The sequence below is a fragment of the Pseudomonas sp. Marseille-Q1929 genome, from assembly GCF_017316265.1.
GTDB lineage: Bacteria > Pseudomonadota > Gammaproteobacteria > Pseudomonadales > Pseudomonadaceae > Aquipseudomonas.
The window spans coordinates 1-53,716 of sequence record NZ_JAFLWU010000025.1; the positions used below are offsets into that span (position 1 = coordinate 1).

General features: G+C 57.2%; 61 protein-coding genes and 4 tRNA genes. 55 read left to right on the plus strand and 10 right to left on the minus strand.

Annotation, left to right across the window (positions count from 1 at the left end):
* The first annotated feature begins 236 nt into the window (after window positions 1–236).
* From birA to bfr, 49 genes are all read left to right on the plus strand, one after another.
* Window positions 237–1,196 carry a bifunctional biotin--[acetyl-CoA-carboxylase] ligase/biotin operon repressor BirA gene (gene birA / locus J1G37_RS22450; RefSeq protein WP_207045448.1) on the plus strand — a complete coding sequence of 320 codons (960 nt, stop codon included), beginning with the start codon at window positions 237–239 and terminating at the stop codon, window positions 1,194–1,196.
* Window positions 1,186–1,935: a pantothenate kinase gene (locus tag J1G37_RS22455; RefSeq protein WP_207045450.1), complete on the plus strand. Its 750-nt coding sequence runs from the start codon at window positions 1,186–1,188 to the stop codon at window positions 1,933–1,935. The genes birA and J1G37_RS22455 overlap by 11 nt, the downstream gene beginning before the upstream one ends.
* Before the next feature lie 7 nt (window positions 1,936–1,942).
* The gene (locus tag J1G37_RS22460) at window positions 1,943–2,389 is read left to right on the plus strand and encodes a hypothetical protein (RefSeq protein ID WP_207045452.1); all 447 of its coding nucleotides are present in this window, start codon (window positions 1,943–1,945) and stop codon (window positions 2,387–2,389) included.
* 143 nt (window positions 2,390–2,532) lie between these two features.
* Window positions 2,533–2,617: transfer RNA gene (locus J1G37_RS22465), tRNA-Tyr, on the plus strand.
* A 24-nt stretch (window positions 2,618–2,641) separates the two neighbouring features.
* Window positions 2,642–2,715, plus strand: a tRNA-Gly gene (locus J1G37_RS22470).
* A 26-nt stretch (window positions 2,716–2,741) separates the two neighbouring features.
* Window positions 2,742–2,817, plus strand: a tRNA-Thr gene (locus tag J1G37_RS22475).
* 161 nt (window positions 2,818–2,978) lie between these two features.
* Window positions 2,979–3,054 (plus strand) — tRNA-Trp (locus J1G37_RS22480).
* Between the two features lie 45 nt (window positions 3,055–3,099).
* Window positions 3,100–3,468 (plus strand): preprotein translocase subunit SecE, encoded by a 369-nt coding sequence (secE, locus tag J1G37_RS22485; RefSeq protein ID WP_003194658.1) that lies wholly within the window; start codon window positions 3,100–3,102, stop codon window positions 3,466–3,468.
* Between the two features lie 9 nt (window positions 3,469–3,477).
* The gene (gene nusG, locus J1G37_RS22490) at window positions 3,478–4,011 is read left to right on the plus strand and encodes a transcription termination/antitermination protein NusG (protein ID WP_003176436.1); all 534 of its coding nucleotides are present in this window, start codon (window positions 3,478–3,480) and stop codon (window positions 4,009–4,011) included.
* Between the two features lie 117 nt (window positions 4,012–4,128).
* Window positions 4,129–4,560 carry a 50S ribosomal protein L11 gene (gene rplK / locus J1G37_RS22495; protein WP_003210097.1) on the plus strand — a complete coding sequence of 144 codons (432 nt, stop codon included), beginning with the start codon at window positions 4,129–4,131 and terminating at the stop codon, window positions 4,558–4,560.
* A complete protein-coding gene (gene rplA / locus J1G37_RS22500) occupies window positions 4,560–5,255 on the plus strand; it encodes a 50S ribosomal protein L1 (protein WP_003176434.1) in 696 nt (231 codons plus the stop codon). Before rplK ends, rplA begins: the two co-directional genes overlap by 1 nt.
* A gap of 200 nt (window positions 5,256–5,455) precedes the next feature.
* Window positions 5,456–5,956: a 50S ribosomal protein L10 gene (gene rplJ / locus J1G37_RS22505; protein ID WP_003232405.1), complete on the plus strand. Its 501-nt coding sequence runs from the start codon at window positions 5,456–5,458 to the stop codon at window positions 5,954–5,956.
* A 78-nt stretch (window positions 5,957–6,034) separates the two neighbouring features.
* Window positions 6,035–6,400, plus strand: a complete 366-nt coding sequence (rplL, locus tag J1G37_RS22510) for a 50S ribosomal protein L7/L12 (RefSeq protein WP_053138313.1) — start codon at window positions 6,035–6,037, stop codon at window positions 6,398–6,400.
* 219 nt (window positions 6,401–6,619) lie between these two features.
* Window positions 6,620–10,693: a DNA-directed RNA polymerase subunit beta gene (gene rpoB, locus J1G37_RS22515; RefSeq protein ID WP_026136778.1), complete on the plus strand. Its 4,074-nt coding sequence runs from the start codon at window positions 6,620–6,622 to the stop codon at window positions 10,691–10,693.
* A 64-nt stretch (window positions 10,694–10,757) separates the two neighbouring features.
* Complete coding sequence (rpoC, locus tag J1G37_RS22520) at window positions 10,758–14,957, plus strand: DNA-directed RNA polymerase subunit beta' (RefSeq protein ID WP_017736671.1); 4,200 nt, start codon at window positions 10,758–10,760, stop codon at window positions 14,955–14,957.
* Between the two features lie 217 nt (window positions 14,958–15,174).
* Window positions 15,175–15,546 (plus strand): 30S ribosomal protein S12, encoded by a 372-nt coding sequence (gene rpsL / locus J1G37_RS22525; protein WP_002555494.1) that lies wholly within the window; start codon window positions 15,175–15,177, stop codon window positions 15,544–15,546.
* A gap of 118 nt (window positions 15,547–15,664) precedes the next feature.
* Window positions 15,665–16,135 carry a 30S ribosomal protein S7 gene (gene rpsG, locus J1G37_RS22530; protein WP_002555493.1) on the plus strand — a complete coding sequence of 157 codons (471 nt, stop codon included), beginning with the start codon at window positions 15,665–15,667 and terminating at the stop codon, window positions 16,133–16,135.
* Between the two features lie 30 nt (window positions 16,136–16,165).
* Complete coding sequence (gene fusA, locus J1G37_RS22535) at window positions 16,166–18,271, plus strand: elongation factor G (protein WP_207045454.1); 2,106 nt, start codon at window positions 16,166–16,168, stop codon at window positions 18,269–18,271.
* Window positions 18,272–18,302: 31 nt separating this feature from the next.
* Window positions 18,303–19,496, plus strand: coding sequence for an elongation factor Tu (gene tuf, locus J1G37_RS22540; RefSeq protein ID WP_017736669.1), 1,194 nt, complete (start codon window positions 18,303–18,305; stop codon window positions 19,494–19,496).
* Window positions 19,497–19,653: 157 nt separating this feature from the next.
* Window positions 19,654–19,965, plus strand: a complete 312-nt coding sequence (gene rpsJ, locus J1G37_RS22545; protein WP_003186070.1) for a 30S ribosomal protein S10 — start codon at window positions 19,654–19,656, stop codon at window positions 19,963–19,965.
* 81 nt (window positions 19,966–20,046) lie between these two features.
* Window positions 20,047–20,682 carry a 50S ribosomal protein L3 gene (gene rplC, locus J1G37_RS22550; protein ID WP_207045456.1) on the plus strand — a complete coding sequence of 212 codons (636 nt, stop codon included), beginning with the start codon at window positions 20,047–20,049 and terminating at the stop codon, window positions 20,680–20,682.
* Window positions 20,683–20,694: 12 nt separating this feature from the next.
* Window positions 20,695–21,297 (plus strand): 50S ribosomal protein L4, encoded by a 603-nt coding sequence (gene rplD, locus J1G37_RS22555; protein WP_003176424.1) that lies wholly within the window; start codon window positions 20,695–20,697, stop codon window positions 21,295–21,297.
* Window positions 21,294–21,593: a 50S ribosomal protein L23 gene (gene rplW / locus J1G37_RS22560; protein WP_002555488.1), complete on the plus strand. Its 300-nt coding sequence runs from the start codon at window positions 21,294–21,296 to the stop codon at window positions 21,591–21,593. The genes rplD and rplW overlap by 4 nt, the downstream gene beginning before the upstream one ends.
* A 14-nt stretch (window positions 21,594–21,607) precedes the next feature.
* A complete protein-coding gene (rplB, locus tag J1G37_RS22565) occupies window positions 21,608–22,432 on the plus strand; it encodes a 50S ribosomal protein L2 (RefSeq protein ID WP_003176423.1) in 825 nt (274 codons plus the stop codon).
* 16 nt (window positions 22,433–22,448) lie between these two features.
* On the plus strand, window positions 22,449–22,724 hold the full coding sequence (rpsS, locus tag J1G37_RS22570; protein WP_002555486.1) for a 30S ribosomal protein S19: 276 nt from the start codon (window positions 22,449–22,451) through the stop codon (window positions 22,722–22,724).
* A gap of 11 nt (window positions 22,725–22,735) precedes the next feature.
* The gene (rplV, locus tag J1G37_RS22575) at window positions 22,736–23,068 is read left to right on the plus strand and encodes a 50S ribosomal protein L22 (RefSeq protein ID WP_003103908.1); all 333 of its coding nucleotides are present in this window, start codon (window positions 22,736–22,738) and stop codon (window positions 23,066–23,068) included.
* A 13-nt stretch (window positions 23,069–23,081) separates the two neighbouring features.
* Window positions 23,082–23,768, plus strand: a complete 687-nt coding sequence (rpsC, locus tag J1G37_RS22580) for a 30S ribosomal protein S3 (RefSeq protein WP_003176422.1) — start codon at window positions 23,082–23,084, stop codon at window positions 23,766–23,768.
* A gap of 12 nt (window positions 23,769–23,780) precedes the next feature.
* Window positions 23,781–24,194, plus strand: coding sequence for a 50S ribosomal protein L16 (gene rplP / locus J1G37_RS22585; protein ID WP_017736665.1), 414 nt, complete (start codon window positions 23,781–23,783; stop codon window positions 24,192–24,194).
* Window positions 24,194–24,385 (plus strand): 50S ribosomal protein L29, encoded by a 192-nt coding sequence (gene rpmC, locus J1G37_RS22590; RefSeq protein WP_002555481.1) that lies wholly within the window; start codon window positions 24,194–24,196, stop codon window positions 24,383–24,385. Before rplP ends, rpmC begins: the two co-directional genes overlap by 1 nt.
* Before the next feature lie 2 nt (window positions 24,386–24,387).
* Entirely contained in the window at window positions 24,388–24,654 is a 267-nt protein-coding gene (rpsQ, locus tag J1G37_RS22595; protein ID WP_003176419.1) for a 30S ribosomal protein S17, read from the plus strand.
* A 23-nt stretch (window positions 24,655–24,677) separates the two neighbouring features.
* Window positions 24,678–25,046: a 50S ribosomal protein L14 gene (gene rplN, locus J1G37_RS22600; protein WP_002555479.1), complete on the plus strand. Its 369-nt coding sequence runs from the start codon at window positions 24,678–24,680 to the stop codon at window positions 25,044–25,046.
* An 11-nt stretch (window positions 25,047–25,057) separates the two neighbouring features.
* Window positions 25,058–25,372 (plus strand): 50S ribosomal protein L24, encoded by a 315-nt coding sequence (gene rplX / locus J1G37_RS22605; protein ID WP_003176416.1) that lies wholly within the window; start codon window positions 25,058–25,060, stop codon window positions 25,370–25,372.
* A gap of 22 nt (window positions 25,373–25,394) precedes the next feature.
* Complete coding sequence (gene rplE, locus J1G37_RS22610) at window positions 25,395–25,934, plus strand: 50S ribosomal protein L5 (protein WP_003194642.1); 540 nt, start codon at window positions 25,395–25,397, stop codon at window positions 25,932–25,934.
* A gap of 13 nt (window positions 25,935–25,947) precedes the next feature.
* Window positions 25,948–26,253 carry a 30S ribosomal protein S14 gene (rpsN, locus tag J1G37_RS22615; protein WP_003176414.1) on the plus strand — a complete coding sequence of 102 codons (306 nt, stop codon included), beginning with the start codon at window positions 25,948–25,950 and terminating at the stop codon, window positions 26,251–26,253.
* Window positions 26,254–26,459: 206 nt separating this feature from the next.
* Window positions 26,460–26,852 (plus strand): 30S ribosomal protein S8, encoded by a 393-nt coding sequence (gene rpsH, locus J1G37_RS22620; protein ID WP_003176413.1) that lies wholly within the window; start codon window positions 26,460–26,462, stop codon window positions 26,850–26,852.
* 12 nt (window positions 26,853–26,864) lie between these two features.
* Window positions 26,865–27,398 (plus strand): 50S ribosomal protein L6, encoded by a 534-nt coding sequence (gene rplF / locus J1G37_RS22625; RefSeq protein WP_003176412.1) that lies wholly within the window; start codon window positions 26,865–26,867, stop codon window positions 27,396–27,398.
* Between the two features lie 10 nt (window positions 27,399–27,408).
* A complete protein-coding gene (gene rplR / locus J1G37_RS22630; protein WP_017736664.1) occupies window positions 27,409–27,759 on the plus strand; it encodes a 50S ribosomal protein L18 in 351 nt (116 codons plus the stop codon).
* 3 nt (window positions 27,760–27,762) lie between these two features.
* A complete protein-coding gene (gene rpsE / locus J1G37_RS22635) occupies window positions 27,763–28,263 on the plus strand; it encodes a 30S ribosomal protein S5 (RefSeq protein WP_003176409.1) in 501 nt (166 codons plus the stop codon).
* A 2-nt stretch (window positions 28,264–28,265) separates the two neighbouring features.
* Window positions 28,266–28,442, plus strand: a complete 177-nt coding sequence (rpmD, locus tag J1G37_RS22640) for a 50S ribosomal protein L30 (protein WP_003186033.1) — start codon at window positions 28,266–28,268, stop codon at window positions 28,440–28,442.
* A 3-nt stretch (window positions 28,443–28,445) separates the two neighbouring features.
* Window positions 28,446–28,883, plus strand: a complete 438-nt coding sequence (rplO, locus tag J1G37_RS22645) for a 50S ribosomal protein L15 (protein ID WP_003176407.1) — start codon at window positions 28,446–28,448, stop codon at window positions 28,881–28,883.
* On the plus strand, window positions 28,884–30,212 hold the full coding sequence (gene secY, locus J1G37_RS22650) for a preprotein translocase subunit SecY (protein WP_017736663.1): 1,329 nt from the start codon (window positions 28,884–28,886) through the stop codon (window positions 30,210–30,212). It begins immediately after the preceding gene.
* A 28-nt stretch (window positions 30,213–30,240) separates the two neighbouring features.
* Entirely contained in the window at window positions 30,241–30,357 is a 117-nt protein-coding gene (gene rpmJ, locus J1G37_RS22655) for a 50S ribosomal protein L36 (protein WP_002555468.1), read from the plus strand.
* Window positions 30,358–30,486: 129 nt separating this feature from the next.
* On the plus strand, window positions 30,487–30,843 hold the full coding sequence (rpsM, locus tag J1G37_RS22660) for a 30S ribosomal protein S13 (protein WP_003194635.1): 357 nt from the start codon (window positions 30,487–30,489) through the stop codon (window positions 30,841–30,843).
* Between the two features lie 30 nt (window positions 30,844–30,873).
* The gene (gene rpsK / locus J1G37_RS22665; RefSeq protein ID WP_002555466.1) at window positions 30,874–31,263 is read left to right on the plus strand and encodes a 30S ribosomal protein S11; all 390 of its coding nucleotides are present in this window, start codon (window positions 30,874–30,876) and stop codon (window positions 31,261–31,263) included.
* A gap of 18 nt (window positions 31,264–31,281) precedes the next feature.
* Window positions 31,282–31,902 carry a 30S ribosomal protein S4 gene (rpsD, locus tag J1G37_RS22670; protein WP_003210056.1) on the plus strand — a complete coding sequence of 207 codons (621 nt, stop codon included), beginning with the start codon at window positions 31,282–31,284 and terminating at the stop codon, window positions 31,900–31,902.
* Between the two features lie 22 nt (window positions 31,903–31,924).
* On the plus strand, window positions 31,925–32,926 hold the full coding sequence (gene rpoA / locus J1G37_RS22675; protein ID WP_003176403.1) for a DNA-directed RNA polymerase subunit alpha: 1,002 nt from the start codon (window positions 31,925–31,927) through the stop codon (window positions 32,924–32,926).
* A 41-nt stretch (window positions 32,927–32,967) separates the two neighbouring features.
* Window positions 32,968–33,354, plus strand: coding sequence for a 50S ribosomal protein L17 (gene rplQ / locus J1G37_RS22680; RefSeq protein ID WP_003176402.1), 387 nt, complete (start codon window positions 32,968–32,970; stop codon window positions 33,352–33,354).
* Window positions 33,355–33,592: 238 nt separating this feature from the next.
* Window positions 33,593–35,041, plus strand: coding sequence for a catalase (locus J1G37_RS22685; RefSeq protein WP_207045458.1), 1,449 nt, complete (start codon window positions 33,593–33,595; stop codon window positions 35,039–35,041).
* Between the two features lie 155 nt (window positions 35,042–35,196).
* Window positions 35,197–35,661: a bacterioferritin gene (gene bfr, locus J1G37_RS22690; protein ID WP_017736661.1), complete on the plus strand. Its 465-nt coding sequence runs from the start codon at window positions 35,197–35,199 to the stop codon at window positions 35,659–35,661.
* 67 nt (window positions 35,662–35,728) lie between these two features.
* Here the strand turns inward: bfr and uvrA are convergent, their stop codons facing one another.
* The gene (gene uvrA, locus J1G37_RS22695; RefSeq protein WP_124525080.1) at window positions 35,729–38,563 is read right to left on the minus strand and encodes an excinuclease ABC subunit UvrA; all 2,835 of its coding nucleotides are present in this window, start codon (window positions 38,561–38,563) and stop codon (window positions 35,729–35,731) included.
* 178 nt (window positions 38,564–38,741) lie between these two features.
* Here uvrA and J1G37_RS22700 point away from each other — a divergent pair, with 178 nt between their 5' ends.
* From J1G37_RS22700 to tam, 3 genes are all read left to right on the plus strand, one after another.
* Entirely contained in the window at window positions 38,742–40,136 is a 1,395-nt protein-coding gene (locus J1G37_RS22700) for an MFS transporter (RefSeq protein WP_207045460.1), read from the plus strand.
* A gap of 9 nt (window positions 40,137–40,145) precedes the next feature.
* Entirely contained in the window at window positions 40,146–40,661 is a 516-nt protein-coding gene (locus tag J1G37_RS22705) for a single-stranded DNA-binding protein (RefSeq protein WP_003232445.1), read from the plus strand.
* 138 nt (window positions 40,662–40,799) lie between these two features.
* Entirely contained in the window at window positions 40,800–41,561 is a 762-nt protein-coding gene (gene tam / locus J1G37_RS22710; RefSeq protein WP_207045462.1) for a trans-aconitate 2-methyltransferase, read from the plus strand.
* A 21-nt stretch (window positions 41,562–41,582) separates the two neighbouring features.
* Here the strand turns inward: tam and J1G37_RS22715 are convergent, their stop codons facing one another.
* Window positions 41,583–42,146, minus strand: coding sequence for a cysteine hydrolase family protein (locus J1G37_RS22715; protein ID WP_207045464.1), 564 nt, complete (start codon window positions 42,144–42,146; stop codon window positions 41,583–41,585).
* A gap of 96 nt (window positions 42,147–42,242) precedes the next feature.
* Between J1G37_RS22715 and J1G37_RS22720 the strand changes: the two genes are divergently transcribed.
* The gene (locus J1G37_RS22720) at window positions 42,243–43,202 is read left to right on the plus strand and encodes a GlxA family transcriptional regulator (protein WP_207045466.1); all 960 of its coding nucleotides are present in this window, start codon (window positions 42,243–42,245) and stop codon (window positions 43,200–43,202) included.
* 33 nt (window positions 43,203–43,235) lie between these two features.
* On the opposite strand, the gene J1G37_RS22725 is transcribed toward J1G37_RS22720, so the two are convergent.
* From J1G37_RS22725 to J1G37_RS22735, 3 genes are read right to left on the minus strand one after another with little or no spacing between them, the layout of a single operon-like run.
* Entirely contained in the window at window positions 43,236–44,183 is a 948-nt protein-coding gene (locus tag J1G37_RS22725) for a lysylphosphatidylglycerol synthase domain-containing protein (RefSeq protein ID WP_207045468.1), read from the minus strand.
* Window positions 44,173–45,432 carry a cardiolipin synthase ClsB gene (gene clsB, locus J1G37_RS22730; protein WP_207045470.1) on the minus strand — a complete coding sequence of 420 codons (1,260 nt, stop codon included), beginning with the start codon at window positions 45,430–45,432 and terminating at the stop codon, window positions 44,173–44,175. The genes J1G37_RS22725 and clsB overlap by 11 nt, the downstream gene beginning before the upstream one ends.
* On the minus strand, window positions 45,429–46,208 hold the full coding sequence (locus J1G37_RS22735; protein ID WP_207045472.1) for an endonuclease/exonuclease/phosphatase family protein: 780 nt from the start codon (window positions 46,206–46,208) through the stop codon (window positions 45,429–45,431). The genes clsB and J1G37_RS22735 overlap by 4 nt, the downstream gene beginning before the upstream one ends.
* A gap of 170 nt (window positions 46,209–46,378) precedes the next feature.
* On the opposite strand from J1G37_RS22735, the gene J1G37_RS22740 reads away from it, so the two are divergent.
* Together J1G37_RS22740 and J1G37_RS22745 are read left to right on the plus strand one after the other, a co-directional pair.
* Entirely contained in the window at window positions 46,379–48,457 is a 2,079-nt protein-coding gene (locus J1G37_RS22740; RefSeq protein ID WP_207045474.1) for a mechanosensitive ion channel domain-containing protein, read from the plus strand.
* Window positions 48,458–48,544: 87 nt separating this feature from the next.
* Window positions 48,545–49,429: a sugar nucleotide-binding protein gene (locus J1G37_RS22745; protein WP_026136777.1), complete on the plus strand. Its 885-nt coding sequence runs from the start codon at window positions 48,545–48,547 to the stop codon at window positions 49,427–49,429.
* A gap of 155 nt (window positions 49,430–49,584) precedes the next feature.
* Here the strand turns inward: J1G37_RS22745 and J1G37_RS22750 are convergent, their stop codons facing one another.
* The 5 genes from J1G37_RS22750 to J1G37_RS22770 form a co-directional block, all read right to left on the minus strand.
* Window positions 49,585–50,283 carry an OmpW family outer membrane protein gene (locus tag J1G37_RS22750; RefSeq protein ID WP_017736650.1) on the minus strand — a complete coding sequence of 233 codons (699 nt, stop codon included), beginning with the start codon at window positions 50,281–50,283 and terminating at the stop codon, window positions 49,585–49,587.
* 94 nt (window positions 50,284–50,377) lie between these two features.
* Window positions 50,378–50,899 (minus strand): DUF3299 domain-containing protein, encoded by a 522-nt coding sequence (locus tag J1G37_RS22755; protein WP_207045476.1) that lies wholly within the window; start codon window positions 50,897–50,899, stop codon window positions 50,378–50,380.
* 11 nt (window positions 50,900–50,910) lie between these two features.
* Window positions 50,911–52,176 (minus strand): ABC transporter permease, encoded by a 1,266-nt coding sequence (locus J1G37_RS22760; RefSeq protein WP_207045478.1) that lies wholly within the window; start codon window positions 52,174–52,176, stop codon window positions 50,911–50,913.
* A gap of 1 nt (window position 52,177) precedes the next feature.
* Window positions 52,178–52,888, minus strand: coding sequence for an ABC transporter ATP-binding protein (locus J1G37_RS22765; RefSeq protein WP_017736647.1), 711 nt, complete (start codon window positions 52,886–52,888; stop codon window positions 52,178–52,180).
* A gap of 169 nt (window positions 52,889–53,057) precedes the next feature.
* Window positions 53,058–53,651 carry a DUF2796 domain-containing protein gene (locus tag J1G37_RS22770; protein WP_207045480.1) on the minus strand — a complete coding sequence of 198 codons (594 nt, stop codon included), beginning with the start codon at window positions 53,649–53,651 and terminating at the stop codon, window positions 53,058–53,060.
* Window positions 53,652–53,716: the final 65 nt, after the last annotated feature.

Below are 53,716 nucleotides of genomic sequence, written 5' to 3' on the forward strand. Positions count from 1 at the left end.
AGTGAAACGATGCATCGCCGATGGTAGTGTGGGGTTTCCCCATGTGAGAGTAGGTCATCGTCAAGATTAAATTCCGAAACCCCATTTGCGAAAGCAGATGGGGTTTTGTTTTGGGCGCGAAAAAAGCAGGCCAGGCGGTACTAGGCAGTGCTCGCTTGGCTGCTAAATCTTACGCTTTCTATGCAATGACCCAGCGCATGGCTATCATGCCTGCCTCATTGTGAGGCGATACTTGCATGCTGACGTTGTTAAAACTTCTGAAAGATGGCCGATTCCACTCTGGAGAGGCGCTAGGTGCTGCCCTGGGAGTTAGCCGCAGTGCTGTCTGGAAGCAGCTCCAGCACCTTGAGGCGGAATTGAATTTGCCTATCCACAAAGTGCGTGGAAAGGGGTACCAACTTGCATCCCCTCTGGTGTTCTTGAGTGCTGAAGAAATTGCGCTGAGGGCGCCTTCCTTGGGTTGGTCCATCCATATCTCCGACTCTATTGACTCTACCAACGCGGAAGCCTTGCGACGGGTTGCTGCTGAATGTCCGGCCCCGTTTCTAGTGCTCGCGGAACAGCAAACAGCAGGAAGAGGCCGGCGCGGTCGAACATGGGTCAGTCCGTATGCGCAGAATGTGTATTACAGCCTCGTCTTACGCATTGAGGATGGTCTGCGACAGTTGGAAGGATTAAGCCTGGTTGTCGGCCTGGCAGTCATGCAGGCCCTTCGTGAGTCGGGTGTGCAGGGGGCTGCGTTGAAGTGGCCGAACGATGTCTTGGTTGGTCAGCAGAAAATTGCAGGCATCTTGTTGGAATTAGTGGGGGATCCTGCGGATATATGCCACGTTGTCCTTGGTATAGGCATTAATGTGAATATGCAGAAATCCGATGCCATCGACCAGCAGTGGACATCAGTACAGCTTGAGACAGGTGCTCCAATCGATCGCAATTCGTTGGTTGCGAGGCTGGGGCAACAGTTGCTGAGCCATCTGGAGCGACACAAGGCTGGTGGATTTGCTGCGCTTCAGGGGGAGTGGGAGCGTAATCATGCGTGGCAAGGGCGGACGGTTTCCCTCATTGCCGGCGTCAACCAAGTTGATGGCGTGGTGCTGGGTGTCGATCGCCAGGGCGCCTTGCGTTTGAGTGTTGATGGTGTTGAAAAAATCTACAGCGGTGGTGAGTTAAGCCTGAGGTTGCGTGATGATTCTTGAGCTCGACTGTGGCAATAGCTTTATCAAGTGGCGGGTGCTTGATTCGAACTGGTCGGCGGCCTCCGCAGAGGGTGTCGTTGGCTCGGATATAGCGTTGATTGAAAGCCTGGTGGCCGTTCCTGGCTTGCTGCTCACGCGCTGCCGGTTGGTGAGTGTCCGGGCGCTGGAGGAGACCAGCAAGCTGGTACAGGCTCTGGAGGGGGCTTTTGGTATTGTTGTCTCTTGTGCCTCTCCAGCACGAGAGATGGCTGGCGTGCGCAACGGCTATGAAGATTTCGAACGTCTTGGCCTTGATCGTTGGCTGGCGATGCTGGGTGGATTCAAGTTGGCGTCAGGTGCTTGCCTGGTGCTTGATTTTGGTACGGCGGCGACAGCAGATTTTATTGGCGCGGACGGCGAGCATTTGGGCGGGTTCATTTGCCCTGGTATGCCTCTCATGCGTAATCAATTGCGCACGCACACCCGCAAGATTCGTTACGACGATGCTGCTGCTGAGCGAGCGCTGGAGCGCCTCTCACCAGGTCGCACAACAGTAGAGGCGGTCGAGCGTGGCTGTACGCTGATGCTCAGAGGATTTGTGCTGACCCAGCTCGAGCTGGCCCGAAGCTACTGGGGTGACAGCTTTACGGTGTTCCTTACCGGGGGGGATGCTGAGTTGGTTTTGGATGCTGTGCCGCAGGCGCGCCTCGTCCCTGATCTGGTTTTCGTCGGTTTGGCGATGGCGTGCCCTTTGTCTTGAGGTGTTTATGCGTTGGCTGTTTCTACTTTTGCTCGTCCTCAACGCCTTCTACTACGTGTGGCATCAGCAGGAGGCGCCGCTGCGCGCCAAGGATGTAACGCCCTTGAGTCTGTATCGGGGGTCTCAGCAAGATATTCGCTTGCTGAGTGAGTCTTCGGATGCGATTGCCAGGAGGGAGCGGGCAAAAGCCTCTGAACCGCAAAATACGTGTTTGTACATAGGTGGTTTTGTCGACCAGCGCCAGGCGCAGTCCGTCGAGCAGCGACTGATCAGCCTGGATATAAAGGCCAAGGTTCAATTGCTGAACACGCCTGAGGCCTCCGGTTACTGGCTTCGCGTGGCCCCTGAAAGTCGACGTCTGGCTGATGATCTGCCCTTTGAAAACCTTGCTAAGGAATTCAATGAGTTAAAACATAAAATAATGTTGTGCGAAGGCGTTGCAACTCTCGAATAGTTTGCATAGAATGGCGCCCGCTTCGCAGTGAAGACCTTTAAGGTCTACAAGGTGAAGCGAGCGTCAACGCAGCTAACCTCATATTTTTAAATGAGAAAATGCTTGACAGAAGGCCGGCGTGATGTAAAATGCCGGCTCGCTTAGGAGGGGTTCCCGAGCGGCCAAAGGGATCAGACTGTAAATCTGACGTCTACGACTTCGAAGGTTCGAATCCTTCCCCCTCCACCATTTTTAGCGTGAGCTGCAAGCTCCGCGGGTATAGTTTAGTGGTAGAACCTCAGCCTTCCAAGCTGATGATGCGGGTTCGATTCCCGCTACCCGCTCCAAGTTTGCAGGTTGTGCAATGTGTTTCGCTCTTGTAGCTCAGTTGGTAGAGCACACCCTTGGTAAGGGTGAGGTCAGCGGTTCAAATCCGCTCAAGAGCTCCATATAACAAGGCAGATATGAAAATATCTGCCTTTGTTTTAACAGCTGCCTCGGCTTGATTCTGGTTTTTCTGGCGCTTGTGTCAGGTGGTTTCAAGTCTGTTGGGGTTGGTTGTTGTAAAGTCTTTTTCAGGCCTGCATAATGGTCGGCCTGATTTTGTTTTAGGTCAGTAGCTCAATTGGCAGAGCGACGGTCTCCAAAACCGTAGGTTGGGGGTTCGATTCCCTCCTGACCTGCCAGATTCACGTGGTGTGTCTGGCTTTCTTTTCACAGGATCTTCATAGATGACTCCTAAGGCTGAAGCTCAAAGCTCTCGTTTCGATCTGGTCAAGTGGCTCGCTGTAGTTGCCTTGGTGGTCGTAGGCGTTGTTGGCAATCAGTACTATTCTGCTTCGCCGATCCTGTACCGCGTACTCGCTTTGCTGGCCCTTGCTGCTGTAGCTGCCTTTGTAGGCCTGCAGACTGCCAAAGGCAAGTCTTTCGCGGTCCTGGTAAAGGAAGCTCGCACCGAAATTCGTAAAGTCGTTTGGCCGACTCGCCAAGAAACCACGCAGACCACATTGATTGTCGTGGCTGTTGTTCTGGTTATGGCGTTGCTGTTGTGGGGGCTAGATTCCCTGCTCGGCTGGCTTGTTTCCTTGATTGTTGGCTAAGGGTGTCCCGTGGCTAAGCGTTGGTACGTTGTGCATGCTTACTCGGGTTACGAGAAGCATGTTATGCGCTCTTTGCTAGAGCGCGTAAAGCTGGCAGGCATGGAAGATGGCTTCGGCGAAATTCTGGTTCCCACTGAAGAAGTGGTTGAAATGCGGAATGGGCAGAAGCGTAAAAGCGAACGTAAGTTCTTCCCTGGCTACGTGCTGGTTCAGATGGACATGAATGAAGGTACTTGGCACTTAGTCAAGGATACCCCTCGTGTCATGGGTTTCATTGGCGGAACCGCTGATAAGCCTGCTCCGATCACCGACAAAGAGGCGGAAGCAATTCTGCGTCGTGTTGCTGATGGTAGCGACAAGCCTAAGCCGAAGACGTTGTTCGAGCCGGGTGAGGTTGTTCGTGTCACAGATGGTCCGTTTGCTGATTTCAACGGTACCGTCGAAGAAGTTAACTACGAAAAGAGCCGGATCCAAGTGGCGGTGCTCATTTTCGGTCGCTCTACTCCGGTAGAGCTGGAATTCAGCCAGGTCGAAAAGGTCTAGCTGAACAAGCATCCCAACCCCGCAGCCTTAGGCTGTGGGGTTTTGTCGTCACTGGGATAAACGCGCAAGTAACCGGGGAGCCTTTCGAGGCGCTTGAACCCGTAATTGGAGTGCCTCATGGCCAAGAAGATTACCGCTTACATCAAGCTGCAAGTGAAGGCCGCTCAGGCCAACCCAAGCCCACCCGTCGGTCCAGCTCTGGGTCAGCACGGCGTGAACATCATGGAATTCTGCAAGGCCTTCAACGCCCGTACTCAGGGTATTGAGCCAGGTCTGCCGACTCCAGTGATCATCACTGTATACAGCGACCGTAGCTTCACCTTCGAAACCAAGTCGACCCCGGCTTCGGTTCTGTTGAAGAAAGCTGCTGGTCTGACTAGCGGTTCCGCTCGTCCTAACACCGTTAAAGTCGGCACTGTAACTCGTGCTCAGCTGGAAGAAATCGCGAAAACCAAAAACGCGGATCTGACTGCAGCTGATATGGATGCAGCCGTGCGTACCATCGCCGGTTCTGCTCGTAGCATGGGCCTTAACGTGGAGGGTGTGTAATGGCTAAGCTGACCAAGCGCCAAAAGGCTATCGCCGGCAAAATCGAAGCAGGCAAGTCCTACAACTTTGTAGACGCTGCTGCCCTGCTGACCGAGCTGTCGACTGTCAAGTTCAGCGAGTCTGTTGACGTTGCTGTAAACCTGGGTGTTGACCCACGTAAATCCGACCAGGTCGTTCGTAGCGCTACTGTGCTGCCACACGGTACTGGCAAGACTGTACGTGTAGCTGTCTTCACCCAAGGCCCGGCAGCTGAAGCTGCTCTGGCCGCCGGCGCTGACCGCGTTGGCATGGACGACCTGGCTGCCGAAATGAAAGGCGGCGACCTGAACTATGACGTCGTTATTGCTTCCCCGGATGCAATGCGCGTTGTAGGTCAGTTGGGTCAGATCCTCGGTCCACGCGGCCTGATGCCTAACCCTAAAGTCGGCACCGTAACTCCAGACGTAGCTACCGCGGTTAAAAACGCCAAGGCTGGTCAGGTTCGTTATCGCACCGACAAAAACGGCATCATCCACACCTCCGTTGGCAAAGTCGGCTTCGACGCCGTCAAGCTGAAGGAAAACGTTGAAGCCCTGATCGCTGATCTGAAGCGTATCAAGCCAGCTTCCTCGAAAGGTATCTACGTCAAGCGCGTTACCCTGAGCACCACTATGGGCCCAGGTCTGGTCATCGACCAAGGCTCGCTGGACGTATAAGACACAAATTGGCGCGAGCGATCGCGCCAATTGAAAAAATTGGGGTCCCTGCCTGGCGGGGGCTATCCAAGACCGTAGGCGACGCAAGTCTTAAACCATCAAGCCTACGCAGATGGTGCTCCCGGTTCCTTACCGAATCAGACACCAAAACGACATCCGGCTCCGGCCAGATGAAACGGTAACAAGCAGGAGTTAAACCCGTGGCAATTAATCTCGAAGACAAGAAGGCCATCGTCGCTGAAGTCAACGAGGCTGCCAAAGCTGCTCTGTCCGCTGTCGTGGCTGATGCCCGTGGTGTGACAGTAGGCGCTATGACCGGACTCCGTAAAGAGGCTCGTGAAGCTGGCGTTTACGTACGTGTTGTACGTAACACTCTGCTCAAGCGCGCTGTTGCTGACACTGAATACAGTGTTCTCAACGACGTGTTCACTGGCCCGACTCTGATCGCGTTCTCCAAAGATCATCCAGGCGCTGCTGCCCGTTTGTTCAAGGAATTCGCCAAGAGTCAGGATAAGTTCGAGATCAAGGCAGCTGCGTTCGAGGGCAAGTTCCTCGCAGCTAACCAAATCGACGTACTGGCAACACTGCCGACCCGCGACGAAGCCATTTCGCAGCTGATGAGCGTGATTCAAGGCGCTACCAGCAAGCTGGCTCGTACTCTGGCCGCAGTTCGCGAGCAAAAAGAAGCCGCCGCAGCCTAAGGCTGAACGACTTCTCTCGCGTATTTTTGTTTATTTCGATGGCCGTGTAGGCCGTCCCCCAATTCAGGAAATACAGCAATGTCTATCTCCCAAGACGATATCCTCAACGCCGTAGCTGAAATGTCGGTTCTGCAGGTTGTTGAGCTGATCAAAGCTTTCGAAGAAAAATTCGGCGTTTCCGCTGCCGCTGCTTCCGCTGGCCCAGCTGCTGCTGCTGCCGTTGTTGAAGAGCAAACCGAATTCAACGTCATGCTGCTGGAAGCTGGCGAGAAGAAAGTAAACGTGATCAAGGCAGTACGTGAACTGACCGGTCTGGGCCTGAAAGAAGCCAAGGCAGTAGTTGACGGCGCTCCAGCTATGGTTCTGGAAGCAGTGACCAAAGATGCTGGCGACAAAGCCAAAGCAACTCTGGAAGAAGCAGGCGCTAAAGTCGAGCTGAAGTAAGCATCGACCTTGCGTTTCCAGCCCAAGCGTTAAGCTGAAGGCTGATGGCTGGTGGCTCTTGCCACCGGCCTTTTTCCGTTCTTGGCTGCCGACTAGGTCGCCGCCATTAACGCGCTGTAGCCACCCGAAGCGGTGGTGCAAACCATGGGGTTTGCGAGATTTTCTGGCTGCTCCCGTCGGAGGGGCCAAACAAGCAGGTGACCAAGCTGGGGAACGCTGATGGCTTACTCATATACTGAGAAAAAACGTATCCGCAAGGACTTTAGCAAGTTGCCGGACGTCATGGATGTCCCGTACCTTCTGGCTATCCAGCTGGATTCGTATCGTGAATTCTTGCAGGCGGGAGCGACCAAAGATCAGTTCCGCGACGTGGGCCTGCATGCGGCCTTCAAATCCGTTTTCCCGATCATCAGCTACTCCGGCAATGCTGCGCTGGAGTACGTGGGTTATCGCCTGGGCGAACCGGCATTTGATGTCAAAGAATGCGTGTTGCGCGGTGTTACGTACGCCGTACCTTTGCGGGTAAAAGTCCGTCTGATCATTTTCGACAAAGAATCGTCGAACAAAGCGATCAAGGACATCAAAGAGCAAGAAGTCTACATGGGCGAAATCCCACTGATGACTGAAAACGGTACCTTCGTAATCAACGGTACCGAGCGTGTAATCGTTTCCCAGCTGCACCGTTCCCCGGGCGTGTTCTTCGACCACGACCGCGGCAAGACGCACAGCTCCGGTAAACTCCTGTACTCCGCGCGGATCATTCCGTACCGCGGTTCGTGGTTGGACTTCGAGTTCGACCCGAAAGACTGCGTGTTCGTGCGTATCGACCGTCGTCGCAAGCTGCCGGCCTCGGTACTGCTGCGCGCGCTCGGTTATACCACTGAGCAAGTGCTGGACGCTTTCTACACCACCAACGTATTCAGCCTGAAGGATGAAACCCTCAAGCTGGAGCTGATCGCTTCGCGTCTGCGTGGTGAAATTGCCGTCCTGGACATCCAGGATGAAAACGGCAAGGTGATTGTTGAGGCTGGCCGTCGTATTACTGCGCGCCACATCAACCAGATCGAAAAAGCCGGTATCAAAGAGCTGGAAGTGCCTCTGGACTACGTCCTGGGTCGCACCACCGCCAAGGTTATCGTTCACCCGGCCACAGGCGAAATCCTGGCTGAGTGCAACACCGAGCTGAACACCGAGATCCTGGCGAAAATCGCCAAGGCCCAGGTTGTTCGCATCGAGACCCTGTACACCAACGATATCGACTGCGGTCCGTTCGTCTCCGACACGCTGAAGATCGACTCCACCAGCAACCAATTGGAAGCGCTGGTCGAGATCTATCGCATGATGCGTCCTGGCGAGCCGCCAACCAAAGACGCTGCCGAGACCCTGTTCAACAACCTGTTCTTCAGCCCTGAGCGCTATGACCTGTCTGCGGTCGGCCGGATGAAGTTCAACCGTCGTATCGGTCGTACCGAGATCGAAGGTTCGGGCGTGCTGTGCAAGGAAGACATCGTCGCGGTATTGAAGACCCTGGTCGACATCCGTAACGGTAAAGGCATCGTCGATGACATCGACCACCTGGGTAACCGTCGTGTTCGCTGCGTTGGCGAGATGGCCGAGAACCAGTTCCGCGTTGGCCTGGTACGTGTTGAGCGTGCGGTCAAAGAGCGTCTGTCGATGGCTGAAAGCGAAGGCCTGATGCCGCAAGACCTGATCAACGCCAAGCCAGTGGCTGCGGCGGTGAAAGAGTTCTTCGGTTCCAGCCAGCTCTCGCAGTTCATGGACCAGAACAACCCGCTCTCCGAGATCACCCACAAGCGCCGTGTTTCTGCACTGGGCCCGGGCGGTCTGACCCGTGAGCGTGCTGGCTTTGAAGTTCGTGACGTACACCCGACGCACTACGGTCGTGTTTGCCCGATCGAAACGCCGGAAGGTCCGAACATCGGCCTGATCAACTCCCTGGCTGCCTATGCGCGCACCAACCAGTACGGCTTCCTCGAGAGCCCGTACCGTGTGGTGAAAGACGCCCTGGTTACCGACGAGATCGTGTTCCTGTCCGCCATCGAAGAAGCTGATCACGTGATCGCTCAGGCTTCGGCCACGATGAACGACAAGAAAGTGCTGGTCGACGAGCTGGTAGCTGTTCGTCACTTGAACGAGTTCACCGTCAAGGCGCCGGAAGACGTCACCTTGATGGACGTATCGCCGAAGCAGGTAGTTTCGGTTGCTGCGTCGCTGATCCCGTTCCTGGAACACGATGACGCCAACCGTGCGTTGATGGGTTCCAACATGCAGCGTCAAGCTGTACCGACCCTGCGCGCTGACAAGCCGCTGGTAGGTACCGGCATGGAGCGTAACGTAGCCCGTGACTCCGGCGTTTGCGTCGTGGCTCGTCGTGGCGGCGTGATCGACTCCGTTGATGCCAGCCGTATCGTGGTTCGTGTTGCCGATGACGAAGTTGAAACTGGCGAAGCCGGTGTCGACATCTACAACCTGACCAAATACACCCGCTCGAACCAGAACACCTGCATCAACCAGCGTCCGCTGGTGAGCAAGGGTGATCGCGTTCAGCGTAGCGACATTATGGCCGATGGCCCGTCCACCGATATGGGTGAGCTGGCTCTGGGTCAGAACATGCGCATCGCGTTCATGGCATGGAACGGCTTCAACTTCGAAGACTCCATCTGCCTGTCCGAGCGTGTGGTCCAAGAAGACCGCTTCACCACGATCCACATCCAGGAACTGACCTGTGTGGCACGTGACACCAAGCTTGGGCCTGAGGAAATCACTGCAGACATCCCGAACGTGGGTGAAGCTGCACTGAACAAGCTGGACGAAGCCGGTATCGTTTACGTAGGTGCTGAAGTAGGCGCAGGCGACATCCTGGTTGGTAAGGTCACTCCGAAAGGCGAGACCCAACTGACTCCGGAAGAGAAGCTGTTGCGTGCCATCTTCGGTGAAAAAGCCAGCGACGTTAAAGACACCTCCCTGCGCGTGCCGACTGGCACCAAAGGTACTGTCATCGACGTACAGGTCTTCACCCGTGACGGCGTTGAGCGTGATGCTCGTGCACTGTCCATCGAGAAGACCCAGCTCGACGAGATCCGCAAGGACCTGAACGAAGAGTTCCGTATCGTTGAAGGCGCGACCTTCGAACGTCTGCGTTCCGCTCTGGTAGGCCACAAGGCTGAAGGCGGTGCAGGCCTGAAGAAAGGTCAGGACATCACCGACGAAATCCTCGACGGTCTTGAGCACGGCCAGTGGTTCAAACTGCGCATGGCTGAAGATGCTCTGAACGAGCAGCTCGAGAAGGCCCAGGCCTACATCGTTGATCGCCGCCGTCTGCTGGACGACAAGTTCGAAGACAAGAAGCGCAAACTGCAGCAGGGCGATGACCTGGCTCCAGGCGTGCTGAAAATCGTCAAGGTTTACCTGGCAATCCGTCGCCGCATCCAGCCGGGCGACAAGATGGCCGGTCGTCACGGTAACAAAGGTGTGGTCTCCGTGATCATGCCGGTTGAAGACATGCCGCACGATGCCAATGGCACCCCGGTCGACGTCGTCCTCAACCCGCTGGGCGTACCTTCGCGTATGAACGTTGGTCAGATCCTTGAAACCCACCTGGGCCTCGCGGCCAAAGGTCTGGGTGAGAAGATCAACCGTATGATCGAAGAGCAACGCAAGGTCGCTGACCTGCGTAAGTTCCTGCACGAGATCTACAACGAGATCGGCGGTCGCAACGAAGAGCTGGACACCTTCTCCGACCAGGAAATCCTGGATCTGGCGAAGAACCTGCGCGGCGGCGTTCCAATGGCTACCCCGGTATTCGACGGTGCCAAGGAAAGCGAAATCAAGGCCATGCTGAAACTGGCAGACTTGCCAGAAAGCGGCCAGATGCAGCTGTTCGACGGCCGTACCGGCAACAAGTTCGAGCGCCCGGTTACTGTTGGCTACATGTACATGCTGAAGCTGAACCACTTGGTAGACGACAAGATGCACGCTCGTTCTACCGGTTCGTACAGCCTGGTTACCCAGCAGCCGCTGGGTGGTAAGGCTCAGTTCGGTGGTCAGCGTTTCGGGGAGATGGAGGTCTGGGCACTGGAAGCATACGGTGCTGCTTACACTCTGCAAGAAATGCTCACAGTGAAGTCGGACGATGTGAACGGTCGGACCAAGATGTACAAAAACATCGTGGACGGCGATCACCGTATGGAGCCGGGCATGCCCGAGTCCTTCAACGTGTTGATCAAAGAAATTCGTTCCCTCGGCATCGATATCGATCTGGAAACCGAATAACACGTGACGCGAATCGAGAGCGGGGCTGTTTAGCCCGCTCTCTGCTCCGCCAGGAGGAAAGGCCTTGAAAGACCTACTGAATTTGCTGAAAAACCAGGGTCAAGTCGAAGAGTTCGACGCCATCCGTATTGGATTGGCATCGCCTGAGATGATCCGTTCGTGGTCGTTCGGTGAAGTTAAAAAGCCGGAAACCATCAACTACCGTACGTTCAAACCTGAGCGTGACGGCCTGTTCTGCGCCAAGATCTTTGGCCCGGTAAAGGATTACGAGTGCCTGTGCGGTAAGTACAAGCGCTTGAAGCACCGTGGTGTGATCTGCGAGAAGTGCGGCGTTGAAGTTGCGCTGGCTAAAGTTCGTCGTGAGCGCATGGCGCACATCGAACTGGCTTCGCCGGTTGCCCACATCTGGTTCCTGAAATCGCTGCCGTCCCGTATCGGCTTGCTGATGGACATGACCCTGCGTGATATCGAACGCGTTCTCTACTTCGAGAGCTATGTCGTTATCGATCCAGGCATGACCACCCTTGAGAAAGGTCAGCTGCTGAACGACGAGCAGTACTTCGAAGCGCTGGAAGAGTTTGGCGATGATTTCGATGCCCGCATGGGTGCCGAAGCTGTCCGTGAACTGCTGCACGCTATCGACCTGGAGCACGAGATTGGCCGTCTGCGCGAAGAAATTCCGCAAACCAACTCCGAAACCAAGATCAAGAAACTGTCCAAGCGTCTGAAGTTGATGGAAGCCTTCCAGGGTTCCGGCAACTTGCCAGAGTGGATGGTGCTGACCGTTCTGCCGGTTCTGCCGCCAGACCTGCGTCCGCTGGTACCGTTGGACGGTGGTCGTTTCGCGACGTCCGACCTCAACGACCTGTACCGCCGCGTGATCAACCGTAACAACCGCTTGAAGCGCCTGCTTGATCTGTCCGCTCCGGACATCATCGTGCGCAACGAAAAGCGTATGTTGCAAGAAGCTGTCGACGCCTTGCTCGACAACGGTCGTCGTGGCCGCGCTATCACAGGTTCCAACAAGCGTCCTCTGAAATCCCTGGCTGACATGATCAAGGGTAAGCAAGGTCGTTTCCGTCAGAACTTGCTCGGTAAGCGTGTTGACTACTCCGGTCGTTCGGTAATTACCGTAGGCCCGACCCTGCGTCTGCACCAGTGCGGTCTGCCTAAGAAGATGGCACTTGAGCTGTTCAAGCCATTCATCTTCGGCAAGCTGGAAATGCGCGGTCTCGCGACCACCATCAAAGCGGCCAAGAAAATGGTCGAGCGCGAACTGCCAGAGGTTTGGGACGTTCTCGCTGAAGTGATCCGCGAACACCCGGTTCTCCTCAACCGTGCACCGACCCTTCACCGTCTGGGTATCCAGGCGTTTGAACCGGTACTGATCGAAGGTAAGGCTATCCAGCTGCACCCTCTGGTCTGTGCTGCGTACAACGCCGACTTCGACGGCGACCAAATGGCCGTGCACGTACCGCTGACACTGGAAGCCCAGTTGGAAGCGCGTGCGTTGATGATGTCGACCAACAACATTCTGTCGCCAGCCAACGGTGAGCCAATCATCGTTCCGTCGCAGGACGTTGTATTGGGTCTGTACTACATGACCCGTGAAGCGATCAACGCCAAGGGCGAGGGTCGTGTGTTCGCTGACCTGCAAGAAGTTGACCGTGTGTTCCGTGCCGGCGAAGCCGCACTGCACGCCAAGGTCAAAGTGCGGATCAACGAAACCGTCAACGACCGTGATGGCGGCAGCGTGAGCGGCACCCGTATCGTCGACACTACCGTCGGCCGTGCGCTGCTGTATCAAGTTGTACCAAAAGGTCTGTCGTACGACGTCGTCAACCTGCCGATGAAGAAAAAGGCGATCTCCAAGCTGATCAACCAGTGCTACCGCGTGGTTGGTTTGAAAGAGACCGTGATCTTCGCTGACCAGTTGATGTACACCGGTTTTGCTTACTCGACCATTTCCGGCGTTTCCATCGGCGTTAACGACTTCGTTATCCCGGATGAAAAAGCCCAGATCATCGGTGCTGCTACCGATGAAGTGAAAGAGATCGAAAGCCAGTACGCCTCCGGCCTGGTAACCCAGGGCGAGAAGTACAACAAAGTGATCGACCTTTGGTCGAAGGCGAACGACGAAGTTTCCAAGGCGATGATGGCCAACCTCTCGAAAGAGAAGGTTATCGACCGTCACGGCGTGGAAGTCGATCAAGAGTCCTTCAACTCGATGTACATGATGGCCGACTCGGGCGCACGGGGTTCTGCTGCGCAGATCCGTCAGCTCGCCGGTATGCGTGGTCTGATGGCCAAGCCGGACGGTTCCATCATCGAAACGCCGATTACTGCGAACTTCCGTGAAGGTTTGAGCGTACTTCAGTACTTCATCTCCACTCACGGTGCTCGTAAGGGTCTTGCGGATACCGCGTTGAAAACCGCTAACTCCGGTTACCTGACTCGTCGTCTGGTAGACGTTGCACAAGATCTGGTTGTAACCGAGATCGACTGCGGCACCGAGCACGGCCTGCTGATGACCCCGCACATTGAAGGCGGTGACGTTGTAGAGCCGTTGGGTGAGCGCGTACTGGGTCGAGTGATCGCCCGTGACGTATTCAAGCCAGGCACCGAAGAAATCATCGTTCCTGCCGGTACTCTGGTAGACGAGAAGTGGGTCGAGTTCATCGAACTCAACAGCATCGACGAAGTGATCGTTCGCTCGCCGATCAGCTGCGAAACCCGCTACGGCATTTGCGCCAAGTGCTACGGCCGTGACTTGGCTCGTGGTCACCAGGTGAACATCGGTGAAGCGGTCGGCGTTATCGCTGCCCAGTCCATCGGTGAGCCGGGTACCCAGCTGACCATGCGTACGTTCCACATCGGTGGTGCGGCAAGCCGGACCTCCGCAGCTGACAGCGTTCAGGTGAAGAATGGCGGTACCGTCCGTCTGCACAACCTGAAGCACGTTGAGCGAGTGGATGGCCACCTGGTTGCTGTGTCCCGTTCCGGTGAGCTGGCCATCGCTGACGACTACGGTCGTGAGCGTGAGCGTTACAAGCTGCCGTACGGTGCTGTGATTTCGGTTAAAGAAGGTGACAAGGTCGACGCTGGCGCAATCGTGGCCAAGTGGGATCCGCACACTCACCCAATCGTTACCGAAATGAAAGGTACCGTGACCTACGTGGGCATGGAAGAAGGCATCACGATCAAGCGTCAGACTGACGAATTGACCGGTATGACCAACATTGAAGTACTCGACGCGAAAGATCGTCCAGCTGCCGGTAAGGACATCCGTCCTGCCGTGAAGATGGTCGACGACAACGGCAAGGACTTGTTGCTGCCAGGCACTGACGTAATCGCTCAGTACTTCCTGCCAGCCAACGCTCTGGTCGGTGTAGCGGATGGTGCGAAGATCGCGATCGGTGATGTTATCGCGCGTATCCCGCAAGAAACTTCGAAAACTCGAGACATCACCGGTGGTCTGCCGCGTGTTGCCGACTTGTTCGAAGCTCGTCGTCCGAAAGAAGCGTCGATTCTGGCTGAAGTCAGCGGCACCATCGCGTTCGGTAAAGAGACCAAGGGCAAGCGCCGTCTGGTCATTACCCCGAACGACGGTAGCGATCCGTATGAAGAGCTGATTCCGAAGTGGCGTCACCTGAACGTGTTCGAAGGCGAACAGGTAAACCGCGGCGAAGTTATCTCCGACGGCCCGAGCGATCCACACGACATCCTGCGTCTGCTGGGTGTGAGTGCGCTGGCCAAGTACATCGTTAACGAGATCCAGGACGTTTACCGTCTGCAAGGCGTGAAGATCAACGATAAGCACATCGAGACCATCCTGCGTCAGATGTTGCGTAAAGTTGAAATCGCTGAATCCGGCGATTCCAGTTTCATCAAGGGCGACCAGATGGAACTGACTCACGTACTGGTAGAAAACGAGCGCCTGGCGAACGACGAGAAATTCGTTTCCAAGTTCACTCGCGTGCTGCTGGGTATCACCAAGGCGTCGTTGTCCACTGAGTCGTTCATCTCGGCGGCCTCCTTCCAGGAGACCACTCGCGTACTGACCGAAGCAGCGGTAACCGGCAAGCGCGACTACCTGCGCGGCCTGAAAGAAAACGTGGTTGTGGGTCGTTTGATCCCGGCCGGTACCGGTTTGGCTTACCACAGCGAGCGCAAGCGCCGCCGTGATGCTGACAAGCCGCTGCGCGTAAGCGCCAGTGAAGTGGAAGCTGCACTGACCGAAGCGCTGAACTCAAGCGGTAACTGAGTTCTGCGATAAATAAGTCTGGGCCCTGACAGCCCCCATTCGTCGGATCGAGGCAGTAATGCCCCGGTTCGATGAGAGGGGAGGTCGGGGCCTTGCCTTGACTGGGGGCAAGATCCTCTTTAGACTCTTGTACCCCTAAATTTGGCGGGAATTCGTTCCTGCCATTTTGCTTTTCTTGCAAGACAATAGCGTCGCAAGACAACAGTGGAGCTAGTAGATGGCAACTATCAACCAGCTGGTACGTCAGCCGCGTAAGCGTATCGTCGAGAAATCCGACGTACCTGCGCTGCAGAACTGCCCGCAACGTCGTGGCGTATGCACCCGTGTGTATACCACCACGCCGAAAAAACCTAACTCGGCACTGCGTAAAGTATGCCGTGTGCGCCTGACCAACGGTTTCGAGGTTTCCTCGTACATCGGCGGTGAAGGCCACAACCTGCAAGAGCACAGCGTGGTACTGATCCGCGGCGGTCGTGTAAAAGACTTGCCAGGTGTTCGTTACCACACCGTACGCGGCTCCTTGGATACTTCCGGCGTTAAAGGTCGTAACCAGGGTCGTTCGAAGTACGGTACCAAGAAGCCTAAGTAGTAGCGGCTTTTTGTAAAACTGAATCATCTTATTTTCTGAGTCGATAAGAGTAAGGTCGGAGGCGTCCCGAAAGGGCACCGATTCCGAGCGAACCTGAAGACCGTTTGAGGGCTTATCCATGCCAAGAAGACGCGTAGCAGCCAAGCGCGAAGTGCTTGACGATCCAAAATACGGAAGCCAAATCCTGGCCAAGTTCATGAACCACGTGATGGAAAGCGGCAAGAAAGCCGTTGCCGAGCGTATCGTTTATGGCGCGCTGGAAAAGGTTAAAGAACGCAAGAACAGCGACCCCCTGGAAATCTTCGAGAAAGCTCTCGACGCCATCGCTCCGCTGGTCGAAGTGAAGTCGCGCCGTGTAGGCGGTGCTACTTACCAGGTTCCGGTTGAAGTTCGTCCGTCCCGTCGTAACGCTCTGGCAATGCGCTGGTTGGTAGACTTCGCCCGTAAGCGTGGCGAGAAGTCTATGGCTCTGCGTTTGGCCGGCGAACTGTTGGACGCTGCCGAAGGTAAAGGTGCTGCTGTTAAGAAGCGTGAAGACGTGCACCGTATGGCTGAAGCTAACAAAGCTTTCTCGCACTACCGCTTCTAATCTTAGCTTCACTAATTTTGCGAGGGCTTTATGGCTCGTACTACTCCGATTAGCCGCTACCGTAACATCGGTATCGTTGCTCACGTGGATGCTGGTAAAACCACCACCACCGAGCGCGTACTGTTTTACACCGGCAAAAGTCACAAAATGGGCGAGGTGCATGACGGCGCCGCGACCACAGACTGGATGGTTCAGGAGCAGGAGCGTGGTATTACCATTACTTCTGCTGCTATTACCGCCTTCTGGAAAGGTTCCGAGAAGCAGTACAAAGACGAGCACCGCTTCAACGTAATCGATACCCCGGGCCACGTAGACTTCACCATTGAAGTTGAGCGTTCCCTGCGCGTACTCGACGGCGCTGTCGTTGTGTTCTGCGGCACCTCGGGTGTTGAGCCTCAGTCGGAAACCGTATGGCGTCAAGCCAACAAGTACGGCGTTCCACGTCTTGTTTACGTAAACAAGATGGACCGTGCTGGTGCCAACTTCCTGCGCGTGATCGGTCAGATCAAGCAGCGTCTGGGTCACACCCCGGTGCCAATCCAATTGGCTATCGGCTCCGAAGACAACTTCCAGGGGCAGATCGATCTGCTCGCCATGGAAGCTGTTTATTGGAATGATTCCGACAAAGGTATGGTTCCTGTTCGCAAGCCTATCCCTGAAGAGCTTCAGGAACTGGCTGACGAGTGGCGCAGTAACATGGTTGAGGCTGCTGCCGAAGCCAGCGAAGAGCTGATGAACAAGTACCTCGAGGGTGAAGAACTCACCAACGTGGAAATCAAGGCTGCTCTGCGTCAGCGTACTATCGCTGGCGAAATCGTCTTGGCTGTTTGCGGTTCTTCCTTCAAGAACAAGGGTGTTCCCCTGGTTCTCGACGCCGTTATCGACTACCTGCCGGCTCCAACCGACATTCCTGCTATCAAGGGTTCCAACCCTGATAACGAGGAAGAAGAGATGGAGCGTCATGCAGACGACAACGAGCCGTTCTCGGCTCTGGCGTTCAAGATCGCTACCGACCCATTCGTGGGTACTTTGACCTTCGTCCGCGTTTACTCGGGCGTGTTGGCATCCGGCGACGGCGTGATCAACTCGGTTAAAGGCAAGAAAGAGCGCGTGGGTCGTATGGTGCAAATGCATGCAAACGCCCGTGAAGAGATCAAGGAAGTACGCGCTGGTGACATCGCGGCCCTGATCGGCATGAAGGACGTCACCACTGGTGAAACCTTGTGCGACGCTGCCAAGCCAATCATCCTGGTTCGCATGGACTTCCCGGAGCCGGTTATTTCGGTTGCCGTAGAGCCTAAGACCAAGGATGACCAGGAAAAAATGGGTATCGCTCTGGGCAAACTTGCTCAGGAAGATCCATCTTTCCGCGTTAAGACTGATGAAGAGACTGGTCAAACGATCATCTCCGGCATGGGCGAGCTTCACCTGGACATCCTGGTTGACCGGATGCGCCGTGAGTTCAACGTCGAAGCCAACATCGGTAAGCCTCAGGTTTCCTATCGTGAGCGCATCACGAAGAATTGCGAAATCGAAGGCAAGTTCGTTCGTCAGTCCGGCGGTCGTGGTCAGTTCGGTCACTGCTGGATCCGTTTTGCTCCTGCTGACGAAGGTCAGGAAGGTCTGCAATTCGTGAACGAAGTAGTTGGTGGTGTGGTTCCTAAGGAATACATCCCGGCTATCCAGAAGGGCATCGAAGAGCAGATGAAGAACGGCGTTGTTGCCGGCTATCCGCTGATCGGCCTGAAAGCAACCGTTTTTGACGGTTCTTACCACGACGTCGACTCCAACGAGATGGCGTTCAAGGTAGCTGCCTCCATGGCAACCAAGCAACTGGCCCAGAAGGGCGGTGGTGAGTTGCTTGAGCCGATCATGGCGGTAGAAGTTGTTACACCTGAAGACTATATGGGTGATGTCATGGGCGACCTTAACCGTCGTCGCGGCATGATCTTGGGTATGGAAGACACGGTTTCCGGCAAAGTGATTCGCGCCGAGGTTCCGTTGGGTGAGATGTTCGGTTATGCGACCGACGTTCGCTCCATGTCCCAGGGTCGCGCAAGCTACTCTATGGAATTCAAGAAATACAATACGGCTCCGTCGCACATCGTCGAAACCGTTACCAAAAAACAAGGCTGATTCAGCCCGTTTAGGCTAGGAGTTAATTGTCGTGGCTAAAGAAAAATTTGATCGTTCCCTACCGCACGTAAACGTTGGCACCATCGGCCACGTTGACCACGGTAAAACCACTCTGACCGCAGCTCTGACTCGCGTTTGCTCCGAAGTGTTCGGTTCTGCAATCGTTGATTTCGATAAAATCGACAGCGCGCCAGAAGAAAAAGCTCGTGGTATCACCATCAACACCGCGCACGTCGAGTACAACTCGAAGATTCGTCACTACGCTCACGTTGACTGCCCAGGTCACGCTGACTACGTGAAGAACATGATTACCGGTGCTGCCCAGATGGACGGCGCGATCCTGGTTTGCTCGGCCGCTGATGGTCCGATGCCACAAACCCGTGAGCACATCCTGCTGTCCCGCCAGGTAGGCGTTCCGTACATCGTGGTTTTCCTGAACAAGGCTGACCTGGTAGACGACGCTGAGCTGCTGGAACTGGTTGAGATGGAAGTGCGCGATCTGCTGAGCACTTACGACTTCCCAGGCGACGACACTCCGATCATCATCGGTTCTGCTCGTATGGCTCTGGAAGGTAAAGACGACAACGAAATGGGCACCACTGCCGTTCGTAAACTGGTTGAAACTCTGGATACCTACATCCCAGAACCAGTTCGTCTGACCGACAAGCCGTTCCTGATGCCAATCGAAGACGTGTTCTCGATCTCTGGTCGCGGTACTGTTGTGACTGGTCGTATCGAGCGCGGTATCGTTCGCGTTCAAGATCCACTGGAAATCGTTGGTCTGCGTGACACCACCGTCACCACCTGCACCGGTGTTGAAATGTTCCGCAAACTGCTCGACGAAGGTCGTGCTGGCGAGAACTGCGGCGTTCTGCTGCGTGGTACCAAGCGTGACGACGTTGAGCGTGGCCAGGTTCTGGTTAAGCCAGGCACCGTTAAGCCGCACACCAAGTTCACCGCAGAAGTCTACGTTCTGAGCAAAGAAGAAGGCGGTCGTCACACTCCGTTCTTCAAAGGCTACCGTCCTCAGTTCTACTTCCGTACTACTGACGTGACTGGTAACTGCCAGCTGCCAGAAGGCGTTGAAATGGTAATGCCAGGTGATAACATCCAAATGGAAGTTACCCTGATCAAGACCATCGCAATGGAAGACGGTCTGCGCTTCGCTATTCGTGAAGGCGGCCGTACCGTTGGTGCTGGTGTTGTAGCTAAAATCATCGAGTAAGCTCTTTTTGAGTTAGCTTGATGCTTTGAAAAAGGCCCCCGCTCAGCGGGGGCTTTTTTTATTGGGTTGACACCTATCTGGGGCGTCTATAGAATTGCGCCTCCTTTTAACGGGCGTATTGCGCTCGCTGGGAATAGCAGCCGGAGTCTGAAATCCAATGCAAAATCAGCAAATCCGTATCAGGTTGAAGGCTTTTGACCATCGCCTGATCGACCAATCCACCCAGGAAATCGTGGAAACCGCGAAACGTACTGGTGCACAAGTGCGTGGTCCAATTCCACTGCCTACCCGTAAAGAGCGGTTCACCGTTCTGGTCTCCCCGCACGTCAACAAAGACGCGCGTGACCAGTACGAGATCCGTACTCATAAGCGCGTTCTGGACATCGTCCAGCCAACGGATAAAACCGTTGATGCACTTATGAAGCTTGATCTGGCGGCCGGTGTGGAAGTACAGATCAGCCTCGGCTAAGACTTGGGTCTTAGTCGTGTAACGCTCTGAAATGGGCGGCCATAGCGGGTGAAAGCCCCGTACACTCATGAGGTTTACAACATGACTATTGGTGTAGTCGGTCGTAAATGCGGTATGACCCGTATTTTCACCGAAGAAGGTGTCTCCATTCCGGTCACGGTCATTGAGATCGAACCGAATCGCGTCACCCAGTTCAAAACTGAAGAGATCGATGGCTATCGTGCAGTGCAAGTCACTGTCGGCGAGCGTCGTGCTTCGCGCGTGACTGCTGCTCAAGCAGGTCACTTCGCAAAAGCAAACGTTGCAGCTGGTCGTACTGTTATGGAGTTCCGTCTTGAAGATGGCGACTACCAGGCTGGCGATCTGATCAACGCTGAAATCTTCGCCGCTGGTCAACTGGTTGATGTAACCGGTCAGTCCAAGGGTAAAGGCTTCCAGGGTACGATCAAGCGTTGGAATTTCCGTGGCCAAGACAACACTCACGGTAACTCCGTTTCCCACCGCGTCCCGGGCTCTATTGGCCAGTGCCAGACTCCTGGTCGTGTATTCAAGGGCAAAAAAATGTCCGGTCATATGGGCGCTGAGCGCGTGACCGTGCAGTCCCTCGAAGTAGTGCGCGTCGACGCTGAACGCAATCTGTTGTTGGTCAAGGGTGCTGTTCCTGGCGCTACTGGCGGCAACCTGGTTGTACGTCCAGCGGCCAAGGCTCGCGGTTAAGGGGAAGCTGACATGCAATTAAATGTAAATGACGCTCAAGCGATCGAAGTTTCCGAACTGACATTTGGCGGCGAATTCAACGAGACGCTCGTTCACCAAGCAGTCGTGGCCTACATGGCCGGCGGCCGTCAAGGTAGCAAGCAGCAAAAGACCCGTTCCGACGTACGTGGTGGCGGTAAGCGCCCTTGGCGTCAGAAAGGCACTGGCCGTGCTCGTGCCGGTACTATCCGTAGCCCAATCTGGCGTGGCGGCGGTACCACTTTCGCAGCTCGTCCACAGGATCACTCTCAGAAGCTCAACAAGAAGATGTACCGCGCAGCACTGCGCTCCATCCTTGCTGAACTCGTGCGTACTGATCGTCTGGTCGTGGTTCAGGACTTCGCTGTTGAAAGTCCAAAAACCAAAGATCTGCTGGGCAAACTGAACAACATGAGCCTGACCGACGTTTTGATCGTGTCTGAAGCTGTTGATCAGAACCTGTACCTGGCTGCTCGCAACCTGCCACACGTTGATGTACGTGACGTGCAAGGTTCCGATCCAGTTAGTCTGATCGCATACGACAAGGTGTTGATCACCGTGTCGGCCGTGAAGAAATTCGAGGAGCTGCTGGGATGAACCAGGAACGCGTATTTAAAGTTCTGCTTGGCCCGCACGTTTCCGAAAAGGCTACGGTTCTGGCTGACAAGAAAGGCCAGTTCGTTTTCAAGGTTGCAACTGACGCAACCAAGCTGGAAATCAAGAAGGCCGTCGAAAGCCTGTTCAGCGTGAAAGTAGAGCGTGTTACTACCCTGAATGTTCTGGGTAAGAGCAAGCGCACTGCTCGCGGTCTGGGCAAGCGTAATGACTGGAAGAAGGCAGTTATCTCCCTTCAGCCAGGCCAAGATCTCGATTTCAGCAGCAGTGCTGAGTAAGGAAGGGGTGCATCATGGCAATCGTTAAATGCAAACCGACTTCCCCTGGCCGCCGTTTTGTGGTCAAGGTGGTCAACCAGGAGCTGCATAAAGGCGCTCCTCACGCACCGCTGCTCGAGAAAAAATCGAAGACTGGTGGTCGTAACAACAATGGTCGTATTACCACTCGTCACATCGGTGGTGGCCATAAGCAGCATTATCGTCTGGTCGATTTCCGTCGCAACGACAAAGATGGCATCTCTGCCACTGTCGAGCGTATCGAATACGATCCAAACCGTACTGCTCACATCGCTCTGCTGCTGTACGCAGATGGCGAGCGTCGCTACATCATCGCCCCTAAAGGCGTGAGCGCTGGCGACCAGCTGATCGCAGGTGCTCTGGCGCCGATCAAGCCGGGCAACGCTCTGCAACTGCGTAACATTCCAGTTGGTAGCACCGTACACGGCATCGAATTGAAGCCAGGTAAAGGCGCACAGATCGCTCGTTCCGCTGGTGCTTCGGCTCAGCTGATCGCTCGTGAAGGTGTCTACGTGACCCTGCGTCTGCGTTCTGGTGAGATGCGTAAAGTGCTGGCTGAATGCCGCGCGACCCTGGGCGAAGTCTCGAACTCCGAGCACAGCCTGCGTTCGCTGGGTAAAGCTGGTGCCAAACGCTGGCGTGGCGTTCGCCCAACCGTTCGTGGTGTTGCCATGAACCCGGTTGACCACCCACACGGTGGTGGTGAAGGTCGTACCTCTGGTGGTCGTCATCCGGTATCGCCATGGGGCTTCCCGACTAAGGGCGCGAAGACTCGTGGTAATAAGCGTACCGACAAAATGATCGTCCGTCGTCGCAAGTAAATAGAGGGATACGACAGTGCCACGTTCTCTGAAAAAAGGTCCTTTTATTGATCTTCACCTACTGAAGAAGATCGAAGTGGCGGCGGAAAAGAATGATCGCAAACCGGTGAAAACCTGGTCGCGTCGTTCGATGATCCTGCCACAAATGGTCGGTCTGACCATCGCAGTACACAACGGTCGTCAACACGTCCCAGTTCTCGTTAACGAAGACATGGTCGGCCACAAACTGGGCGAGTTTGCCGGTACCCGCACTTATCGTGGGCACGTGGCAGACAAGAAAGCCAAGCGTTAAGGGGTTAGGAAATGGAAGTAGCCGCTAAGTTGTCGGGCGCTCGAATCTCCGCCCAGAAAGCCCGCTTGGTCGCCGACCAGATCCGCGGGAAGAAGGTGGGCGAAGCGCTCAACCTGTTGGCTTTCAGCAGTAAGAAAGCCGCCGAGATCATGAAGAAAGTGCTGGAGTCGGCCGTAGCCAACGCCGAGCATAACGAAGGCGCAGACGTTGATGACCTGAAGGTCAGCACCGTTTTCGTCAACGAAGGGCGTTCGCTGAAGCGCATCATGCCACGTGCCAAAGGCCGTGCTGATCGCATCGTCAAGCGGTCTTGCCATATCACTGTCAAGGTTGCTGACAAGTAACGGAGTCGAAGAGATGGGTCAGAAAGTACATCCCATTGGCATTCGCCTGGGAATCGTCAAGGAGCACACCTCCGTCTGGTACGCAGACGGTCGGACTTATGCGGACTATTTGTTCGCTGATCTGAAGGTGCGTGAGTATCTCCAAGACAAACTAAAAAGCGCGTCCGTAAGCCGTATCGATATCCATCGTCCGGCACAAACTGCACGTATCACCATCCACACCGCTCGTCCAGGTATCGTTATCGGGAAGAAAGGTGAAGATGTTGAGAAACTGCGTCAGGACCTGACCAAGCAAATGGGTGTGCCTGTGCACATCAATATCGAAGAGATCCGTAAGCCGGAGCTCGACGGTATGCTGGTTGCGCAGAGCGTAGCTCAGCAGCTGGAGCGTCGCGTAATGTTCCGTCGCGCTATGAAGCGCGCCGTACAGAACGCCATGCGCATTGGTGCCAAAGGCATCAAAATCCAAGTGAGCGGTCGTCTCGGCGGTGCTGAAATCGCACGTACTGAATGGTATCGCGAAGGTCGTGTGCCACTGCACACCCTGCGTGCCGACATCGACTATGCCAACTACGAAGCTCACACCACTTACGGTGTGATCGGTGTAAAGGTTTGGATCTTCAAAGGCGAAGTAATTGGTGGTCGCCAAGAAGAACTGAAACCACAAGCACCAGCGCCTCGTAAAAAAGCTGCTAAGTAAGGGGTACGCCAAATGTTGCAACCTAAGCGTACGAAGTTCCGCAAGCAGATGACAGGCCACAACCGTGGTCTGGCTCAGCGCGGTAGCAAAGTCAGCTTCGGCGAGTTCGCGCTGAAGTCTGTAGCTCGTGGTCGTCTCACCGCTCGTCAGATCGAGTCAGCGCGTCGTGCTCTGACCCGTCACGTTAAACGTGGCGGCAAGATCTGGATCCGTGTATTCCCGGACAAGCCGATCTCCAAGAAGCCTCTCGAAGTGCGGATGGGTAAAGGTAAGGGTAACGTGGAATATTGGGTTGCCCAGATTCAGCCAGGCAAAGTCCTGTATGAAATCGAGGGTGTTACTGAAGAGCTGGCGCGTGAGGCTTTCGCCCTGGCTGCTGCAAAGCTGCCGCTCGCCACCTCCTTTGTTAAACGGACGGTGATGTGATGAAAGCGAATGAACTTCGTGAAAAATCCGCACAGCAGCTGAACGAGCAACTGCTCGGCTTGCTGCGCGACCAGTTCAATCTGCGTATGCAGAAAGCAACTGGCCAGTTGGGGCAGTCTCATCTGCTCTCGCAAGTTAAGCGTGACATCGCTCGCGTGAAGACTGTGCTCAACCAGCAGGCAGGTAAGTGATCATGGCTGAAGCCGAAAAGACTGTCCGTACGCTGACTGGCCGTGTTGTCAGCGACAAGATGGACAAAACCATCACCGTTTTGATCGAGCGTCGCGTTAAGCACCCGATCTACGGTAAATATGTTAAGCGTTCGACTAAGCTGCACGCGCACGACGAAACCAATCAGTGCCACATCGGCGACAAAGTCACTATTCGTGAAACTCGTCCGCTGGCCAAGACCAAGTCTTGGGCACTGGTTGATGTTCTCGAACGCGCTGTGGAAGTCTAAGGACTAGGGGTCGGAGAAATTATATGATTCAGACTCAATCCATGCTCGATGTGGCCGATAACAGCGGCGCTCGCCGTGTTATGTGCATCAAGGTGCTGGGTGGCTCCCATCGTCGTTACGCTGGTATCGGTGACATCATCAAAGTTACCGTGAAGGAAGCAATTCCTCGCGGTAAAGTGAAAAAAGGCCAAGTGATGACTGCTGTTGTAGTCCGCACTCGTCACGGCGTACGTCGTGCTGATGGCTCCATTATCCGCTTTGATGGCAACGCTGCTGTTCTTCTGAACAACAAGCAAGAGCCGATCGGCACCCGTATCTTTGGGCCAGTGACCCGTGAACTTCGTACTGAGAAGTTCATGAAGATCGTCTCGCTCGCCCCAGAAGTGCTGTAAGGAGATCCGACATGCAAAAGATTCGTCGTGACGACGAGATCATCGTGATCGCCGGCAAAGACAAAGGTAAGCGCGGTAAGGTGCTTAAGGTTCTCGCTAATAACCGTCTGGTTATCGGTGGTCTGAACCTGGTTAAGCGTCATACCAAGCCTAACCCGATGTCGGGCGTGCAGGGCGGTATCGTCGAGAAAGAAGCTCCGCTGGATGCTTCTAACGTCGCCATCTTCAACGGCGAAACCAACAAGGCTGACCGCGTTGGTTTCAAAGTAGAAGACGGTAAGAAAATTCGTGTCTTCAAGTCGACCCAAAAAGCGGTTGATGCTTGAACACTGCTAGGTAGATTAGACCATGGCACGACTACAAGAGATTTACCGGAAGGAAATCGCCCCTAAGCTTAAGGAAGAACTTAAGCTTGGGAACGTGATGGAAGTTCCGCGCGTTACCAAAATCACCCTGAACATGGGTCTGGGCGAAGCGATCGGTGACAAAAAAGTCATCGAGCACGCTGTTGCTGACCTGGAAAAGATCACCGGCCAGAAAGTCGTTGTGACCTACGCTCGGAAATCCATCGCTGGCTTTAAAGTCCGTGAAGGTTGGCCGATCGGCGTCAAAGTGACCCTGCGCCGTGAGCGTATGTACGAATTCCTGGATCGTCTGCTGTCGATCTCCCTGCCTCGGGTTCGCGACTTCCGCGGCCTGAATGCCAAGTCCTTCGATGGTCGTGGTAACTACAGCATGGGCGTGAAAGAGCAGATCATCTTCCCGGAAATCGACTACGACAAGATCGATGCTCTCCGCGGTCTGGACATCACCCTGACCACCACTGCCAAGAACGATGATGAAGGTCGCGCCCTGTTGCGTGCTTTCAAATTCCCGTTCCGCAACTGATTGGAGTAGGACCATGGCCAAGATGAGCATGAAAAACCGCGAGCTGAAGCGTCAGCTCACGGTTGCCAAGTACGCCAAGAAGCGTGCAGCACTGAAAGCAATCATCGTTGATCTGAACGCAAGTCCAGAAGCGCGTTGGGAAGCTACAGTTGCTCTGCAGAAGCAGCCACGTGACGCAAGCGCTTCGCGCATGCGTAACCGCTGCCGCCTGACCGGTCGTCCACACGGCGTTTACCGCAAGTTCGGCCTCGGCCGTAACAAACTGCGTGAAGCGGCAATGCGTGGTGACGTACCAGGTCTGGTTAAAGCCAGCTGGTAAGTACTTTCAACGTCCAGGTGGTCTGAATCGCAAGATACTGACCGCCGGTGACCTTGAATCTGGAACAAGCCCCTTTTGGGGCTTGTTTCATTTCTGGAGTGTGTCTAAAATACGCGGCTCGCCTGAGCCCGTGTTTTTTACCCGGAGATTCTCGGCGACATATGTAGCCGCAAGGCTAATTTTTTTGTATTAGGAGCGTCTAGCCCATGAGTATGCAGGACCCGTTAGCGGACATGCTAACTCGTATCCGTAATGCCCAGATGGCTGAAAAGTCCGTCGTAAGCATGCCATCTTCCAAGTTGAAGGTAGCTGTTGCCAAAGTCCTGAAAGACGAAGGCTACATTGCGGGTTATCAGATCAGCAGCGAAATCAAACCACTGCTGTCCATCGAGCTGAAGTACTTCGAAGGCCGTTCGGTCATCGAGGAAGTGAAGCGCGTTAGCCGTCCAGGCCTGCGTCAGTACAAGTCCGCTGAAGATCTGCCGAAAGTTCGTGGCGGTCTGGGCGTGTCTATCGTCTCCACCAACAAAGGTGTGATGACGGATCGTGCTGCGCGCGCTGCCGGTGTCGGCGGCGAAGTTCTTTGCACTGTGTTCTAAGGGGGGATAAGCATGTCTCGCGTCGCTAAGAACCCCGTTAAGCTGCCAGCCGGTGTCGAAGTAAAATTCGCAGGCCAACAGCTTTCGGTGAAGGGTGCCAAGGGTACTCTTGAACTGAACATCCATTCGTCCGTTGAGATCGTTGAAGAAGCTGGTGAGCTGCGTTTCGCTGCTCGCAATGGCGATCAACAAACTCGCGCAATGGCCGGTACCACGCGTGCGTTGGTAAACAACATGGTCCAAGGCGTAAGCCAAGGCTTCGAGCGTAAGCTCCAGCTGGTCGGTGTTGGTTACAAAGCGCAAGCAAAAGGCACGGTTTTGAACCTGGCCCTTGGCTTCTCGCACCCAGTGGATTACGAACTGCCGGAAGGCATCACCGCTGAGACTCCTAGCCAGACCGATATCCTGATCAAGGGCATCGATAAGCAACTGGTAGGTCAAGTGGCTGCTGAGATCCGCGACTTCCGTCCACCAGAGCCGTACAAAGGCAAAGGTGTGCGCTACGCGGACGAAGTCGTCCGTCGTAAAGAAGCCAAGAAGAAGTAGGGCATAGCAAATGACCGACAAAAAAGTTACTCGACTGCGTCGCGCTCGCAAAGCACGCCTGAAAATGCACGAACTCGAAGTCGTGCGTCTCTGCGTGTTCCGCTCGTCGCAGCACATCTACGCCCAGGTCATCTCGGCCGACGGCAACAAAGTCCTGGCAAGCGCCTCGACTTTGGATAAAGAACTGCGTGATGGTGCCACTGGCAACATCGACGCGGCCACTAAGGTTGGCCAGCTGGTCGCTACGCGTGCTAAGGCCGCTGGCGTCTCGCAAGTGGCTTTCGACCGCTCTGGCTTCAAGTACCACGGTCGCGTGAAAGCGCTGGCTGATGGCGCTCGTGAAGCTGGGCTGGAGTTCTAAGTTATGTCAAATAACGACCAAAAGCGCGACGAAGGCTACATTGAGAAGCTGGTTCAAGTTAACCGCGTAGCCAAAACCGTTAAAGGCGGCCGTATCTTCACTTTCACCGCGTTGACCGTGGTTGGTGATGGTAAAGGGCGTGTTGGCTTCGGCCGTGGCAAGTCGCGTGAAGTGCCTGCTGCGATCCAGAAGGCAATGGAAGCTGCTCGCCGCAACATGATCCAAGTTGACCTGAACGGCACCACTCTGCAGTACGCAATGAAGTCCGCCCATGGCGCTTCGAAGGTGTACATGCAGCCTGCTTCTGAAGGTACCGGTATCATCGCTGGCGGCGCTATGCGTGCTGTCCTCGAGGTTGCTGGCGTTCAGAACGTTCTGGCCAAGTGCTACGGCTCGACTAACCCGGTAAACGTGGTTCACGCCACTTTCAAAGGTTTGAAAGCTATGCAATCTCCTGAGTCCATCGCTGCTAAGCGTGGTCTGACTGTCAAGGAGATCTTCTGATCATGGCTACCGTTAAAGTAACGCTGATCAAGAGCATGACCGGCCGCATCCCTAACCACAAACTGTGCGTTAAGGGTCTGGGTCTGCGTCGCATCGGTCACACTGTAGAAGTACTTGATACTCCCGAGAATCGCGGGATGATCAACAAGGCTTACTACATGCTGCGTGTAGAGGGTTAATCGATGAAACTCAATGATCTGAGTCCAGCGCCGGGTTCCCGTCGCGAAAAGCATCGTCCGGGCCGTGGTATCGGTAGCGGTTTGGGTAAGACTGGTGGCCGTGGCCACAAAGGTCAAACCTCCCGTTCCGGTGGCACCATCGCTCCAGGCTTTGAAGGCGGTCAACAGCCGCTGCATCGTCGCCTGCCTAAGTTCGGTTTCGTATCCCTGAAAGCCATGGACCGCGCAGAAGTGCGTCTGTCCGAGCTGGCCAAAGTGGAAGGCGACATCGTTACTGTGCAGACCCTGAAAGATGCCAACGTGATCAACGTCAACGTACAGCGTGTGAAAATCATGCTGTCCGGTGAAGTGACTCGCGCTGTCACTATCGGCAAGGGAATCGGCGCCACCAAAGGTGCGCGTTCGGCTATCGAAGCAGCTGGCGGCAAGTTCGAGGAATAAATGGCTAAGCAAGGTGCTCTCTCAGCGCTCGGCAAAGGCGGTATGTCTGAACTTTGGGCTCGTCTGCGTTTTCTGTTCCTGGCGATTATCGTCTACCGAATAGGCGCACACATCCCGGTTCCAGGTATCAACCCGGACCGACTCGCAGACCTGTTTCGACAGAATGAGGGGACCATTCTTAGCTTGTTCAACATGTTTTCCGGCGGCGCGCTGGAACGGATGAGCATCTTTGCACTGGGGATCATGCCGTACATTTCGGCATCGATCATCATGCAACTGATGACCGCCGTCAGCCCGCAGCTGGAGCAGTTGAAGAAGGAAGGTGAAGCTGGCCGTCGCAAGATTAGCCAGTACACCCGCTACGGCACTGTAGCCCTCGCCCTGGTCCAGGCTATCGGCATGTCCGTTGGCCTGGCTGGGCAGGGTGTTGCGTTCACTGGTGACTTTGGCTTCCATTTCGTCGCGGTATCCACGTTTGTGGCTGGTGCGATGTTCATGATGTGGCTGGGTGAGCAGATTACTGAGCGTGGTGTTGGTAACGGTATCTCGATGTTGATTTTCGCAGGTATCGTCGCCGGTCTTCCGAGAGCAATTGGGCAGTCTTTCGAGTCTGCACGTCAGGGTGATATCAATATCTTCGCCCTGGTTGCCATCGGTTTGCTGGCAGTAGCGATTATCGGTTTTGTGGTGTTCATTGAGCGTGGCCAGCGTCGTATTGCTGTTCACTACGCCAAGCGTCAGCAGGGCCGTAAGGTCTTCGCTGCGCAGACCAGCCACTTGCCGCTGAAAGTGAATATGGCCGGTGTTATTCCGGCAATTTTCGCGAGCAGCATTTTGCTGTTTCCGGCTTCGTTGGGTACCTGGTTTGGTCAGTCTGAAAATATGGGCTGGCTGCAGGACCTCTCTCAGTCGATCGCTCCTGGTCAGCCGTTGAATATTCTGCTGTTTAGTGCAGGGATTATTTTCTTCTGCTTCTTCTATACGGCGTTGATGTTCAATCCGAAAGACGTAGCGGAAAACCTGAAGAAGTCCGGTGCCTTTATTCCGGGCATCCGTCCAGGTGAGCAGTCGGCACGCTACATTGATGGCGTTCTGACTCGTTTGACCCTGTTCGGTGCTCTATATATGACGGCCGTGTGCTTGTTGCCCCAGTTCCTGGTGGTTGCAGCAAACGTTCCGTTCTACCTTGGCGGGACCTCGTTGCTGATCGTCGTCGTGGTTGTGATGGACTTCATGTCCCAAGTACAATCGCACCTCGTTTCGCACCAGTACGAATCCCTGATGAAGAAAGCCAACCTGAAGGGCTACGGCAGCGGCATGTTGCGCTGAGTACCCCATAAGGTTCGAGGAGTTGGTGATGAAAGTTCGTGCATCGGTGAAAAAGCTGTGCCGTAACTGCAAGATTATTCGCCGCGAAGGTGTTGTTCGAGTAATTTGCAGCGCGGAACCGCGTCACAAACAGCGCCAAGGCTGAGTGTGATCCGCTTGAAGCCCGGCAGCTAGTGCGCTGCCGGGTTGATTATTTGTTATTACAGCGATATTATCTCGCGCCCTATTTCTTGGCTTCCGGGGCGTAGGTAGCTGTCAATTGGAGTCCCACTGAATGGCCCGTATTGCAGGCGTTAACATTCCAGATAACAAGCACACTGTTATCTCGCTGACCTACATCTATGGTGTTGGTCGCACAACTGCGCAGAAGATTTGCGCGGTCGCTGGGGTAAACCCAGCCGCTAAGATCAAGGATCTGAGCGACGAGCAGATTGAACAGCTGCGTGGCGAAGTGGCGAAGTTCACCACTGAAGGTGACCTGCGTCGCGAAATCAACATGAAAATCAAGCGTTTGATGGACCTCGGTTGCTATCGCGGTCTGCGTCATCGTCGTGGTCTTCCAGTACGCGGTCAGCGTACCAAGACTAACGCGCGTACCCGTAAAGGTCCGCGTAAGCCGATCCGCAAGTAATCGCCCCAGCGAATCGACAGGAAAATTATCATGGCAAAACCTGCTGCTCGTCCTCGTAAAAAAGTTAAAAAGACAGTGGTTGATGGCATCGCCCACATCCATGCTTCTTTTAACAACACAATCGTGACCATCACCGACCGTCAAGGTAACGCGCTGTCTTGGGCTACCTCTGGTGGTTCGGGTTTCCGCGGTTCCCGCAAGTCCACCCCGTTTGCTGCTCAAGTAGCTGCTGAACGTGCTGGTCAAGCTGCGCTGGAATACGGCCTGAAAAACCTCGACGTTAACGTCAAAGGTCCAGGTCCAGGTCGTGAGTCTGCTGTCCGTGCTTTGAACGGCTGTGGCTATAAGATCGCCAGCATCACCGACGTGACGCCAATCCCGCACAACGGGTGCCGTCCGCCGAAGAAGCGCCGCGTGTAATCCAGGAGATTGTAAAGAATGGCTCGTTACATTGGTCCAAAATGCAAACTCGCTCGTCGCGAAGGCACCGATCTCTTCCTGAAGAGCGGCGTGCGCGCGATCGAATCGAAGTGCAACATTGAAGCAGCACCTGGTATCCACGGCCAACGCCGCGGTCGCCAGTCCGACTACGGCACCCAACTGCGTGAAAAGCAGAAGGTCCGTCGTATCTACGGCGTTCTCGAGCGTCAGTTCAGCGGCTACTACAAAGAAGCTGCTGGCAAGAAAGGTGCAACCGGTGAAAACCTGCTGCAACTGCTCGAATGCCGTCTGGACAACGTTGTATACCGTATGGGCTTTGGTTCGACTCGTGCCGAATCCCGTCAGCTGGTATCGCACAAATCCGTCAGCGTAAACGGCCAAACCGTTAACGTCCCGTCCTACCAGGTTCGTGCTGGTGACGTGGTCGCGATTCGCGAGAAAGCAAAAAACCAACTTCGCATTGTCCAAGCTCTCGATCTGTGTGCCCAACGTGGCCGCGTAGAATGGGTAGAAGTAGACACTGAGAAGAAGTCGGGCGTTTTCAAGAACGTTCCTGCTCGCAGTGATCTGTCCGCCGACATCAACGAAAGCCTGATTGTCGAGCTCTACTCCAAGTAAGGGCTAGAAAATAGGTGCATCCATGCAGATTTCGGTAAATGAGTTCCTGACACCCCGCCACATTGATGTGCAGGTTGTCAGTCCAACCCGCGCCAAGATCACTCTCGAGCCTCTCGAGCGTGGTTTTGGCCACACCCTGGGCAACGCGCTGCGCCGCATCCTGTTGTCCTCAATGCCCGGCTGTGCAGTAGTCGAGGCCGAGATTGACGGTGTGCTCCACGAGTACAGCGCCATCGAAGGTGTACAGGAAGACGTAATTGAAATCCTGTTGAACCTTAAAGGTCTGGCTATCAAGCTGCACGGCCGTGACGAAGTTACGCTGACCTTGTCGAAGAAGGGTTCGGGGGTGGTTACCGCTGCCGATATTCAGCTGGATCATGATGTCGAGATCGTTAATCCCGATCACGTAATCGCTAACCTGGCGTCTAACGGCGCCCTGAACATGAAGCTCACCGTAGCTCGTGGTCGTGGTTATGAACCGGCCGACTCGCGTCAGAGCGATGAAGACGAAAGCCGCAGCATTGGTCGCTTGCAGCTTGACTCTTCGTTCAGCCCGGTTCGCCGTATCGCATACGTGGTGGAAAACGCCCGTGTCGAACAGCGTACTAACCTGGACAAGCTGGTTATTGATCTGGAAACCAACGGTACTCTGGATCCTGAAGAGGCTATCCGCCGCGCTGCAACCATCCTGCAACAGCAGTTGGCTGCGTTCGTCGACCTCAAGGGTGACAGCGAACCAGTGGTAATCGAGCAGGAAGACGAGATCGATCCGATCCTGCTTCGCCCGGTTGACGATCTGGAACTGACTGTACGTTCGGCTAACTGCCTTAAGGCGGAAAACATTTACTACATCGGCGACCTGATTCAGCGTACCGAAGTAGAACTGTTGAAGACTCCGAACCTGGGCAAGAAATCCTTGACTGAAATCAAGGACGTTCTGGCCTCCCGCGGTCTGTCCCTCGGCATGCGCCTCGACAACTGGCCGCCTGCAAGTCTTAAGAAGGACGACAAGGCGACTGCCTGATCGTCGTAATCACCGAACGTGAGTTTGGTAAGGAATGAACCATGCGTCATCGTAAAAGTGGTCGTCACCTGAGCCGTACCAGCTCGCACCGCAAGGCCATGTTTCAAAACATGGCGGTGTCGCTGTTCGAGCACGAGCTGATCAAAACTACACTGCCGAAAGCTAAAGAACTGCGTCGCGTTGCTGAGCCGCTGATCACTTTGGCCAAGACAGACAGCCTGGCTAACCGCCGTCTGGCTTTCGACCGTACTCGTTCGAAAGCTATCGTTGGTAAGCTCTTCAACGACCTGGGCAAGCGTTACGCTACCCGTGAGGGTGGCTACCTGCGCATCCTCAAGTGCGGCTTCCGCGCTGGCGACAACGCGCCTATGGCGTACGTCGAGTTGGTTGATCGTGCTACTGCTGGCGAAGCTGTAAGCGCCGAGTAAGACGTCAAGCTGTAACGAAGAACCGGGCCTAGTGCCCGGTTTTTTGTGCGCGTAATAAAAGCGCGATTTGTACAAGCTTCTCCAGATTGCGCTCGGCACTATGGTTGTTGGTGTTGTTGGTAGTAATTTTCTATTGATGTCCGCAATTTAATGAATTTGTGGGTGTCATGTTGATGATCAATACTCTCCACCAAGCCGATTAGCCGGCAGTTCCAAGTCCGACCTGAGGAATACGCACATGAGCCAGAATAAAATCCTTACGACCGCCAGCGGTGCTCCCGTTGCGGACAACCAGAATTCCCGTTCCGCTGGCCCGCGCGGCCCGTTGCTGCTCGACGATTTTCACCTGATCGAGAAGCTTGCTCACTTCAACCGTGAAAACATTCCTGAGCGCCGTGTACACGCCAAGGGTTCGGGTGCTTACGGTACGTTTACTGTCACTAAAGACATCTCGCAGTACACAAGCGCCAAGTTGTTCGAGTCTGTTGGTAAGCAAACGCCAACTTTCCTGCGGTTTTCCACCGTAGGTGGCGAGCGTGGTTCGGCGGATACCGAGCGTGATCCGCGCGGTTTCGCGTTGAAGTTCTATACCGAAGAAGGCAACTGGGACATCGTTGGTAATAACACGCCTGTGTTCTTCATCCGTGACCCGCTGAAATTCCCTGACTTCATCCACACTCAAAAGCGCCTGCCACAAAGCAACCTCAAAAGCGCGCAAATGATGTGGGACTTCTGGTCACACTCTCCAGAAGCGCTGCATCAGGTCACCATCCTGTTTTCTGACCGTGGCATCCCAGACGGCTACCGTCACATGCACGGCTTCGGCAGCCACACTTATAGCCTGATCAACGCCCAAGGCGAACGTCACTGGGTTAAGTGGCACTACAAAACCAAGCAGGGCATCAAGAACCTCGCGCCGGCCGAAGCGGCACGCCTGGCGGGTACTGATCCTGATTACGCTCAGCGTGATCTGTTCGGTGCTATCGAACGCGGCGATTTCCCGAAATGGCGCGTCTGCATCCAGATCATGACTGAAGCCCAGGCGAATGCGCACTACGAGAACCCCTTCGACGTGACCAAGACCTGGTCGCAGAAGGAATTCCCGTTGATCGAAGTTGGGGAGCTGGAACTGAACCGCAACCCACAGAATTACTTCGCTGAAGTTGAGCAAGCTGCCTTCGGTCCAAGCAATATGGTTCCAGGCGTGGGGCTGTCTCCTGACCGTATGTTGCAGGGGCGCGTTTTCGCCTACGCAGATGCCCACCGCTACCGTGTCGGCACCAACCACCAGCAACTGCCGGTGAACGCCCCCCTGAGCCCGGTGAACAGCTACCAGCGTGACGGTTCGATGGCATTCGGCCCCAACGGTGGTGCCGCTCCTAACTACGAGCCCAACAGCTACGCGGATGCGCCTAAACAAGCGCCTCAATACGCTGAGCCTGCGCTGGCCCTTAGCGGTGCCGCCGATCGTTACGATCACCGCGAAGACACTGATTACTACAGCCACGCGGGTGCACTGTTCCGTCTGATGAGTGACGAGCAGAAAGCGCTGCTCACCAGCAACATCGCCGGTGCAATGGCGGGTGTGACAAGTGATGTGGTGCAGCGTCAACTGGCGCATTTCTACAAGGCCGATCCGGCGTACGGAGAAGCAATCGCAAAGGCACTGGGTGTATCGCTTAACTGACTCTAAACGATAAGCAGAACCGCCCTCATTTGGGCGGTTTTTGCGTTAATTCAGCTACTTTTCTCCGGAATTCTTCACTTTTCTGCCGTTGATCCCGTGACCTCCGAGTCAGCATGGTTCAAACTACAGACTTTCAAGCAGGGAGATGTAGGGCGATGCAAGGTCACCCCGACGTAATCGATTACCTCAACACGTTGCTGACGGGCGAACTGGCAGCTCGTGACCAATATTTCATCCATTCGCGTATGTACGAGGACTGGGGCTTCACCGAGCTCTACGAACGTATCAACCATGAGATGGAAGAAGAGGCACAGCACGCCGACGCACTGATGCGCCGAATCCTGATGCTCGAAGGCACGCCGCGCATGCGTCCCGACGACCTGGACACCGGCACCACGGTGCCTGAGATGCTCGCCAGTGACTTGCGCCTGGAGTACAAGGTGCGTGCCGCATTGTGCAAGGGCATCGAGCTGTGCGAGAAGCACAACGACTATGTCACGCGTGAAATCCTGCGTGTGCAGTTGAACGACACCGAAGAAGATCACACCTACTGGCTGGAAAAGCAGTTGGGCCTGATCAAGCTGGTCGGCTTGGAGAATTACCTGCAATCGCAGTTCTGATCCCCGGCTACAAAAAAAGCCCCTGGCGCCTTAACGGTGACAGGGGCTTTTTGTTGGGCCCGATAAATCAGGCCCGGTCGCGCGCCAACAGTGGTTTGAGGTAGTAACCGGTGTGCGACTGCGGCATCTCGGAGACTTCCTCCGGTGTGCCCACCGCGATGATCTGCCCGCCCTTGGAGCCGCCCTCCGGCCCAAGGTCCACCAGCCAATCGGCGGTCTTGATCACATCCAGGTTGTGCTCGATCACGACTACCGTGTTGCCGTGGTCGCGCAAGCGGTGCAGTACATCCAGCAATTGCTGGATATCCGCAAAGTGCAGACCCGTGGTCGGTTCATCGAGGATATACAGGGTCTTGCCAGTATCACGCTTGGACAGTTCGCGCGACAACTTGACCCGCTGTGCCTCGCCGCCGGACAGCGTGGTCGCCGATTGCCCCAGTTTGATGTACGACAGGCCCACATCCATCAACGTCTGCAGTTTGCGCGCCAACGCCGGAACCGCGTCGAAGAACACCCGCGCTTCCTCGATGGTCATCTCCAGGGTTTCGTGGATGCTTTTTCCCTTGTACTTGATCTCCAGGGTTTCGCGGTTGTAGCGCTTGCTCTTGCACACATCGCAGGGCACGTAGATGTCCGGCAGGAAGTGCATCTCCACCTTGATCAAGCCATCGCCCTGGCACGCTTCGCAGCGCCCGCCCTTGACGTTGAACGAGAAGCGGCCAGGCCCGTAGCCCCGTGAACGGGATTCCGGGACGCCCGCAAACAACTCGCGAATCGGCGTAAACAACCCGGTATAGGTTGCCGGGTTCGAGCGTGGTGTACGGCCAATGGGGCTCTGGTCGATATCGACCACTTTGTCCAGCAACTCCAGGCCCTTGATGCTGTCGTGGGCAGCCGCTTCCAGGGTAGTCGCGCCGTTCAAGGCGGTGGCACTCAATGGGAACAGCGTATTGTTGATCAGCGTCGACTTGCCTGAGCCGGAAACACCCGTCACACAGGTCAGCAGGCCCAGGGGGATTTCCAGGTCCACATTGCGCAAGTTGTTGCCGCGAGCACCCTTGAGGTGCAGTGCCTGTTTCTTGTTGCGTGGTGTGCGCTTGGCTGGCACTTCAATTTTCACGCGGCCAGAGAGGTACTTGCCGGTCAGCGAGTCCGGGTGCGCCATGACTTCAGCAGGTGTGCCCTCGGCGACAATATGCCCACCATGGACGCCAGCGCCCGGGCCGATATCGACGACGTAATCCGCCAGGCGAATCGCATCTTCATCGTGCTCGACCACGATCACGGTGTTGCCGATGTCCCGCAGGTGTTTCAGCGTGCCGAGCAGGCGGTCGTTGTCGCGTTGGTGCAAACCGATCGACGGCTCGTCGAGGATGTACAGCACCCCCACAAGACCTGCGCCAATCTGGCTGGCCAGGCGAATCCGCTGGGCTTCACCGCCGGACAGTGTATCGGCGCTGCGATCCAGCGACAGGTAGTCCAGGCCCACGTTGACCAGGAACTGTAAGCGCTCGCGAATTTCCTTGAGGATCTTGTCGGCAATCTCGCCGCGACGGCCGGTCAGCTTGAGTACACCAAAATACTCACAGGCGTCGCCGATAGGCAGGTTGGTCACTGCCGGCAACGTCTTCTCACCCACCCACACATGTCGCGCCTCACGACGCAGGCGCGTGCCGCGGCAATCCGGGCAGGGTTGGGTGCTGAGGAATTTCGCCAGCTCTTCACGCACGCTGGCCGATTCGGTCTCGCGGTAGCGGCGCTCCAGGTTTGGCACGATCCCTTCGAACGGGTGGGAGCGTTTAACGATGTCGCCGCGGTCGTTCAGGTATTTGAAGTCGACATTCTGCGAGCCGCTGCCATGCAGAATGACTTTCTGCTGATCCGCCGGCAGTTGGTTGAATGGCACTTCCAGGCTGAATTTGTAGTGGGATGCCAGCGACCCCAGCATCTGGAAGTAATAGACATTGCGCCTGTCCCAGCCGCGTATCGCACCCTCGGCCAACGTCAGCTCGCCATTGACCAGGCGCTTGATGTCGAAGAACTGCTTCACCCCGAGGCCATCGCACGTCGGGCAGGCGCCGGCCGGGTTGTTGAAGGAGAACAGCTTGGGTTCCAGCTCGCTGATGGCGTGGCCACAGATCGGGCAGGCAAAACGCGCGGAGAAGATGATTTCTTCACCCGGCTCGTCGTCCATCGGCGCCACCAGGGCAATGCCGTCCGCCAGCTTCAAGGCCGTCTCGAACGATTCCGCCAGGCGCTGTTGCAGGTCGGCCCGCACTTTGAAGCGGTCCACCACCACATCGATGGAGTGCTTCTTCTGTTTGTCGAGCTTCGGCGCTTCGTCCAGCTCATAGAGCTTGCCGTTGATCCGCGCGCGTACAAAACCTTGTGCGCGAAGCTCTTCGAAGACGGAAAGGTGTTCGCCCTTGCGCTCGCGAATCACCGGTGCCAGCAACATCAGCTTGGCGCCTTCCGGCTGGGCCAGCACCAGGTCAACCATCTGGCTGACGGTCTGGGCTTCCAGGGGAATGTCGTGGTCGGGGCAGCGGGGGATACCCACTCGCGCATACAACAGGCGCAGGTAGTCGTAGATCTCGGTGATGGTGCCCACGGTGGAGCGCGGGTTGTGGGAAGTCGATTTCTGCTCGATGGAGATCGCCGGCGACAGGCCTTCAATGGTGTCGACGTCGGGCTTTTCCATCATCGACAGGAACTGCCGGGCATAGGCCGACAGCGACTCCACATAGCGCCGCTGGCCTTCGGCGTACAGCGTGTCGAATGCCAGGGACGATTTGCCGGACCCCGACAAACCGGTGATGACGATCAGTTTGTCCCGGGGCAGGGTCAGGTCGATGTTCTTCAGGTTGTGGGTTCTAGCCCCACGAATCAGGATCTTGTCCAAGATGGCCTCGCACGGCGGGCGTAAATAATGCAGGAGTATACGGCTAAAGACTGGATGAATATACACTGTCAAATTGCCGGGTGCAGCCTTACATGAAAGCTGCGCGGCAAAGCGCCGCATATACCCTCTCAATCGATGGGACTGGTAGAATCGCCGCCGGTTCACACGAGGTTTTTCCATGCACGATCCCCACAGCGAACGCATGAGTAGCGGCGAGACCCGAGCAGCAAGCGGTCTGGCCCTGGTGTTCGCCTTCCGTATGCTTGGCATGTTCATGGTGTTGCCGGTACTGGCGACCTATGGGATGGACCTCGCAGGCGCGACCCCCGCCCTGATCGGCCTGGCGATTGGCGCCTACGGCCTGACCCAGGCGATTTTCCAGATTCCATTCGGGATCATTTCCGACCGCATTGGCCGCCGCCCGGTGATTTACCTGGGGCTGATCGTGTTCGCCCTCGGCAGTGTGCTCGCGGCCCAGTCGGATTCGATCTGGGGCGTGATTGCCGGCCGTGTCCTACAGGGCGCCGGGGCGATTTCTGCCGCCGTCATGGCACTGCTGTCCGACCTGACCCGCGAACAACACCGCACCAAGGCCATGGCCATGATCGGCATGACCATCGGCCTGTCGTTTGCCGTGGCCATGGTGGTCGGCCCCTTGTTGACCCGTGCTTTCGGCCTGCATGGCCTGTTCCTTGCCACGGGCGGCATGGCGCTGTTTGGCATCGTGATCGTGGCCTTCATGGTGCCGCGCTCCACCGGCACGCTGCAGCACCGCGAATCGGGCGTTGCGCGCAAGGCGTTGTTGCCGACGCTCAAGCACCCCGACCTGCTGCGTCTGGATTTAGGTATCTTCGTATTACACGCGATGCTGATGTGCAGCTTCGTCGCCTTGCCCCTGGCCCTGGTGGAAAAAGCCGGCCTGCCCAAGGAGCAGCACTGGTGGGTCTATCTCACTGCGCTGTTGATTTCGTTCTTCGCCATGATCCCGTTCATTATCTATGGCGAGAAGAAACGCAAAATGAAACGAGTTTTGCTGGGCGCCGTCGCGACGCTGATGCTCACTGAGCTATTCTTCTGGCAGTTCGGCGACAGCCTGCGGGCGCTGGTGATCGGCACTGTGGTGTTCTTCACCGCGTTCAACCTGCTGGAAGCTTCGTTGCCCTCGCTGATCAGTAAAGTTTCACCGGCCGGCGGCAAGGGCACGGCGATGGGGGTGTATTCCACCAGCCAGTTCCTCGGTTCTGCGTTGGGCGGCATCATGGGCGGCTGGATGTTCCAGCATGGCGGTTTGTCGGTTGTGTTCCTCGGATGCGCGGGGCTGGCTGCACTTTGGCTAGCCTTTGCTGTTACCATGCGCGAACCTCCATACGTCACAAGCCTGCGCCTGCCGTTGTCGCCCGAAGCAATTCGTGAAGCCGGCCTGGTAGAGCGCCTAATGGCCGTTGTTGGGGTAACAGATGCGGTAGTGATCGCCGAAGAAGCCGCCATCTACATCAAATTGGACACCGAATTATTGGATCGCGCGACGCTTGAGCAACTGGTCAACCCAGTGCCGACAGCGCGCCCAGCCTAGGAGAACGTTATGGCCCGTGGGGTTAACAAAGTCATATTGGTCGGTACATGCGGCCAGGATCCCGAAGTTCGCTACTTGCCTAACGGTAACGCCGTGACCAACCTGAGTCTGGCGACCAGCGAACAGTGGACCGACAAGCAAACCGGCCAGAAGGTCGAGAAAACCGAATGGCACCGTGTGTCGATGTTCGGCAAGGTGGCAGAGATCGCCGGTGAGTATTTGCGTAAAGGTTCGCAGGTCTACATCGAAGGCAAGCTGCAAACCCGCGAGTGGGAAAAAGACGGCATCAAGCGTTACACCACCGAAATCGTGGTCGACATGCAAGGCACCATGCAACTGCTGGGCGGCCGTCCACAGGGCGACCAACAGGGCCAGGGCGGCATGTCCAACTCGGCACCGCGTCCACAGCAGTCGCGTCCGCAGCCAAGCCAGCAGCCTCAGCGTGAGTCGCGTCCAGCGCCACAGCAGGCCGCTCCGCAACCGGCCCCGGATTTCGACAGCTTTGATGACGATATCCCGTTCTAAGGTCCAAGACCCGGAACGCACAAAACCCCCGATAGCCCAGGCTTCGGGGGTTTTTTATTGCCCGATCATCCGGGCATTTGTTCTCATGGCCTACAGGATTTAGGCTGTGGCCAACCTTTAACATGAAGGAATGCTGCGATGACCTGGTCTGCCAAGCAATACACGATGTTTGAACAACAGCGCACCCGTCCCGTTCGTGACTTGGTTGCGGCAATCCCGAACACCGACGTGCGCACCGCCGTCGACCTCGGTTGCGGCCCCGGCAACTCCACCGAAGTCCTGGCCGAGCGCTTCCCGCACGCCCACGTCACCGGCATGGACAGCTCCGACGACATGCTCGCCGACGCACGCAAACGCTTGCCGGCACTGAGCTTCGAGCTGGCGGATATTGGCGACTGGAACCCAGCGCAGGCATTCGACGTGATCCTGGCTAATGCATCCCTGCAATGGCTACCGAATCACGCCACGCTGTACCCGCACCTGGCCAACCAACTGACACCCGGCGGCACGCTGGCGGTGCAAACCCCGGACAACCTCGACGAACCCGCCCACCGGCTAGCCCGTGAAGTTGCTGCCGAGGGGCCATGGGCCGCCAAGATCGGCGCGGTCAAACACAATGAGCGTCACGCCGCGAGCTACTACTACGAACTGTTGAGCAAACACTGCAGCACTGTCGATGTGTGGCGCACCACTTACCTGCACCCGCTGGCAGACCACGCCGCGGTGGTGGAGTGGTTCAAGGCGTCCGCCCTGAGACCGTTCCTCGCGCCGCTGACCGACAGCGAAAAGGCCGCCTTCCTACAGGAATACCAGGCACGGATTACACAGGCTTACCCAGCCCTGGCTGATGGCACCGTATTGCTGCCATTCCCGCGCCTGTTCATCATCGCGACGCGTTAACGTCGAGCAGGCAAGTGGCGGTCAGGCCGCCGCCGCTTGCGCCTGCAAATATTCATCCGCCGAGACCACACCCGCATAACCAAACGCCAATGAGGCCATATACGCCCCATGCACCTGCGCGGCCGGAATCACCTGGCCATTGAATTCCAGCGCCCGGGTTGCGCAGGCGTCATGAATGACCGTGACCTTGTAGCCCAAATCCGCCGCTGCCCGCACCACGGCATCAATGCACATATGGCTCATGCTGCCGACCACTACCAGTTCGGTGATGCTGCGTTGCTCCAGCAGAGCACGCAGATTGGTTTCGCGAAACGCATTGACGAAATGCTTCAATACCACCGGCTCGTTGCCCTCGTTCAGCACCTTGGGATGCAAATGTGCACCCTCGGAACCTGGGGTGAAGAACGGCGCGTCCTCGGAGGTAAATTCGTGACGCACATGAATCACCGCATCACCGGCCTGGCGAAACGCTTGCAGCACCTGCGCAGCCTTGTCCGCCGCGGCGTCAACGCCGTCGAGTGGCCACTTGCCCTGAGGGAAGTAGTCGTTCTGGATATCGATTAGGATGAGTGCTTGCTTGGCCATGGGTATTGCCTCGTGATGGGTTGATGGGCCCAGTATCTTTGCTGGCGCCTGCACCTGGGATTGGCTGCACCGACAATAACAGGGGGAAAACTGACAATGGTCGTTGTTGAATTGGGCGTGTTGATCTACCAGGGTGCGCAACTGGCCGCCGTACATGGTTTGACGGACTTGTTCGGCGTAGCCAACCGGATCGCTGCCGAGCATCAATCCGCGCAATTGCCATTGCTGCGAGTCAGCCACTGGCAAGTCGACGCACAAGGCAAACCGCTGCGCGTATTCGACAGCCACCCCGGCCCCGAGCAGCCGATGATGGCGGTGCTGGTGCCGCCGTCCATCGGCGAGTTTACCGAAGAACAAACGCCGCCGGCGCTGTTGGCGTGGTTGCGCGAGCAACATGCGACAGGCACGGTGCTTGGCGGCGTGTGTATTGGCTCGATCATGCTGGCGCGCAGCGGCCTGCTGGATGGGCGCAGCGCCACGACCCACTGGTCATCGGCCCAGTCCTTCGCGGCCCGCTATCCGGCGGTGCGCCTGGAGGCGGACAAACCCATCGTCGATGACGGCGACTTGATCACCACCGCCGGACTGATGGCCTGGTCCGAACTGGGCCTGCGCCTGGTGGATCGGCTGATGGGACCGAGCATCGCCGCCGACACGGCACGTTTCCTGGTGATCGAGCACAGCGACAGCGCCAGCCAGTGCGGCAGCAACTTTGCGCCAATCCTAGGGCATGGTGATGGCGCCATCCTCAAGGTTCAGCACTGGCTGCAAGCCAGCGGCGCGGTGGATGTGTCTGTCGCCGCCATGGCGCAAGAGGCGGGCCTCGAGGAGCGCACTTTCCTACGGCGTTTTCGCGGCGCCACCGGCTTGAAACCCACCGAATACTGCCAGCACCTGCGCGTGGGCAAGGCGCGGCAAATGCTCGAATTCACCAACGGCACCATCGATCACATCGCCTGGACCGTGGGTTACCAAGACCCCAGCGCCTTCCGCGCCACCTTCAAGAAAATCACCGGGCTTGCACCCAGTGATTACCGCAGTCGATTTGGCGTTTAAGATCCTGGTGTTCTCTAAGCCGTCTTCGCGAGCTCAAGCCGGCGCCTTCTTCACCCGCAACGCCTTCGCCTTGGCCTCCACCCCGAGGTACATCACCAGCGCGATCAGCAGTGGCAAAATAAAGTAGATCGCCCGATAAGCAATCAATCCCGCCAGCAGGCTGCCCCGCGACGCCTCATGTTGCAGTAGCCCGATAAACACGGCCTCCAACACCCCAAGCCCCGCCGGGATATGGGTGATCACGCCGGCAATGGCGCTGATCAGCAGCACCCCGAGTACCAACGGGTAATCCAGCTTGGCCGGCAGCAGGATAAAAATCACCGCCGCCATCAGCGACCAATTCAGTGCGCCCAATGCCAACTGCAAGCACGCCATGCGCACCGACGGCAGGTTGATCTCCATACCGCGAACAGACCACTCGCGTTTTTTCGAGAATTGGCAGGCGGCCAGGTAACCCAGGCTGAGCAGCACCAACACAACCCCAATGCCCTGCAACGCGCTGGTGCTGACTTTCCACCCTGGCGGCATCGTCACCAGGCCACTGCTGAAAATCACCCCGGCCAGTGCCATATAACCGAACCAATTGGTCGCCAGGCTCAGCCCCAGGATCTTGGCGATATTGCCGGTGCTCACCCCCAGCCGGGAGTACAGCCGATAGCGCATGGCAATCCCCCCCACCCACGCGCTGAGGTTGAGATTGAAGGCGTAGCTGATGATGCCCACCGGCAGGATCTGCTTCCAGCCCAAGTCTTGGCGGATATAGGTGCGGCCGATCAAATCAAAGCTGGCGTACACCAAAAAACTGCACAGCGTCACCGCGCCGGCGATCAGCAAGGTACGCAGCTTGAAGTCGCCCAGGGTCTGTAGCACTTCGCTCCAGTCGATGCGCCGGGCGAGCAGGGTGAACAACACGATCAGTGCCAGGAAGAACACCACGGTCAGCGGCGTCTTCCAGCGCTTGAAGCGCGATTCAGCGGTCATGGGCCTGGCCCTCAAACGGCTTCAACCGAGGTTTATGGGCGGGCAGCCAACCGGTCATCGCGGGGAAGTGACGCATCACATGAAACACCAGGAAACCTACGGTCAATCGCCACAGCCACAAGCGCGGCTTGCGGTTTTCCGGCATGGTCTGGCAGTGATCGCGGGCGAGTATTTCCAGGCGCTCGTAGAGCTGTTGGTTGAAGGCGCGATCGCGTATCAGCACGTTGGCTTCCAGGTTCAGCGCCAGGCTCAGCGGGTCCAGGTTACTCGAACCCACGGTGCTCCAGTCGTCGTCCACCAGGGCAACTTTTCCGTGCAGCGGGCGCTGGCAATACTCGTGGATCACCACGCCATCCTTGAGCAGGTAGGCGTAGAGCATGCGCGCGGCCAGCTTGGCCAGCAGCACATCCGGTTGGCCCTGAATGATCAGCTGCACCTGTACGCCCCGGCGCGCCGCATTGCGGATTTCCCGCAGCAGGCGGTAGCCCGGGAAGAAGTAGGCGTTGGCGATCACCACACGCTTTTGTGCCTGGCCCAGGGCGTGGATATAGGCCTCTTCGATGTCATCGCGATGTCTCACGTTGTCGCGATAAATCAAGCGCACCAAGCCCTCGCCCTCGGTAGACCCTGCGCAAGGCCGCTGCTGGCGCCGCCGCCAACCGCGCCGGGCGCGTGCCTGACGGCCACTTTGTGCCAGGGCGAAATGATGCAGGTCGGCCACCGCCGGGCCAATCACTTGCACCGCATAATCCTGCTTGGCCTCGGGGCCGAAATCGCCCAGATGGTCGGCCGAAAAATTGATCCCGCCGATAAACGCCACGGCGGCATCCACCACGACGATCTTGCGATGCAGGCGGCGAAACCAGTTGGTGCGAAAGCCCAGGGTCTTGGACGCCGGGTCGAACATCTGCACCGTCACCCCGGCGTCCGCCAGCTCACCGAGAAACGTCGGGCTCAGCTCGCCGCAGCCAAAGCCGTCGAGGCTGACCACCACCTTCACGCCACGCTGCGCCGCGTCGATCAGGATGTGTTGCAGCTCATGCCCCACCTTGTCTTCGAACAGGATAAAGGTCTCCAGCAGAATTTCCCGCCGCGCCTCGCGCAGGGCCGCGAAGACCTTGGGGAAGTACGCCTCGCCGTTTTCCAGCAACTGCACCTGGTTATCGCTGTGCCAGCCGTAGTCCAGGTCGCGGGCCTTGGCGGCGTCCGGCGGTTGGTCGGTGGCGATGTGTTCGACGGCGACGCTCATAGCTCGATCTCCACCGACAGCGGCACGTGGTCTGACAGATGGGACCAGGGGCGGGTGGTCAACACCCGGGGGTTATGCACCTTGAGGTTGCGCACGTAGATGCGGTCCAGCGGCAACAGCGGCAGGCGCGCCGGGAAGGTGCGTGCCGGTTTGCCGTGGGCCTGCATGAACACTTCGGTGAGGCCGCTCTGGCTCAAGTCGGCCTTCTGGCGCCAATCGTTGAAATCTCCGGCCACCACCAGCGGCGCATCGGCCGGAATCTCACGGATGCGTTGCTCCAGCAAGCGCAGTTGCTGCTGGCGATGCACCTCGCGCAGGCCCAGGTGGATGCAGATCGCATGCACCTCCTGCCCGGTGCCCGGCAGTCGCAGTACGCAATGCAGCAGGCCACGGTTTTCATGGCCACTCTGGGAAATATCCAGGTTGTCGTAGCGCACAATCTGGAATTTCGACAGCAGCGCATTACCGTGGTCACCGTGGGGGTAGACCGCGTTGCGCCCGTAGGCGAACTGCGGCCAGATGCTGTCGGCGAGGAATTCGTACTGCGGCATGTTCGGCCAGTCGCTGTAGCGCTGCGGGTGGCGTTCGTGGGTGCCGTGGATCTCCTGCAGGAACACCATGTCCGCGCCCACACTGCGCACGGCTTCGCGCAGCTCGGGCAGGATGAAACGCCGGTTGAGGGCGGTAAAGCCCTTATGGATATTGACCGTCAGCACCGTGAAGCGGGTGATGGCGAGGCTGGGGGTGATGGGCACCCAGTCGGGAGTCGCAGCCATGGTTGCTCCTGAAGAAGAGTGGGGCGTTATCCCCCCGTTTAGGGCTGACTCTAAGGGCGGGTGGAAAGTTTCCAGCGTCCTACGGACGGCATAAACATGGCCGGGCGGGGGAACGATCAAGGCTCAAACCCGTCAGTTCCTTACAGACCCTGCTGAAGGAGCCCGGTGTTTTGCTGAACTCAAAGACTGCATTACTGCTCGGCGCGCTGCTGTTTTGCGGCAGCAGCGCACTGCAAGCTGCCGACCCACAACCCGAAGCGCCGGCCAAGCCGGAACTGCTGGTGGAAGGCGGCCTGCTCGGGGCCATCAGTTCCAGCATCGACAATGTGCAGGACAAGCTCGACCTCAATCAAAGTCTGGTCGATGCCTGGCGCCTGCGTGCAGATCGGGCGGCAGACGAAGTAGGGCGGCTGGTGGACCAGACGTCAGAACGTTCGCCATGGAGCGTTGCCGGGGACTTCCTCCTGTTATCCGGGGTGTGGATCGGCGCCTTTGCGTTGCTCACCTTGTTGGGCCGGTGGTTCGTGCAGCGCCTGAGCCGGCGCGCCTTTGTCGAACAACGCGGGCGCCTGCAAGCCGTGCTCGGCTACGTGGTGCCCTACACGATACCGGCACTCATCTGCCTGCCCTTGACGCTATACGTCAGCCACTTTTTACCCACTTCAGTAGGACGAGCGCTGGCGCTGTGTTTTGCCTACGCCACCAGCAGCGGGATCTTTTCCACGTCGATGCTGTTGTGTGTGATCGTCATGTTCAACCTCGGCCACAAGCGGCCAGCCGTGGGGATTATTCGCAGTTATTGCCCCAAGCCGCTGTTCCTGATCGGCTTTCTCGCCGCCCTCAGCGATGCCCTGACCAGCCCGCAAATCGCCCGCCAGCTCGGCGGCAATATCACCAGCAGTATCGCGGTGTTTACCGGCCTGTTTGCTGCGGTGATCTTCGGCGTGCTGGTGGTGCGCCTGCGCCGGCCAGTCGCCCACCTGATCCGTAACCGGCCGTTGGCTCAGCGCCTTAAACACCCGGCGTTGCAACAATCGCTGCGGGTGTTTTCCGGGCTGTGGTACTGGCCGATCCTGTTGATGGTGCTGGTCTCGGCGATCAATTTGATTGGCGCCGGTGACGACAATCAAAAGGCCCTGCGCTGCGCGTTGTTCACCACGATCCTGCTGATCGGCACGGTGTTCCTCAGCACCGTGCTGCAACACCTGTTCAAGTCCCGCAGCCAGGTGGCGATCCAGCGCAGCAGTGCCTACAAGGAACGTTTCCTCAGCCTGTTGCACGCGATCCTGCGTATCGCCATGGCCATCGGGTTTATCGAGATCCTCGGGCGGATCTGGGGCGTCTCGTTGTTCGAGTTTGCCGAGCGCAATTCCATCGGCCGGGCGATCAGCGATTCCCTCAGTAGCATCGGCCTCATCCTGCTGATGACCTGGCTGTTCTGGGTGGTGCTCGACACGGCGATCCAGGAAGCCTTGAAGCCACCCGTCAACAAACGCTCCAGCCGCCAGCCGAGCACGCGGGTGAAAACCATCCTGCCGCTGGTGCGCAACGCGGTGAAAATCATCCTGGTGGTGATCTGCGCGATCACCACCATGGCCAACCTGGGCATCAACGTCGCGCCGCTGCTGGCGGGTGCCGGGGTGGTGGGCCTGGCGATTGGTTTTGGCTCGCAGCAACTGGTGCAGGATGTCATCACCGGGTTGTTCATCATCATTGAAGACACCTTGTCCATCGGCGACTGGGTGGTGCTCGACTCCGGCCACGCCGGCACCGTCGAAGGCCTGACCATCCGCACCCTGCGCCTGCGCGACGGCAAGGGGTTTGTGCATTCGGTGCCGTTCGGGCAGATCAAGGCGGTCACCAACCAGTCGCGGCAATTTGCCTACGCGTTCTTCTCGGTGCAGTTCACCTACGACACCGATGTGGACAAGGCCGTGGAGTTGATCCGCGAGGCGGGCCAGTCGATCCGTGACGATGGGTTCCTCAAGTACAACCTGCAAGGGCCGCTGGAGGTGTTTGGCGTGGATAAGATGGACCTCAATGGCGTGGTGCTCACGGCACAGTTCCGGACCGTTTCGGGTGGGCAATATGCGGTGAGCCGTGCATTCAACCAGCGCTTGAAGAAGCTTGTGGATAACTGCGCCGAGGTGCAGTTCGCGCAGACTTATCCACAGCAGGTGATGGTGCCGGTGAAGGCGGCCCTTGAGCATGAGCCGCCAGAGGCCGGCGCGAAGACAGTTAATCCGTGACGGTTGCGCTACAAACCCGCAAAATGCAACGATTCTGACAAATACTTAATTAGCCATCGTTCCACACTGACCGGGCCTGCACACTCTATGCGAATGCGCCTTATGTTGTTGGGCGGCGGGAATGCCCTCGGGCAGGCGCTGATTCGCCTCGGTGCAGAGGAAGACATCGGTTTCCTCGCCCCCAAACCGCCCCAAGACGGCTGGGATGCCGCGAGCCTTACCCAATTGCTCGACGACACCCGTCCCGATGCGTTGATCAACCTCGCCTACTACTTCGACTGGTTCCAGGCCGAAGCCGTCAGCGAAACCCGTTTGGCCGCCCAGGAGTTCGCCATCGAGCGCCTGGCTGAACTGTGCCAGCACCACACCATTACCTTGTTGCAACCGTCCAGCTACCGCGTGTTCGATGGCTCCCGTGCCACCGCCTACAGCGAAAAGGACGAGCCGGTGCCTCTGGGCCTGCGTGGCCAGGCGTTGTGGCGCATCGAGCAGAGCGTGCGCGCGACGTGCCCGCAACATGTGTTGCTACGTTTTGGCTGGCTGCTGGATGACAGTGTCGATGGCACCCTCGGGCGCTTCCTCGCCCGGGCCGAGAAGCCGGATGAATTGCTGATGGCGGATGACCGTCGCGGCAACCCGACGCCGGTGGATGATGCGGCGCGGGTGATCATCTCGGTGCTCAAGCAACTCGATTGTGCGGCGCCGTTGTGGGGCACCTATCACTACGCGGGCCAAGAGGCGACCACGCCGTTGGCGCTGGGCCAGGCGATCCTCACGGAAGCGCGTACGTTTCATCCGCTGGCGATTGAATCACCCACCGCCCAGGCCCACGCCGCGCGGCCGGATGCGAGTGATGAGCCACAACACGCGGTGCTGGCCTGCAAGAAGATCCTGCACACCTTTGGCATCAAGCCACGGGCGTGGCGGGCGGGGTTGCCGGCGTTGCTGGATCGGTTCTACCGGCATACCTGACACCGGCCTAAACGCAAATGTGGGAGCTGGCCCATGTGGGAGCTGGCTTGCCTGCGATGCAGACACCTCGGAGTTTCAGTCATACCGAGGTGATGCTATCGCAGGCAAGCCAGCTCCCACACAAACCAGCTCCCACATGGGTTATGCGGTGCTGCTTAGAACTTGTAACCGATACCCACCATGTAGACCATCGGGTCCACGTCCACATTGACCTTGGCGCGAGTGCCTTGGCCCAGGGCGTTGTTGTCCACGGTGGCCTTGGTGCTGATGTCGATGTAGCGCGCCTGGGCGTTGATCATCCACTTGTCGTTGATCATGTAGTCCGCACCGATCTGTGCGGCCCAGCCCCAGGAGTTTTCCGCCTTGAAGTTGCTGAAACCTGCACCCTGGGCGCGGCTGCCGACGTGTTCGTCGTAGATCCAGGTGTAGTTGATACCGGCGCCCACGTACGGTTGGAAGGCGGACTTGTTGTCCAGCGGGTAGTACACGACGCTCAAGGTTGGCGGCAGGTGTTTCAGGGTGCCGAGCTTACCGTTGGCGGCGCCCAGGGCGGTGCCCTTGATCTTCACGTCGTGTTCGAACGGCGTGGCGGCCAGCAGTTCGATACCGACGTGGTTGGTCAGCATGTAAGCGAAGTTGAGACCCAGTTGGGTGTCGCTGCTCATGGTCGCCTTGCCGCCCAGGTTGGCACCGGCCAATGGGCCTTGGTCAACTTTTACGGTACCGCTGTCGGCCTTCGGGTTCACGGTAATTGCACCGGCGCGAACCAGAATGTCGCCCGCTTCGTGAGCGTGGGCAACCGGGGCGACGAGGGCGAGCGCGAAGAGGGACGCGCCGAGCAGGGACTTGTTCATGGGAGCTCCAAAGGACGTTTAAAAGTTGTAGGTCCAATGGTAAAGATCGTTCCGTGCGGTCTTTTGATTCAGCTCAATGAAAGGGCGATCAGCGTTATTCCTGCAGTTCGTACATGTAAATCTTCTCGGCATCCATCTGGTAACCGGCATCGGCCAGCTCGCTGGTGGACGCTTTGACCTGCATCGCGCCTTCGATCCAATACGGCTGGTACAGCTCATCGAGCTTCACGCCGACTTCGCTTTTCACATGCACGATCTGGTTCGACGGCGGCGGCGGCACATGGATGCACGCGCCGAAATACGGCACCAGCAAGAACTCGGTGGTGCGGCCTTCTTCGCTGACTTCCAGCGGCACGATGTAACCCGGCAAGCGAATATGCTGACCGTTGAGCGCCTGTACCACCGGCGCGTTGGGCAGATCCTGCTTGGCCGCTGGCGCCGCTTCGGCCGACAACGCATCGGCCATGCCTGACAGGTCGTGCAGCGGTTTCATGTTTGGCACTTCCGGCGGCGCGTCAGGTGGGATCATCTCCTGCCACGACAAATCCTTGGGCTGGTCGCCGGCCCACACGGGGGCGCTCACCAGCAGCAACAGCGCAAACAGGGCACGACGCATCGAAGCCTTCCTCATAAACGTATGGACAGGCCGTCGGCCAGGGATTGTCGATAGGCGCGCCACGCGGGCACGCTGCCCATCAACAGCGCGGCGGCCAGGATACCGGCGAGCAACGTCCATTCATATTCGCTCGGCCACGCCATCGGCAAGTCCAGGCCGTAGTTGGCCTGCAAATAACCGCGCGAGGCGGCGATGCACACATACAGCAAGCCAACCCCCGCGACCACGCCAGACAACGCCAGGGCGAAGGCTTCGAAGATCAGCAACGTCGCGATATGCCACGGGCGGGCGCCCACCGAACGCAGGATCGCCATTTCGCGGCGGCGCTCGTTGAGGCTGGTGAGAATCGCCGTGAGCATGCCGATCAAACCGGTCAGCACCACGAACAGCGAAATCACGAACAGCGCTTTTTCGGCGGTGCCCATCATGCTCCACAGCTCTTGCAGCGCCACGCCCGGCAGGATCGCCAGCATCGGTTCGCCTCGAAATTCATTGATCTCCCGTTGCAGGGCAAAGGTGGAAATCTTGTTGTTCAGGCCCAGCATGAATGCGGTGATGGCCTGCGGCGTGAGGTCCATGTTGCGCGCCTGATCCGCACTGATGCGGCCTTTGCCCTGGGCCGGCACGCCGTTGTGCCAGTCGATATGGATCGCTTCCATACCGCCGAGGCTGATGTGCAGCGTGCGGTCCACCGGGGTGCCGGTGCGCTTGAGAATACCGACCACGGTGAAAGGTTTGTCATCGTGCTTGACCAGGCTCACCACCGCCACGCCGTGGGCCAGCACCAGTTTGTCGCCGAGCTTGTAGTGCAGCGCCTCGGCGACTTCGGCACCGAGCACCACTTCAAACGGGTCGGTGGCGAAGGCACGGCCGCTGGCCAGTTCGAGGTTTTGCTTGCGCCCGTACTGGTAGTGCTCGAAGTAGGACTCGTTGGTGCCCATCACGCGGTAGCCGCGATGGGAGTCGCCGAGGGAAATCGGGATCGCCCACTTCACCTGGGGGTTGGCGGCGAAGTGCTCGTAGCTGTCCCAACGGATGTTGTTGGTGGCGTTACCGATGCGGAAAACCGAGTACAACAGCAGGTTTACCGAACCGGAACGGGCGCCGACGATCAGGTCGGTGCCGCTGATGGTGCTGGCAAAACTGTTGCGCGCCTCGACGCGCACGCGTTCCACAGCCAGTAACAAACACACGGAAAGCGCGATGGCGAATGCGGTGAGGATCGCGGTAAAGCGGCGGTTAGCCAGGCTGGCCATGGCTAGACGGAACAGATACATCTCAAACCTCTGCGGGCGTGGCGGCGCGATTGAGTTCGGCCAGCGACAGGTGGCGGTCGAACAGTGCTGCCAGGCTTTGGTCATGGCTGACAAACAGCAGGCTGGCGCCGGCGTCTCGGCATTCGGCGAACAGTAGCTGAAGGAAAGCTTCGCGGGCGTCGTAGTCCAGGGCCGAGGTGGGTTCGTCGGCGATCACCAGTTCCGGTTGGCCGATCAACGCCCGGGCAGCGGCGACCCGTTGTTGCTGGCCGATGGACAGCGAGTCGGCGCGGCGCTCCAGCAAGTCCTTGTCCTTCAAGCCCAGGTGCGCGAGCAGGGTGGCAGCGGCTTGATCGACACTGCCATGGCGTTGCTTGGCCCGTTGTGCGCGCAGCTTGGAAAAGTGGCACGGCAACTCGACGTTCTCGCGCACCGAGAGGAACGGCAGCAGGTTGAACTGCTGGAAGATATAGCCGGTGTGGTCCACGCGGAAACGGTCGCGGGCGCCGGCCGACAGCTCGGTGAGTTCCTGGCCGAGCAGGCGGATGCTGCCCTGGCTGGGTTTCTGCACACCGCCGAGCAAACCCAGCAGCGTGGTCTTGCCACTGCCGCTCGGGCCCTTGAGGAACAGTGTTTCGCCCGCTTCCAGGCGGAACGCGGGGATGTCCAGCAACTGCGGGTGACCGGGCCAGTTGAAGCCCAGGTCGGACAGTTCGATCAATGCTTGGGTCATGTGAAATCAGTGTCGCCTGTTGGCTGGGTTGCAAATGTGGTGCTGGACCCCTGTGGGAGCTGGCTTGCCTGCGATAGCATCACCTCGGTATGACTGAAACTCCGAGGTGTCTGCATCGCAGGCAAGCCAGCTCCCACACAAGCCAGCTCCCACATTGACCGGGTCTGCTTCAGAACTTCAGGGTAGCGGCTGTAGGCGTCGCTTCAACACCTTGCTGACCGCTCGGGCCGATCAGTTGTACCTGAATTTTCTGGGTGGCGGGGAAGGTCTTGAACACCTGGGTCAGGTCGAGGTTGCTCAACGCGGTCGGCGTGGCGCAGGTGAATTGGTAGTGGGCGTGGATTTCGCTGTGGTCGTGATGATGCTCGCCACCTTTAGCGTCGTGATCGTGGTCGTCATCATCGTCGTGATCGGCTTCGGGCTTGTCGCCGAACAGCGGGCTGTTGAGTTCCTGGCTGCTGACCACGCAACCCGCGCCTTTGGGCAGGTTGAACAGGGCCAGCGGGTTCTCCAGCTGTTTGCGCACAGCGGCGACCTTGGCTTTATCGGCGGCGGTGGTGGCGACGTGTTCAAAACCCACCAGATTCATCGCCGGGCTGTCCAGCTCAAGCTCCAGGGCCTGGCCGTCCAGCACCGCGTTGAGGCGACCCACACCATGTTCATGGGCGCCGAGGCTGCCGTGTTCGTGGTCGTGCTCTTCGTGAGCATGGGCAACCGCCAGTGGCAGCAGGGCAAACGGCAAAGCAAGCAACAGACGGCGCATGGGGCGGCTCCAGGACATGAAAGTTTTGTTATGTGATCTTATAACAATAGTCGCGAGAGTTTGAC

What these genes read in the sequence shown, in the direction of transcription:
- tam (WP_207045462.1), top strand. Translation starts at nt 40,800, where the DNA reads ATGACCTGGTCTGCCAAGCAATACACGATGTTTGAACAACAGCGCACC.
- rplV (WP_003103908.1), top strand. Translation starts at nt 22,736, where the DNA reads ATGGAAGTAGCCGCTAAGTTGTCGGGCGCTCGAATCTCCGCCCAGAAA.
- rplB (WP_003176423.1), top strand. Translation starts at nt 21,608, where the DNA reads ATGGCAATCGTTAAATGCAAACCGACTTCCCCTGGCCGCCGTTTTGTG.
- rpsD (WP_003210056.1), top strand. Translation starts at nt 31,282, where the DNA reads ATGGCTCGTTACATTGGTCCAAAATGCAAACTCGCTCGTCGCGAAGGC.
- rpsC (WP_003176422.1), top strand. Translation starts at nt 23,082, where the DNA reads ATGGGTCAGAAAGTACATCCCATTGGCATTCGCCTGGGAATCGTCAAG.
- rplO (WP_003176407.1), top strand. Translation starts at nt 28,446, where the DNA reads ATGAAACTCAATGATCTGAGTCCAGCGCCGGGTTCCCGTCGCGAAAAG.
- bfr (WP_017736661.1), top strand. Translation starts at nt 35,197, where the DNA reads ATGCAAGGTCACCCCGACGTAATCGATTACCTCAACACGTTGCTGACG.
- rplF (WP_003176412.1), top strand. Translation starts at nt 26,865, where the DNA reads ATGTCTCGCGTCGCTAAGAACCCCGTTAAGCTGCCAGCCGGTGTCGAA.
- rpsN (WP_003176414.1), top strand. Translation starts at nt 25,948, where the DNA reads ATGGCCAAGATGAGCATGAAAAACCGCGAGCTGAAGCGTCAGCTCACG.
- J1G37_RS22685 (WP_207045458.1), top strand. Translation starts at nt 33,593, where the DNA reads ATGAGCCAGAATAAAATCCTTACGACCGCCAGCGGTGCTCCCGTTGCG.
- J1G37_RS22750 (WP_017736650.1), bottom strand. Translation starts at nt 50,283, where the DNA reads ATGAACAAGTCCCTGCTCGGCGCGTCCCTCTTCGCGCTCGCCCTCGTC.
- J1G37_RS22725 (WP_207045468.1), bottom strand. Translation starts at nt 44,183, where the DNA reads ATGACCGCTGAATCGCGCTTCAAGCGCTGGAAGACGCCGCTGACCGTG.
- rpsJ (WP_003186070.1), top strand. Translation starts at nt 19,654, where the DNA reads ATGCAAAATCAGCAAATCCGTATCAGGTTGAAGGCTTTTGACCATCGC.
- J1G37_RS22745 (WP_026136777.1), top strand. Translation starts at nt 48,545, where the DNA reads ATGCGAATGCGCCTTATGTTGTTGGGCGGCGGGAATGCCCTCGGGCAG.
- J1G37_RS22735 (WP_207045472.1), bottom strand. Translation starts at nt 46,208, where the DNA reads ATGGCTGCGACTCCCGACTGGGTGCCCATCACCCCCAGCCTCGCCATC.
- rplR (WP_017736664.1), top strand. Translation starts at nt 27,409, where the DNA reads ATGACCGACAAAAAAGTTACTCGACTGCGTCGCGCTCGCAAAGCACGC.
- J1G37_RS22755 (WP_207045476.1), bottom strand. Translation starts at nt 50,899, where the DNA reads ATGCGTCGTGCCCTGTTTGCGCTGTTGCTGCTGGTGAGCGCCCCCGTG.
- rplX (WP_003176416.1), top strand. Translation starts at nt 25,058, where the DNA reads ATGCAAAAGATTCGTCGTGACGACGAGATCATCGTGATCGCCGGCAAA.
- rpsQ (WP_003176419.1), top strand. Translation starts at nt 24,388, where the DNA reads ATGGCTGAAGCCGAAAAGACTGTCCGTACGCTGACTGGCCGTGTTGTC.
- J1G37_RS22770 (WP_207045480.1), bottom strand. Translation starts at nt 53,651, where the DNA reads ATGCGCCGTCTGTTGCTTGCTTTGCCGTTTGCCCTGCTGCCACTGGCG.
- rpsH (WP_003176413.1), top strand. Translation starts at nt 26,460, where the DNA reads ATGAGTATGCAGGACCCGTTAGCGGACATGCTAACTCGTATCCGTAAT.
- J1G37_RS22720 (WP_207045466.1), top strand. Translation starts at nt 42,243, where the DNA reads ATGGTCGTTGTTGAATTGGGCGTGTTGATCTACCAGGGTGCGCAACTG.
- J1G37_RS22715 (WP_207045464.1), bottom strand. Translation starts at nt 42,146, where the DNA reads ATGGCCAAGCAAGCACTCATCCTAATCGATATCCAGAACGACTACTTC.
- rplK (WP_003210097.1), top strand. Translation starts at nt 4,129, where the DNA reads ATGGCCAAGAAGATTACCGCTTACATCAAGCTGCAAGTGAAGGCCGCT.
- birA (WP_207045448.1), top strand. Translation starts at nt 237, where the DNA reads ATGCTGACGTTGTTAAAACTTCTGAAAGATGGCCGATTCCACTCTGGA.
- rplE (WP_003194642.1), top strand. Translation starts at nt 25,395, where the DNA reads ATGGCACGACTACAAGAGATTTACCGGAAGGAAATCGCCCCTAAGCTT.
- rplW (WP_002555488.1), top strand. Translation starts at nt 21,294, where the DNA reads ATGAACCAGGAACGCGTATTTAAAGTTCTGCTTGGCCCGCACGTTTCC.
- J1G37_RS22455 (WP_207045450.1), top strand. Translation starts at nt 1,186, where the DNA reads ATGATTCTTGAGCTCGACTGTGGCAATAGCTTTATCAAGTGGCGGGTG.
- fusA (WP_207045454.1), top strand. Translation starts at nt 16,166, where the DNA reads ATGGCTCGTACTACTCCGATTAGCCGCTACCGTAACATCGGTATCGTT.
- rplL (WP_053138313.1), top strand. Translation starts at nt 6,035, where the DNA reads ATGTCTATCTCCCAAGACGATATCCTCAACGCCGTAGCTGAAATGTCG.
- rpoB (WP_026136778.1), top strand. Translation starts at nt 6,620, where the DNA reads ATGGCTTACTCATATACTGAGAAAAAACGTATCCGCAAGGACTTTAGC.
- rpmC (WP_002555481.1), top strand. Translation starts at nt 24,194, where the DNA reads ATGAAAGCGAATGAACTTCGTGAAAAATCCGCACAGCAGCTGAACGAG.
- rpsK (WP_002555466.1), top strand. Translation starts at nt 30,874, where the DNA reads ATGGCAAAACCTGCTGCTCGTCCTCGTAAAAAAGTTAAAAAGACAGTG.
- rpmD (WP_003186033.1), top strand. Translation starts at nt 28,266, where the DNA reads ATGGCTACCGTTAAAGTAACGCTGATCAAGAGCATGACCGGCCGCATC.
- J1G37_RS22700 (WP_207045460.1), top strand. Translation starts at nt 38,742, where the DNA reads ATGCACGATCCCCACAGCGAACGCATGAGTAGCGGCGAGACCCGAGCA.
- rpsM (WP_003194635.1), top strand. Translation starts at nt 30,487, where the DNA reads ATGGCCCGTATTGCAGGCGTTAACATTCCAGATAACAAGCACACTGTT.
- secE (WP_003194658.1), top strand. Translation starts at nt 3,100, where the DNA reads ATGACTCCTAAGGCTGAAGCTCAAAGCTCTCGTTTCGATCTGGTCAAG.
- J1G37_RS22460 (WP_207045452.1), top strand. Translation starts at nt 1,943, where the DNA reads ATGCGTTGGCTGTTTCTACTTTTGCTCGTCCTCAACGCCTTCTACTAC.
- rplN (WP_002555479.1), top strand. Translation starts at nt 24,678, where the DNA reads ATGATTCAGACTCAATCCATGCTCGATGTGGCCGATAACAGCGGCGCT.
- rpsG (WP_002555493.1), top strand. Translation starts at nt 15,665, where the DNA reads ATGCCAAGAAGACGCGTAGCAGCCAAGCGCGAAGTGCTTGACGATCCA.
- rpoA (WP_003176403.1), top strand. Translation starts at nt 31,925, where the DNA reads ATGCAGATTTCGGTAAATGAGTTCCTGACACCCCGCCACATTGATGTG.
- rplA (WP_003176434.1), top strand. Translation starts at nt 4,560, where the DNA reads ATGGCTAAGCTGACCAAGCGCCAAAAGGCTATCGCCGGCAAAATCGAA.
- rpsL (WP_002555494.1), top strand. Translation starts at nt 15,175, where the DNA reads ATGGCAACTATCAACCAGCTGGTACGTCAGCCGCGTAAGCGTATCGTC.
- J1G37_RS22765 (WP_017736647.1), bottom strand. Translation starts at nt 52,888, where the DNA reads ATGACCCAAGCATTGATCGAACTGTCCGACCTGGGCTTCAACTGGCCC.
- J1G37_RS22705 (WP_003232445.1), top strand. Translation starts at nt 40,146, where the DNA reads ATGGCCCGTGGGGTTAACAAAGTCATATTGGTCGGTACATGCGGCCAG.
- rplQ (WP_003176402.1), top strand. Translation starts at nt 32,968, where the DNA reads ATGCGTCATCGTAAAAGTGGTCGTCACCTGAGCCGTACCAGCTCGCAC.
- rplD (WP_003176424.1), top strand. Translation starts at nt 20,695, where the DNA reads ATGCAATTAAATGTAAATGACGCTCAAGCGATCGAAGTTTCCGAACTG.
- secY (WP_017736663.1), top strand. Translation starts at nt 28,884, where the DNA reads ATGGCTAAGCAAGGTGCTCTCTCAGCGCTCGGCAAAGGCGGTATGTCT.
- J1G37_RS22760 (WP_207045478.1), bottom strand. Translation starts at nt 52,176, where the DNA reads ATGTATCTGTTCCGTCTAGCCATGGCCAGCCTGGCTAACCGCCGCTTT.
- rplC (WP_207045456.1), top strand. Translation starts at nt 20,047, where the DNA reads ATGACTATTGGTGTAGTCGGTCGTAAATGCGGTATGACCCGTATTTTC.
- rpmJ (WP_002555468.1), top strand. Translation starts at nt 30,241, where the DNA reads ATGAAAGTTCGTGCATCGGTGAAAAAGCTGTGCCGTAACTGCAAGATT.
- clsB (WP_207045470.1), bottom strand. Translation starts at nt 45,432, where the DNA reads ATGAGCGTCGCCGTCGAACACATCGCCACCGACCAACCGCCGGACGCC.
- rplP (WP_017736665.1), top strand. Translation starts at nt 23,781, where the DNA reads ATGTTGCAACCTAAGCGTACGAAGTTCCGCAAGCAGATGACAGGCCAC.
- rpsE (WP_003176409.1), top strand. Translation starts at nt 27,763, where the DNA reads ATGTCAAATAACGACCAAAAGCGCGACGAAGGCTACATTGAGAAGCTG.